This is a genomic window from Leptolyngbya sp. Heron Island J (genome assembly GCF_000482245.1).
Classification (GTDB): domain Bacteria; phylum Cyanobacteriota; class Cyanobacteriia; order Phormidesmidales; family Phormidesmidaceae; genus Leptothoe.
The window spans coordinates 1-57,671 of sequence record NZ_AWNH01000005.1 but is presented as its reverse complement, the minus strand read 5'-3'; the positions used below and the strand labels follow the sequence as shown (position 1 = coordinate 57,671).

The following is a 57,671-nucleotide window of genomic DNA, read 5'->3' as shown; positions in this document are numbered from 1 at the left end:
GCTGCCATTGGCTCCCGTTTGTCTGCATCAGGTCTCAGTCAAGGTGATCAACTCGAAACCGATGATTTACCAACCCTGTCCTGATCAGCAGATCATCCGGGACAATACTTTTTTTCAAAGAAGTGTCAGAATAAGGCCCTATTGGCAAGTTCTGGATGCTTGAATATACTCTTCAGCATTCTCAGACAACGTTAGTTTCCCCAATCAAACAGCCCCCAGTTTATCTTCCCTGTCCGTTTAAGTTCCCCCTGGCACTCCTTACATTCATTTCTCCTTGTTCCCATGCCAGATATTACTGAATTCTCCCAAGAAAGCCTCAAAGCGCGACGAAAAGGTCTTAAACGCAGACGTCATCAGCTTTTCTGGCAGCAGCTATGGCGGCAAACAGCCATGGTGGGGCTTACTGTAGGCTGTCTGAGTTTGGCAACTTCCAACCGCTGGCAGATTCAGTCTGTTGGACAGATTAGCCTCAGTGGGAATCGGCTAATGCCGGATGAGGAGGTTCATGAGCTAATGGCGATTGACTATCCCCAATCCCTGCTCAAGGTGCGCCCCCTGGATTTGGAAAATAATTTGATTGCAGCAGGCCCCATTGCTAATGCAATTGTGAGGCGACGCCTGTTACCACCGGGGCTCAATGTTCGCATTCAAGAACGAACTCCCGTTGCGATCTCGCTCCCCAACACCGACGTTGCCATCAAGTCTTTAGATGACGATCCCCAAAGCTTTTCTCAGTTAGGGCTATTAGATGCCCAGGGCTATTGGATGCCCTACAGCAGCTTCACTCAACTCGGCTCCCAGGAACCCAAACTCCAGGTGCAAGGCATGCGACCCGCTTATCAAAAAGACTGGCCCACCATCTATCAAATGTTACAAACCAATCCAGTTGCTATTGTTCGCCTTGATTGGCGCGATCCGGCCAACTTGATCCTGCACACCGAACTTGGCACTGTGCATGTAGGCCCCTATGGACCAAATTTTTCTAAACAGTTAACCGCACTGGATCGAATACGAAATTTGAACGCCAAAATGGATATTGAAGAAATTGCCTTCATTGACCTGCGAAATCCCGACAATCCCACCTTAGAAATATTACAAGCAACTAACACTCCAGACCCCTAAGTAAGTCGAGAGTAACACTACCTAATATCGCCAAACATGCTCTTATACAATGATCTCCAAACCTAAATACTGACATTCAATTGTTAGTTATAACGGCTATCTTTTATTTCTCATCCAAACATTTAGCCCACATTTTTTTGACGTAAGTTCTTACCTACTGAAATTCTTGAATTAATTGGTAGGGTCAGTTGGTTTTTAAAGCAAGTTCCCGTATAGTTGACTAGAACATGACCCGTAGTGTTCGAAATCAATCTTCAAAATCTCTGTGAAGCTGTGAGGGGGCGTACTTCAAGCTTTCTCTGTATAGTTTGAATGACCCTGCGTCTTCAATTGACAGAGAGCTGCCCTGCTGAGTTTGTAATTGCTATATAGTTAGTTCTTACTTTTATTATGGCAGTCACGTGTGTTCTGTGACTGATTAGGTCAATAGCTAGCTGATTTCTCGTATTACATTCGCCCTATGTCTAACTTATCCTCACAAAACTCTCACGGAAATTCGGGCTTGGGCCTCAACATGTCTGATATGAATAATAATCATCGTAATGAATCTTCGTTGAGTAGCACGGCTATGGGGAGTGATATTGTGCCAGGGAGTATGGCGAGGATTAAAGTCGTCGGCGTCGGCGGTGGCGGCTGTAACGCGGTCAGTCGCATGATCGATAGTGGTGTGGCCGGTATTGAGTTTTGGGCCTTAAACACCGATGCTCAAGCCTTAACTAAGGCAACTGACGCCAATCCATTGCAGTTGGGTCAAAAGCTTACCCGTGGTTTGGGTGCAGGCGGGAATCCTGCCATTGGCCAAAAAGCCGCTGAAGAATCGCGAGATGAAATTTCTACGGCCATCGAGGGGGCAGACCTAGTCTTTATCACCGCTGGTATGGGTGGCGGCACTGGCACTGGTGCAGCTCCCGTTGTCGCAGAAGCCGCGAAAGAAGCAGGCGCACTGACCATCGGCGTTGTCACTCGGCCATTTACCTTTGAAGGTCGGCGACGTACATCCCAGTCAGAAGAGGGGATCATGGCCCTGCAAGAATCTGTCGATACGCTGATTATTATTCCTAACGACAAACTACTATCGGTAATTTCTGAGCAAACCCCCGTACAAGAGGCCTTTCGGTTTGCTGATGATATTTTGCGTCAAGGTGTGCAAGGCATCTCCGACATTATTACTATTTCGGGTCTGGTCAATGTCGACTTTGCCGATGTTCGGGCAGTGATGGCCGATGCGGGATCGGCACTGATGGGCATTGGTGTAGGGTCTGGTAAATCCCGCGCTCGTGAAGCAGCCATCGCGGCAATCTCATCACCGTTGCTAGAAACATCTATTGATGGAGCAACCGGCGCTGTTCTCAACATTACCGGTGGTAATGATATGACCTTACATGAGGTCAATGCGGCGGCTGAGATTATCTACGAGGCTGTTGATCCCAATGCCAACATTATTTTTGGGGCAGTCATTGATGAACGGATGCAGGGTGAAGTTCGTATTACTGTGATTGCTACTGGGTTTAATGCGAGTACCGAATTTGGTAGTAGCAGTGCGACCACGGTTGCTCCACCATCGCGGATTGCACCGTTGAAGCGACCATCTTCAATTAGTGCAACCCCGTCTGATTTACCGCCCAGTATTCCAAGTAACCGACCCAGCATCGCACCGGATCTGGATATTCCAGATTTCCTGCAGCGGCGGCGTCAGTCTCGATAGGCGTTAGCTTTCTATGGTTAATACTCCACCAGTGGCTTTGACCATCGCTGGTTCAGATAGTGGTGGCGGAGCTGGTATTCAGGCCGACTTGCGCACGTTTTCATTCCATGCTGTCCATGGGACCAGTGCTCTGACCTGTATTACGGCCCAAAATACTCAAGGTGTGTCGAGGGTGGATGCCTTGGCACCTGAGGCTGTTATTGCTCAAATCGAGGCAGTGGTCAATGATATTGGTATTCAGGCTCTAAAAACGGGGATGTTGCTCAATCAGCCGATTATCGCAGCCGTGACTGATTATCTTCAGGGGCTGTCTAATGTTGGCTGTGTGATTGATCCGGTGATGGTATCGCGCACAGGTGCCCAGCTGATTGATGATGATGCGATCGCAGCTCTCAAGCAGCTTATTCCCCTCGCCACCGTCATCACCCCCAACCGCTACGAAGCCGAAATTCTGAGTGGTCAATCCATCCAGACCCCTGAAGATATGCAAACCGCCGCTCAGGCAATCCATGGCCTAGGCGCTCAGGCCGTCATCATCAAAGGGGGTGGTTTTGAGAATGAGCTACGCGGTGTTGATGTCTGGTATGACGGCACCACATTGACCCAACTAACAACCCGCTGCATCGACACCAATGACACTCACGGTACCGGCTGTACCTTCTCAGCAGCCATTGCAGCCAACCTGGCCTTAGGTCATAGCCCACTAAAAGCCGCTACCCTTGGTAAAAACTATGTCACTAAGGCCCTAGAGTACGCACTCCGAATTGGCAAAGGCCAGGGGCCTGTGGGTCACTTTTATCCATTACTTGCCTAAGGGCACACAGCTTGTACGCCCCTAGATCTATGCCTTAATTATCAATTATCGTCTGGCCGTGGCCAAACACTCTCCCAATCTGGGCACTCGTCGTAGCCTTCGGGGCCATTAGGATGTAGGGCACAAACTAACATCTGGCCGTTGTAACTTTCACCATGGTAGTAAGAGCAACCGGCACATTTAGGATGGTTCTGCAGCCAGGGAGTCAGCGTTTGATGAATCGGGGCCATGGTCTGCTCACACCAGGTCACCATCGAGCCAACCAATGGATCAATCTGAGTTTCTAATTCATCAAGTGCCTGGGATAAGGGCGGAGAGATATTTTCGGTCACTTGCTCCGCCAATTCATCCGCTAGCTCATCCGCTGCATCCAAAATTGGGCTAACGGCTTCCACAGCCTGGTCAGCAAGAACATCCAAACACTGTTCCGTCTGTTCTAGAGTTCTGTAGACCGCCGTTTGCAGGTCTTCCTGGAGTTGTTTTAGCCAGTCGTCCATGATGCTGGAGAGTAAAGGAATCGATCGGAAAAAGATGCAATCTCAGCAGAGTGAGGAATGTAGAAAGTAAAGACACAGTTCACTAGCCAGCATCAACTCATTCAAACTCAAGCTGAAGAACTCAAATCAACTGTCCTCTTCCTTGAGACGTTGTAACTCAGCTTGAAGCTCCTCAATCTCCTGACGTAGAGCATCGGTTGCGGCACGATCGTCGGGCTCATCATCTTCAATGATTTCAATCTTCCGCGGACCAGACTCTGCGGGAGGCTTTGAGGCCGCAGATGGGGCAGCACTTTGGGCCCGATCCACCATATCGTTGACCATTTTTTGAGCTTCCTCAGCAGTGATTTCACCCCGTTCAACCAGCTCATTCACTAGCTTTTGAGCCTGCTGTCGTAAATCGCTAAACCCATCACCGGCTTTTTCAGTAGCATAGGATGCTAAACCCACGCCCAGATAAAATGCCTTTTGCACTAATTGGCTAAAGTCTGCCACGACCTATGCTCCTCCAAAAATATCGGGTGACGTCACCTCATACTTTCCGTTTTAACAGCGGATCGAGACAGTTTGCAGCGCGTTTACCTGTCGGATAGCCGTACCTGATGTGGAGCGGATACACCATAAAAACACAAGAGACCCGGAGACTACGCCTATCACAAGCATCCCGTATTGCTGCTACCTTCCGGTCCTGACAAGATTTGGGCGTCGCGATCGCATAGATCCGAGTCATTTACTAGCATAGCACCGTTTCCCCATCCCATGCCCATCAAGATGACTTAGGCACCTGACGTAAAAATCCAATCAGGTTGCGAAAAAACTTAGGGCTCAGCGGCTCACCAGCCTCGCCCGAGAATATAGATTCAGGCATACCTGCTGTCTGTTCGGACAGCATCATCGGCACTTCTTCAGCCAGCCCTACAAAAATCAAACGAAATGCAATCCGCTGCACCTCTTCAATTGGCAAACTCAGACGAATTGACATTTGTTTTAGCGAGGTTTCTTCATCCATTAATCGCCAGACACTCCATTCTGCCTGGTTAATTCGCACATTGGGCTGCCCTCGAATCAAACTATCCAAAGCCGATTGAGGATGAGGTAACTTATCCTTAAAGCCACTCCAATCCTTTAGAATCCTCAACCCTGGCAAAATCACCTCAGTTGCCACCACACTCAACCCCGTCATTTCCACCTTGGGCAATGGCGCATCAGCATCAAAGGCAAAGTAAGCATCTGGCAGTTGAAACAGCTCAGAAATTTGACGAATTACCTGAGCCGCAAACAAAATTTCTAATTGCTTAGTGGTCAGTACCCCCTGAGAGCGCAAAAATCTACCTAAGGGTTCGTCTAACGGGCAGCGACGAATCAAGCGCTCAACCATGGCCCTACCGAGATAGCGCCGATGACTAATAAGAGCCGCCAAGCCTCGACTATCTAACCGACACGTAACCGTGACAATACGCCCCCGATGCAGCCAAATAAAATAATACTTCGACTGGGTTTGACCAGGAGCTGTTAATCCCTGAATGGAAAGAAGCCCCGTTTTCTTTCCATCTTGTAAAAGCTGGAAAACCTCTGGCAGTGAACAATCTGAGAGATAACCTTTAAGGGACATACTGCAGGGTAGCGGCGATAGTTGGCGCTGTTCTAACAGCATATATCAACCCGAATTGTTCTGGAGAATTGCTTTAACTTCAGCCATTTGAGACACCTGCTCAGTCTTACCATAGGCACCCAGGCCCCAGGTTGACGACAGCAGGCTACATCAACAGCGACTGAATTTCATCCACAGCCCGTTTCACTTCCAGGTTCAAAATTCCTTTTTTGACCATGCGGGTCGCCAGGACCAAAAAAACAGCCTCTTCACCACAGTTACTCAAAATGCAATAGCCTTCTTCACCATCAATAGCAATTTGATTAACGTTGCCTCGGAGCAACTCACTACCAATTCTTTCCCCCAAAGACACCAGAGCCGCTGCCATAGCAGATACTCGTTCCTCATCCATGTAGCTCGGGAGTACGGCAACAATGGGCAACCCATCTGGGGTCACTAAAGCCACACCTTCAATGTCACTAGTACCACTGACGAAATTATGCAGAGCCGTCTGGAGTTTAGCCGCATCGATGGCCATAATTGAGTGAAGCATCCCACGCATCTACGAACATCCATGATATAGCGCCTGTCACCTTAGGAACCCAGATAAACTGTTGACGCCTCAATCACCTGTCGACAAATTCCTAGGGGAAGTTCCGTCAGCTCAGGTATTTATTGCATACGGTCGATCGTACGATACTGAATCGCTTCAGCAATATGTCCTGATTCCAAGCTATCCACAGCCGCTAAATCAGCAATGGTACGGGCTACCTTTAAAATCCGGTCAGTCGCACGAGCCGACAATCCTAGTTTACGGACGGCTGTTTCCAATAATGTGCGTGAAGTGTCATCTAGCTGACACCACTGACGCAGATGGCGGCTTTCTAAATCTGCATTACACTGCAGCTTGGGCTCATTTGCAAACCGAGACTGGGCTCGCTGACGTGCTAGTTCTACCCGATGACGCACGGGTTTTGAAGGCTCTCCAGGCTGATGTTGGGTAATTTCTTCGGGTTTTAACCGGCTAACCACCACCTGTAGATCAATGCGGTCCATCAGGGGACCTGAGAGCTTAGCCCAATAGAGTTCGCGGCTGCGAGGATTACAGGTACAAGGCTGAACGCTATCGCCAAAGAAACCACAGGGACAGGGATTGGTACTAGCCACCAGGGTAAACTGAGCCGGGAATTCAACCGACTGCCTGGTCCGAGCAATACTGACATACCCATCTTCCAGCGGCTGACGTAAAAACTCCAGCACCTTGCGATTAAATTCGGTCAGTTCATCCAGGAAAAGAATGCCGCGATGGGCTAAGGAAATTTCCCCTGGCTTGGGAAAACTACCCCCACCGACCAGGGCAGGCCCCGAGGCGGAGTGATGGGGGCTCCGAAACGGTCGCTCGGTGACCAGTGTGCCTTTATCTTTTAGCAAACCGGCTACCGAATGAATTTGGGTAACCTCCAGGGCTTCTTGGAAATTTAGCGGCGGCAGAATAGTTGATAGCCGCCGCGCCAGCATTGTTTTGCCACTACCTGGCGGTCCCACAAAAATTAGGTTATGGCCTCCGGCTGCGGCAATTTCCAGCGCCCGTCTGGCCTGAGCTTGGCCTTTAACGTCTCGTAGGTCTACGGCATGGGGGGTAGCCTGGGCCAGGGCTTCATTCCCGTTAATTGTTAGCGGTGTGCGATCGCTAGGGCTATTCAGAAAATCGACCACATCCGTGACTGACTTAAAGCCATAGACTGAAAGACCAGGCACCACCGCTGCTTCCTGCGCATTATCCTCTGGCACCAGCAGCCCTTTAATACCCAACTGGGGTGCTGCAGCCGCCATCGCCATTACACCGGCAACAGGTCTCAGACTGCCATCTAACGAAAGTTCACCTAATAGCAGATACTCATCTAAACATGTTTGGTTCACCAGATCGGCTGCCGCCAAAATGCCAATGGCAATCGGCAAATCGTAAATTGGCCCTTCTTTACGTACATCGGCAGGGGTCAGGTTCACCACCACTTTCCGCATAGGAAACGGAAAACCTGCATTTTTTAGGGCTGCCTTCACCCGTTCACGGGACTCTTGGACAGCCGTATCGGGCAAGCCTACCACCACTACACTCGGTAAACCTCCCGACAGATCCACCTCCACACCAACTTTTAGAGCATCAATACCAATTAGCGATGCACTCCAAATTCTAGCCAGCATGATGGCCTCCTACATGTTTACGTAGCATGCCCAAGCTCATAATTAGAGCGCTATGTGGTGGTTAGATTTGTCGGCAGAAACTGACAGTCACCTCTTGCCAGCAACCCACCAACACGACGAGAATCACACGCTCAAATCCTAAAGTATCGTATTTGGATGTTAGAGAGTTAAATGCACAATCTTCAGCGCTTTGTTAATCGCTAGTAGTCGCTGATGGATTCATAATCGTTGCTAACGTGAATAGACAAAACTATCCATCAATCCGGGCTTCGACTCCACGGTTCGGCTGAGCGGTTCGGCTGAGCTCACCGTCGAAGCCTTACCATCGAAGCCTCAGCCCTCATTTCTCTAAATTAGCTGGTTGAGCGGAGTCGAAACCAGCGGTGTTAGGGACGTTTACTCTCGGCTATCTACTTATTACTGATGAAATCAGGCCAGGTAGTCTAAAATCAAAACTTCCTAATTAGCTCAAATCTTTCTCAGATTAATCCTCGACAAATCAGCAAGTCGTAGTCAAATCACCTATAGAAAACGATCTTAAAAAAACCATGCTGACAATTTCCAAATCCTCCGAGGTCGCCATCACCATCCGTGAAAAACAGCTGGCCGATGAGCACATGAAGGATGTGGAACTTTTACTAGAAAATATGTTTAGCCGAGAAGAAGCCACACTGCAACTTGTCTTAGATCGGCTCTATGACATTGGTTCCAATAATCTGATCAATTATCGTGTTAAGCCCCGTCCACTCAACCGCATGATGAAGTGGATTGCTCGCTTGACCAAACCCGTATTCCATTCCTTAGCTGTGCGCTGGTCAAAGAAAAACTGCCCAAAATTAATCGCTAATTGGCTCTATTCCCAAGTTCAGTTTCCTCAGCCACCAGTCGGCAAATAAACTCCAGCTTTATTGACTGTTGCCATCGCTGCAAAACAAAGAAAGTATTAGCCGCTTGAGAACGGTCTAACACTTACAATGCAGAGCGTTATGCCCATCAACGCACTATGAGTGAAGACACAATTTTTGGCAAAATCATCCGCAAAGAAATTCCAGCAGACATCATTTATGAAGATGAACTATGCCTGGCGTTTAGAGATATCAACCCCCAAGCACCGACCCACATACTAGTTATTCCTAAAAAAACAATTCCAAGACTTGCAGACATAGCAGACCAGGACAAAGAATTACTAGGTCATATGTTGCTAACTGTAAAGTCAATTGCTGAAAAAGAAGGCTTGAGCAATGGCTATCGGGTCGTGATTAATACCGACGAAGATGGGGGCCAAACCGTCTTCCACCTTCACATGCACTTGCTAGGCGGTCGTTCACTCAGCTGGCCTCCTGGCTAACGATGAGCAATCACTCATTTTTTACGTAGAAATGTATCAATCCTGCAAGTTTCGTATCGTACCCCTACAATCCGCTAAGCACATTTACTAATCTTATAAACGAGTCTTCACATACTCATTTGCTACAGAGATTAATCATTTGACTCTGTAGGCCTTCACGGTAGTGTTGACTCGTGTTCATAACTTCATCATCACTATGACTTCTACTTTGCAATCCCGTGATCGGGCTAGCATGTGGGATCAGTATTGCAATTGGGTCACCAGCACTGACAACCGCATTTATGTTGGTTGGTTCGGTACGCTGATGATTCCTACGCTGCTGGCTGCCACTGCTTGCTTCGTCATTGCATTCATCGCTGCTCCTCCCGTTGATATTGACGGTATCCGTGAGCCCGTTGCTGGTTCGTTGCTACTTGGCAACAACATCATCTCCGGTGCTGTAATTCCTTCTTCCAACGCTATCGGTCTTCACTTCTACCCCATCTGGGAAGCTGCTTCCTTAGATGAGTGGTTGTACAACGGTGGCCCTTACCAGCTGGTCATTTTCCACTTCCTCCTAGGCTGCTTTGCCTACATGGGACGTCAGTGGGAATTGAGCTACCGCTTGGGTATGCGTCCTTGGATCTGTGTTGCTTACTCCGCTCCTTTGGCGTCTGCAACTGCAGTGTTCTTGATCTACCCCATTGGTCAGGGTTCCTTCTCTGATGGTATGCCTCTGGGTATCTCCGGTACGTTCAACTTCATGCTTGTCTTCCAGGCTGAGCACAACATCCTGATGCACCCCTTCCACATGCTTGGTGTGGCGGGTGTATTTGGTGGTTCCTTGTTCTCCGCGATGCATGGTTCTCTGGTAACTTCCTCCTTGGTTCGTGAGACCACTGAGACTGAGTCCCAGAACTATGGTTACAAGTTTGGTCAAGAAGAAGAGACTTACAACATCGTTGCAGCCCACGGCTACTTCGGTCGTTTGATCTTCCAGTACGCCTCCTTCAACAACAGCCGTTCCTTGCACTTCTTCTTGGGCGCTTGGCCGGTGGTTTGCATTTGGTTCACTGCACTGGGCATCAGCACCATGGCATTCAACTTGAACGGGTTTAACTTTAACCAGTCCATTTTGGATTCCCAGGGTCGTGTAGTAAGTACTTGGGCTGACGTGATCAACCGCGCCAACCTGGGTATGGAAGTCATGCACGAGCGTAATGCTCACAACTTCCCGCTCGACTTGGCTGCCGGTGCTGAAGTACCTGTTGCTTTGAGCGCTCCTGCAATCAACGGCTAGTGCTTTAGTTACGGCTAAGTTGTAAGGCTTAGTTCAAAAAAAGAAGGATTCCTCGTTCGAGGAGTCCTTCTTTTTTTGCTTCTATCTACCCATCTCGATAAGGCTAATACGAAATCCTGACTGATAGCGTCCGATACCTAAGGGCACCCACAAGGAGATGCTCCCTACAGAACTGTCTATTTTTAATCGGGTTTGATGAATTTGGATTTGGTATAACATGCTCTATTCAGCAGGGAGTTCGCCTATTCACCAATTCTCTCCAATTGCCAGAATTTCTCTTGATCAGACTCGCTACTAACACAGGAAACCGTCCAATTACGCCAGGTCCAATCATCTCCTCGCTTGGCCAGTTCAATAGCAGATACTCCAGTTAACACCACAAGTTCCGATGTCGTGATCAGATATCCCTGCTTGGCAAGTTCGTCAGCCGTTTGCAGCAGTTTCAGCATATTGCTAACGCGGTTAATTCGAGTGTCGGACATATCGCTCAGGGTCGTATCGATGGTGGGTAAGGGGATTTTTGTTTGTGGGTCAACGTTTTTTGGAGTGCGGGATTTGGGATTTGGCTTGACCACAGCACCTGCCGCTGGGTTAGAACTATTGCCAGCGTTGGCATCAACTGATTTTTTTAGGCTGATGGTGCGTTTTTGAGAAAAGGCACGAGCAATTTCGTCGCAGCGTTCGTTGCCCACATTGCCTGCATGGCCTTTGACATAGTTCCAATCAATTGCAACCTTTTGCTCTGCGTTCAGAGTCTGGGTGAGTTCATCTAGCGCTAACCACAGATCTTTATTTAGAACCGCTTTACCTGCCGCTGTTTTCCAGCCTTTGCGCTTCCAACCACGCATCCATTGGGTGATGCCGTGGATCAGGTATTTGCTATCGGTATTGAGTTCGATGGGAGTGTGGTAATCGTGCTGTTGAAGAAATTGGAGGGCTGCGATCGCAGCCTGCATCTCCATCCGATTATTAGTTGTCCCCGGCTCATAACCGCCCAGCTCGTGGATCTGACCATCTACAAAATAAATCACCGTCCCCCAGCCCCCTGGACCAGGGTTTCCTGAACAAGCACCGTCTGTATATATCGCCTTAATCTCAGGCACATCATCAGTCATAGCATTTCACTATAGAAACAAAGGCTTATGCATCATAGCGATGATTTGTAGCGATACCCATCACCACAAAAACATTCCATCTAGAGAAAAATCGTTAAAGCAATCCCCCACTGCCGATTGCCCACTGCTCATCACTCTTAATCACATTGATAAGCAAAACTTTGCACTCAGCACTCTAAAGATATGGGATAAAAATTAAGGGGTATTTACATTTCCCACCCACAGGAACAGGTATTGAGGACCAACGGCAATGAAAAAGTTAATGCGGGGGCTGCGTCAGTTTCAAGATACCTACGTTCCTTCCCACAAAAAATTGATGGCCACGCTGGCCAAGGGTCAAAGCCCCACTGTCTTATTCATTACCTGTTCCGATTCGCGGGTACAGCCAGAATTAATCACTCAAGCCGAGTTGGGTGAACTATTTGTCATTCGCAATGCGGGCAACATTGTCCCCCCATTTGGCGCAACTAATGGCGGTGAGGGAGCCACCATTGAATACGCTGTCAAATCTTTGAACGTTGACCACATTATTGTTTGTGGTCATTCCAGCTGTGGTGCCATGAAGGGTTTACTACAGATTGGGAAGCTGGAAGAAAAAATGCCCTTGGTTTACAACTGGCTGATCCATACAGAAGCAACTCGCCAGTTGGTTGAAGACAACTATGGCGACCTAGAAAAATCTGACAAGCTGGATATGCTAGTCGCTGAAAATGTGCTAACTCAGATTGAAAATCTGCGCACCTATCCAGCTGTTCGTTCCATGCTTCACCGAGGTGACCTATCTCTCCATGGCTGGATCTACAATATTAATGATGGCAGCATCCTCGCCTACGACTCTGATCGTCACGCCTTTGTCCCCCCCTTCAGCGATCTCAATAAACCCTCTAGCAATGGCAACGGCCATGTCCCCTATCAAATGCCGGGGGAACAGCGCCTGGGTCGAGGACAGTCCCAAAGAATCTTCAAGGGCTCATATAATTAACCACAACGTAGTTGGGTTACGCTCCCATCGACTTCTATCACTTAAAAGCAAAGCTCTACAACAACCCAATAGCTTAAAGAAAGGGTAAAAATTCAACCCAGTCCCCAATTCTTAAACGGATTCTGCACCAAGTTCGAATTGTAATAGCGCGGATCTCCAGTCACCTCTTTACCAATCCAAGCGGGCAAATCAACTGTTTGCTCAGCATGGGTGAGTTCTACCTCAGCCAAAATCAGCCCCTGGTTATCTCCTAAAAACTCATCCACCTCCCAAATCCAATCCTCTAGTTGGATACGGTAGCGATATTTTTCAATAAACGGGGTTTGGCAGAGCTCAACTAGCATTGTCTGGGCATCTGCCACGGGAATCTCATACTCAAACTCAGAGCGGCTGATCCCCTTCACCGGTCCCTTCAGGGTTAGATATCCCTGCTCCCCAATGATTCTGACTCGCACCGTCGGCGTCCCTTGGGTAGGAACATATCCCTGACAGTAGTAACGCCCCTCCGCCAGGTCACGCCAAGCATCGCCCTGCACCAGAAATTTACGTTCGATCTCCTTAGCCATTAGTTTCTCAGAAACAAAAACGCATCCACTTCTCTCGGTGTGGGTTGTCCTGCGATCGCACCTGACCGTGTCGTCGTCAGCGCTGCCACCGCACTGGCATACCGCACCACCTCATGAGCACACTCAGCATCTAATAGACAGCTACGACCACGGGTACAAAGCTGATGCAAAAACCCAGCCACAAAGGCATCTCCCGCGCCAGTTGTATCTTCCACATCAACATCAAACCCAGACACATAGCCACTGTGGCCACCGAGATAATAACGACAGCCAGCTGCCCCTGCCGTCACCATCACCCCTTCCAAATAGGGACGTTGGGCCGCGATCTCAACCGGGTCCGTCGTATCCAACAGCCACTGTGCCTCAGTATCCGATAATTTTAGAAAGGACACATGCTTGAGTAAATCCATAACCAATCCTGTGGCCTGGGCTGGATTTTCCCAAAACATCGGTCGCCAGTTAACATCCAATACGACTCGACTATTGTACTGGTGGCTCCACTCCACCGCTTGCAGAATCGACTCTCGCGTTTGAGGATAGGCAAGCCCCAGGGTGCCGAGTACTAAATACTTTATGCCATTAAATAAGTGGGGATCGATGCGATCGCAAATCAAATGAGCATCCGCAAACCCTGCAGGATCAGGTAAAGAGAAACCCGCAAAAGAACGCTCCCCCGCTTCATCCGTCAACACAAAAACCTCACGGGTAGGAGCCGTTGGATGCCGTTGCAGCCCACGCGATCCAACCTGCAAGTCTGGCAGGAGCCTGGTTAACGCCTGCCCCCAAGCATCAACCCCCACTGCCCCGACAAACTCAACCGATATCCCCAATTTTGCCAGCCCACACGCAACATTAGCAGGCGCACCACCAGGCAACGACATCTTCTGATCCTGGTTACCTAGCCAAAAGCTATCAACCAGAATTTCTCCTAGACACACCACTGGACTCACCGGATGCTCCATCCCTGCCTTTGCTTACTCCGACACAGCAAGAAAGCCGATGTAGGCTCTCAGCCGAGAGTATATGGCAACAGCCTAGTTCTGCAAGCATCTATTCCCAAACCGTGTCAACAGTCTAGTACAACCGGCTGAGCACATAGCTGGACAACGCTTCCAAAGCTCGTTTTGGCTCTGACGCAGACAGACCCGCTAAATTCTCCACAGCCTTCTCAACATGCTGCGAAGCCAGTTCCCGTGAGCGCTCAATACCACGACTGGCTCTGACCAAGGCAATGGCCTCATCAAAGTCCCCACCTTGAGCAAACTCACGTTCAATTAGCGTAGTCAAATAGGGAGTTTCTTCCATAGCATAAAGCACCGGAGCCGTCAGGTTACCGCTCAGCAAATCAGAACCAGCAGGCTTACCCAGCACCTCCTCAGAGCCCGTGAAGTCGAGAATGTCATCCACAATTTGAAACGCTAATCCCAAATTACGCCCATACTGATATAGCGCCTCGGTTAGCGTGTCAGACACCTGACTCAACACACCAACCGACTTACAGCTATTAGCAATCAGCGATGCCGTTTTGTAGTAGCTCTTCATCAGGTAGGCATCAATCGAAAGAGTCGTATCAAAGCGGTTCAAACCTTGCTGAATCTCACCTTCCGCTAAATCCATAATCACGCGGGAAAGCAGCTTGACCACCGTTAGATTATCCAAGTTTGCCAGGTGCCAGGATGACTGAGCGAACAAAAAATCACCAGCCAAAACCGCGACCCGATTATTAAAACTACTGTGAACCGTAGGCACCCCTCGTCTTAGGGATGATTCATCTACCACATCATCATGCACAAGACTAGCGGTGTGAATCATCTCAGTAATTTCAGCCAGGCGAAAATGTCGAGCTGGAATCTCTGCCTCCATCACCGTGGCGCGTGATAGCAGCAGAACAATCGCAGGTCGAATGCGCTTTCCTCCAGCCCCGAACAGATGCTCCGCAGCAGCGTAGAGAATAGGATGCCGAGCACCGACCAGCTGCTTTAGATTATCCGTCAGGAGCCTAAGATCGGCTTCGACGGGGGCAAACAGCGATGTTGTTGAAGTCATGGGAGAAAATGCTCAGACGGCTTGATTACGAAATTTTAAGTAATCCACATTCATTCTAAGCTAACGACTCAATTGGTGTCGTAAATCCATTTAGAAAATCTGGAAACACCTGTTCCCTCAGCACTTTGAAGCCCTCTAAGTCTGGCACCCCACAAAGCGCACGTTCTGGCCAGTATTGATTAGATATTTCTATTTCATTTTTTTGATTCAGGCTATGTAAATAACAAATGCTTATGTTAGTCTAATAGTAGGAATTGAAAAATTTCATAAGCAAGCTTGATGATTGCTACTAGTAGCTTTGTTCTGGTGCCACTTACGGCATTTGGAGCTACTGGGATTGTTCGCCAAGGTGTTGCGATGGCTTAGGATGCGTTGTTATCCGCGGCCAACCTATGTCTAGAGAGCATACCAACTTATCTGACTTAACCCACAGCTAGGTCAGCTTAGTCAGGCCTCAAGCAGACGATTGGTTAAAGAGTTTATCGGTGCATGTACACACTTAAGTGCGTACGGAGTGACGAGCGATACTGCAACGCGTATTGTGCTGGGTGATCCTGGTATTAGAGCTTTTTGACTATTGAGCATCTCAAGTTGATTTGAACCAGCTTCGTGCTGTCAATTCCTGCTGCTTGCTTTTAAGCAGGCGAATCGTCCTTGTTGCTCCTCTCACCCCCGCTACGTCTATGACTCACCCCTTTACCCCCCTGCTCATGTTGCTATTTGCGACTAGTTACTTACTAATGGTCTATGTTGCCTTTACAGCTATCCAGCGGTTTGTAAGAAGTCGAGAACAAATGTTGAAGTGATCGATGGTGGGTAACGGGTAACGGTTCTTCTGAGTCGTTTATCCTTGATCCCAACCTTCGATTTAATAAGTAGAGTTTTTTAATCTATGTTTATTTTCAACTGATGGCTTAGCTACTAATGTGGCTAGGCCATTGTTTGTTTTATCCGAACATTTACAGCGCTAAGTCACTTAATTTCCCTGATCTTTGTGATTTATTTCATGTTTGCAACTTCAGCCAGGAATGTATTCCCGAAAACAACGTAGAGCGATAGCATGTACACAAGTTTTGCACAGTAGGCAACCAGTAATTTGAGTTCAGTTCCCGACCTTTTTGCCTCCAACACGTCTGATAGCAACAGTGGTAAGCACTGCTCTCCATTTCCTGCCAACGTTATTCCATTAGATAACGGCTTAACCGTAATCCACCAAGAAATTACAGCCACCCCTGTAGTCGTTGTAGACGTTTGGATCAAGGCAGGAGCACGCTATGAGCCTAATGGCTGGACTGGCATGGCTCATTTTTTAGAACATATGGTGTTTAAGGGCACTGAGCAGATTTTACCGGGGATGTTTGATGCCGCGATTGAAAGTCGAGGAGGACTGACAAACGCAGCTACTAGCCATGATTATGCTCATTTTTATATGACCGTAGCGACGGCTGATCTGGCTGATGCCCTGCCTTATCTGGCGGAACTTTTGCTCCATGCGGCCATCCCAGCAGATGAGTTTGTGCGAGAACGGCACGTCGTCATCGAAGAGATTCATCAGTCATGGGACGATCCAGATTGGATTGGATTTCAGACTCTTTCAGAGATGATTTATGGGGATCATCCCTATGGGCGCTCGGTGCTAGGGTCTCCTGAGATTTTGCAGGAGCGTTCTCCAGAAGAAATGCGCCAGTTTCATCGGACTTACTACCAGCCCGACAATATGCAAGTGGTGATTACAGGGGGCGTCTCCCTGGAGCGGGTATTAGAGCTTATCCAAGCGACATTTCGAACATTTGCACAGCGGGAATCGTGTCCATCAGCAGGGTTGCTTTCTCCCCCTCGTTTAATGACTAATCCTAGTCATACGCTATCGCTACCTCGTCTGGAGCACGGGCGTTTGTTAATGGCTTGGCTGGGACCTGGTATTGATAATTTAGAAGCGGCCTGCGGCCTAGATGTTCTAGCGACAGTTTTGGCCGAGGGGCGTATGTCTCGTCTGGTGAGGGAGCTGCGCGAAGATCGGCAGTGGGTAGATGATATCGCGAGTAGTTTTTCCGTTCAGCAGGATTGTAGTTTGTTTGTGTTGTCAGCTTGGTTAGCGCCGCACCATATTAAGGAGGTAAAACAGGTCATTTGCGATCGCATTGCCTCCCTAGCTACCATCCCGATTAGCACACAGGAGTTAGAACGTGCACAGCGGGTCTTATGCAATGATTATGCATTTTCAATGGAAACCCCAGGCCAACTAGCCGGACTATACGGGTATTATGGAACTTTAGCCGCCCCTGAGCTGTCCCTAGCCTATCCCGATTACGTCAGAGCCTATACCGCTGAGCAACTGCTCCCCCTGGCCAAGCAATATTTATCCCCTCACCACTGCGGGACCCTGGCCCTCACCCCTGCTTGAATCAATGCGGCTGGGTTTTACCTCCTGATTAACCTTCACTACTACCTCTAACCACAATACCTGTGACTGTATCCACTGCCCCGAAACAAAACTCCATCACGACCCATCTGGGCAATGGCTTGAAAGTTATTGCTATCGAAAATTCAGCCGCTGATATCGTTTCAGCCAGATTGTTTTTACCAGTTGGCCAGGGTCATGAAACCCCTGAGAATGCCGGCATACTCAGTCTATTAACATCATTACTCACTCGAGGAACGACTCACCGCAATTCCCTGGATATCGCAGAAGCAGTAGAATATGTAGGCGCAAGCGTAGGCGCTGACAGTGCCTCAGATTACAGCGTAGTGAGTGTTAAAACTGTATCCGCTGACTTTGAAGAAATTTTTACCCTAGCTACCGAAATTATTCGCGAGCCTAGCTTTCCTGAAAACGAAATTGAGCTCGAACGCAAATTAACGATTCAGGGGCTGCGCTCCATGCAAGAGCAGCCCTTTAGTGTGGCTTATAAGTATTTTCGTGAAGGCATGTATGGCAGCCATCCCTATGGCTTTTCAAGCATGGGGACAGAAGAAAACGTTATGGCCATACAGCGCGATCACCTATTGGAGGCCCATAGCAAGTATTTCCGCCCTGACAACATGGTAGTTATCATTGTCGGGCGTATTGACCCCGAAAAAGCCGTTGCCTTAGTAGATAAACTGCTAGGCGATTGGAAAGCACCCGACTATGCCGCACCTGAGGCACAACTGCCCCCTCTAGAGTCCCATGCTTATCGCATTGTCACCCCTCAAGAAACCAACCAAGCGTTTGTAATTATTGGTTATCTAGCAGCATCAGTAAAGCATCCAGACTTCGCCGCCCTTAAGCTGTTAAGCACCCATTTGGGCAACGGTTTATCCAGTCGCCTATTTGTCGAACTACGAGAGAAACAAGGGCTTGCCTATGATGTCTCAGCTTTTTACCCAACTCGTCTAGGACCATCACAGTTTGTCTCATACATTGGCACTGCTCCAGAAAATACATCTGTAGCCCTAGATGGACTGCAGAGCGAACTCAGACGTCTATGTGAAATACCACTCACCGCCCATGAGTTACAGGTAGCCAAGAACAAAATCTTGGGACAATATGCCTTAGGCAAACAGACCAACGGTCAAATTGCTCAGCTGTTAGGCTGGTATGAGATTTTGGGCCTGGGCACTGAGTATGACGAACAGTTTCAAACGAACGTCACAGCAGTCACCATTGAAGAAGCTCAGGCCGCTGCAAAGCGCTGTTTTGTCGACTCCTACATTTCAATTTTAGGACCAGCAACAGCCGTAGAACCATTAAGATAAAATTTTGAGCCATCCCCCTCAGAGGGGACAGCTCATCGCACCTGATAAACAGGTTTGGGGGCTACGACATGTTTTTTGATTGTAGCTGTTTGCTCTAAACACACCATATAAGCTTCTTTTGATATCAACGTTTGCAGTGGCTGTACGTTGAATAATAGAAATAGCTTTGCAATAAGGCGAGAGTGGTTATTTCAACAACTTCTCTAAGACGATATAGCCTATCTCTGGATCAGCAACAGCCATGATCATTATCTCAAAGTATCTCTTCCCTTGTAGGGAACAAAAAAGTCATCTTCTGGAAATCACCATTGGTGGCAAACTGAATAGCTGAAGAAAAATCCATATCCATCACATCAGCTCAGGACGTAAGAACAATCAGTCCATTACAAAGCATCTTTTCTCAATCAGCTCATGACCAACAAGCAACAGTCATTTATCATCTGATTGAACCGATCACTGTGTGGCTCTACAACACCATTTTCAGGATCCTCAATGATGTTCAATATCTCGGTTTATGTGTCTGCAGCTTCCAAATGAAGCCAAACTGATCATTGCGGTATCTCAACCCAAAAAGCAGAACAGCAAATATTACGTAATACTTTATCCAGAAGTATTTAATGGCTTGCCGCTTCCATGACTCAACTAGCATCGACACAAAATCACTTCTGGACCTGGCAAGGCTTTCCTATTCGTTATCAAACTGCAGGGCTCCAAGGACCACCGCTACTGCTGATCCATGGTTTCGGAGCCCACAGTGACCACTGGCGAAAGAATCTGCCCGATCTGGGCCAGGCCCATCGTGTCTACGCCATTGACCTGATTGGCTATGGTCAGTCCGCGAAACCCATCCCCGGTGATCCCATCAATTACACCTTCGAAACCTGGGGCCAGCAGGTTATTGACTTCTGCCAAGAGATTATTGGTGAGCCTATCTTTCTAGTTGGCAACTCCATTGGCTGCATCGTCGCGATGCAAGCTGCCACCATGGCCCCCGACCAAGTGCTAGGTCTGATTGTCCTGGACTGTTCTTTACGCTTACTCCACGATCGCAAACGCGCTACCCTACCCTGGTACCGCAGCGCGCCCACACCATTACTCCAGGCTATCCTCAACTACAAGCCTATCGGCAAGTTCTTTTTCTCAAGGCTAGCCAAGCCCAAAACCCTAAAAAATGTTCTGCGTCAGGCCTACGGTCGTAAGGAAGCCGTCACTGACGAACTCATTGACCTACTGCTGGCCCCTGCCTGCGACCCCACAGCGGTAGATGTCTTTATCGCATTTATCAGTTACTCCCAGGGACCACTACCTGAAGACTTGTTGCCGCAGCTCACCTGCCCGGTACTGATGCTGTGGGGTGAAGCCGATCCGTGGGAACCCATCGCACTTGGTCGGGAACTCAGTCAACATAGCGTCGTCGAACAATTTATACCACTCGAAGGAGTGGGTCATTGCCCCCAGGATGAAGCACCCGAACTGGTGAATCCACTGATTACCGAATGGGTGCAAAGGAAGGCGGCAACCAGCTTAGTCTAAAAGGATGTAGCTGAGCCGCTGCCCCCTTTGAGTATATAGGCGTGTTTAACGTCTCTTCGCCTTCACTGCTTAATACCCAAAAAAGTACCCCGGAAACACCAAGATGTCTCACAGGGTAGGGGCAACAGTTAAACGCTTGTGCTTTCACTAAATTCGCTCAGAAGAACGGCTAGACACTTCCATTTTGTGTCGATTTTTAGATTGTCCATACTTCTAAGGTTTTCGACTCTGTTGTTTTGGCAATGCACCATCAACAGCAGGTTCTAGAATACCAAGACACTTGACCAAGCCAAGGCCGGTCATCTTGAACAAGGCCAACCGTAGACATATGGGCACTGAACACAGCTTACTGATCACACTGTTAGCTTCAGATGAAGCTAACAGCTAGTAAATAAAGGCTTTAGATAAAAAAGTACCCCGAGAACCTGAAGTTCACGAGGTAGGGGCAACAGTTAAACGCTTGTGCTTTCATTAGATTCGCTTAAAAAACCTATCTACGCGATTTGGCCTATGCCGATTCCTATAGTGTCCATAATTTATTTACAGCCTGGGGAGCAGCTATGTGCGCTATTATACGCATACAGTGCATCTACCACTCATAGTTGTCGCTTAGTGAAGTTAATCGGTTCTAGTGGGTTAGTTAATGTTAAACTCACCTAAAATTGAATCGTTTTCCTTTAAATAAGAAAGTACCTCGCAAACCTGAAGTTCACGAGGTAGGGGCAACAGTTAAACGCTTGTGCTTTCATTAGCATCGCTCAGGAAGCTGGCTAAACGGTAATTTTTGTGCCGATTTCTGCAGCGTCCATAACTTCATCATCGTTAAGTTTGTTACGGTGTATGGCTCACTGGCTTTCTATTTCTATTTGTTGAAAGTAAAATAAACAAAAAAGTACCCCGAGAACCTGAAGTTCACGAGGTAGGGGCAACAGTTAAACGCTTGTGCTTTCATTAGCATCACCTAAAAGAAAACCTACGCGGTTTGGCCTATGCCGATTCCTATAGTGTCCATAGGCTTATTACAGCCTGTACTGTTGGCCTAAGTGTCATCACTAGTTCTGTCGTTACCCGACTCAGTCCTAACCCCATTAGGGACAGCAAAAGGATTGTGACAAAGGCCAAATTGTTCCCGACATTGCGAATTAAGAGTTCTACCCGTAGTAATAGGGCTGCCGCCAGCATTACCAGGAAGTAAATGAAAATCTGAATCCAGGAAACTATCACTACAGCGAGAGAAGCAAGCACCAAGGCCATAACCGTATAGCCCACATCGGATTGAAACCCAAGTAAAAAGAAGTTACGTAAGGGCTTCCAAACAATAGTTAGTAACGCCGCTTCAAGTACGGCATAGCCCAAGGCTAGCCACCACATAAAGTCAGGGCTGTGCCGAGAATGCAAAAAAGCACCAAACCCCATGTAGGCCAGGAGTAACAGTAATGATGATAGCCAGGGTAATTGCTTCATCAGGGCCTTCAGAGGTTAGTTGAAATTGCTTGTACCGGGCAGGTCGGAATACATTGCTCACAGACAATGCACTGGGCCCGATTAAAAACTAGCTTGAAGCTATCGGGGTCTAACCTCAGTGCTGTCGTTGGACAGACCCCAGTACACAGCCCGCAGTGAACGCATAGATCTTCATCAATCAAAATTTCGCGGCTGGATAGGGAAACGCCAATCCCCTGGTTACGCATCCACTCTATTGCTTCATCTAGTTGATCAATATCACCAGATAGTTCGATTACACCTTTTCCTACCTGATTAGGTGCTACCTGGGCGCGAATAATATTGGCTGCTACGTTGAAATCCTTAGCCAATCGATAGGTGATTGGCATATTCACCGTCTGTTTTGGAAATGTCAGGGTAACGCGCTTTTTCATTCCGTTAGACTGAAGAAGATGCTGTAGTGACGCTATGGGCGCTTTTTTATTCTATGTTGGTTAACTCCTCTGAATCTGGTGGTCTAGGGCAACGATTACGAAATTTTGTGGTGGTGACTGTGGCTGTCGTACTGAGTGTAGCGGTAGTTTTAGGCTTGCAAACTCGCACGCCTTCTGCTTCACTTTCTGATATGGCCAAGGCAGCAGTGCCGTTAGAACAGGCGCTCACTAATGGCAAACCTACGCTGGTGGAGTTTTATGCAAATTGGTGCACAAGCTGTCAGGCAATGGCTGGGGACTTGCAACAGCTCAAAAATGAGTATCAGCAGGATGTGAATTTTGTCATGCTGAACGTGGACAATACCAAGTGGTTACCGGAAATGCTGCACTATCGGGTAGATGGGATTCCGCATTTTGCATTTCTAGATCAGGGTGGTGATGATGCTGGTTCAGCCATTGGTGAGGTACCACGGGCAGTGCTGGCACAGAATTTAACGGCTTTAGTAGCAGGGGAAGAACTGCCCTACGCTCAGGCAGCAGGACAGACTTCGGATGTGGAAACTGCTTTGGAACCATCGTCAGGGTCAACCGCTGATCCACGTAGCCATGGAGCCCAGGTGGTGCAGTAGCAGATTATTCGACAACTATTTCTCGCAGGGCAGGCTCTACCTTGGGGTAAGTAAAGGAAAACCCGGTGGATTGGGTGCGTTCTGGGAGGACTTTTTGCCCTTCGAGGACAACGATCGCACCGTCTCCTAATAGGGTCTCAATGACAAAGTCAGGAACAGGCAGCCATGAGGGGCGGTTCATAACTTTGCCTAGAGCTTCGCATAACTCAGACATACGCACGGGGTGGGGCGCTGTGCCATTGTAAACACCAGCCATAGTTTCATCAGTAAGGCCTTGGATAAATAGGCTGACTAGATCGTCGCGATGGACCCAGGAAAACCATTGTTTGCCGCTGCCAATGGGACCACCGGCATAGAGTCTGAAGGGTGTGACCATTTTTGCGATCGCCCCCCCCATCCCCAGCACAATCCCAATCCGCACAATTACTAGCCGTGTCCCATGGTCCGTTACCTTATCTGCAGCTTTTTCCCATCTCTGACACACTTGTGATAAAAAATCCTGCTTGATGGGCTCACTCGTCTCATAGAATTCAGCCGTTTCGCTAGTGCCATAGAAACCAATCGCTGAAGCACTAACCAGTACCTTGGGTTTGACATCAGCCTTACTAATAGCCTCGACAATTTTCTCAGTGCCCATGACACGGCTGTTCATGATTTCCTGCTTGCGCTCAGGCGTCCAGCGTTCTGAAATCGCCTCTCCTGCCAGATTGATTACCCCATCACAACCAGACACTTCAGCCTGCCAATCGCCTGACTCTTGAGGGGTATATCCGACAATCTCTACCTGCTTGAACACAGACTCTGGGAAGACTTTTCTGGCCCGCTCAGGGTTACGGGTAAATACTTTGACCTGATGGCCCAACTCATGGAGCCGCTGAACTAAACGCGATCCCACAAAACCGGTTGCTCCAGTCACTGCCACTTTCATCATCCAAACACTCCCCTGGAACGGTTACACAGCTGGCTTTTCCTCCATGGTAGCGGCATTCGATCCCTGTTCATAACGTGGAGCAATCCAATCAAAGTCAATTTCGTTCAAGTAGTCGACCGCCCAGGTCGCACAGCGCTGAATCATGTGATATGGATAAATTTGAGCCACACCAACCACAGGAACATTAGCTGCTTTAGCCGCTTCGATGCCAGCAAAGCAAGCCTCAATCGCCAAGCAATTTTGGGGAGTCAGAACCAGCTCAGGATTCAGCAGGTTCAATTGATCAATTGCGGCAAGATAGCTGTCGGGAGCTGGCTTACTGGCTGCCACAGGCATATCACTGGCAGACACCACCAAGGAAAATTGATCAGTCAGCTTAGCTGTTGCCAAAACTTCCTCTACGTCAGCCCGCTGGGCTCCAGTCACAATGGCTGTTATGTAGTGTCTGCTGCGAATTTGATACAACAAGTCGTCTAACCCTGGATAAAGGGCGAGCTTAGGTTGAGATCGCAGCCATTCACTATAGCCTGCCGCCTTTTTTCGCAGCAGCCCATCCAAATAATCATCCTGCACAAAACGCCCGCGTGTCTGCAAAATTGACGTTAGCCGTGCGCGATCGCTACGGCCGAGATATCTTTCCTGATACTCATCTGGATCAAATCGCAGATTTTCTGCCAACAACAGCTGGGAAATCAGCTGTGGATGAATGGCGTCGTCATTAATGATGACACCGTGAAAACCAAAAAATATTGCCTTGAGCATTGTGCCAAATTAAGCGATTAGAGATCTTGACAAATACCCTGAGAGAGGGTGAACCTGACGCTCTAACTACGCCAAGCTAACAATATTAAAGATGTCCGTAAATAAGACACCAGGTGTGCCAATAACGCTTTAGTATTAAATATTACCCCTTGGGGAATTAGCTTCGACCTTCCGGGTTAGTCCATGAGGTTTGTAACTATGCATCTGCTTTCCGAAAAGACATTAATCAGTCAAACATCCATTCCCGTGATTCTACATTGGTGGAGTCGGCGCAAACGTCTCGCCACCTCTGGGAACGTGCTTAGCAATCCTGTTGTTCAAAATGTGGATTCTAAGTATTTAGACAAATACCAACGGCTAATGGATGTCTATGCCGTGGTTAAATCTGGGGGTGCTGCAGCGCAGATTCAAGCAGCGCATGAGTATCGAGACCGTGAACGAGACGCCATTACCCAACGTCTCAATCAAATCAGTAATCAGCCTGAAGCTACGGACGAATATCTCCGTCTACAGCAAGAGGCTCAGGAGCTAGAAAGCTCTACGCACTGGCGGATTAGCCAACTCAAGGATATTCATCCTGAAGAAGAAACGGCTGTGCGTGAGTGTCTTCCTCAAATTGAGCAAGTTTTGATCCGATAAACAGACCATAGGACAACACAAATCATAGGAAAATGTAGAAGCGTTCCGCTGAACGTCTCTACGTATGGGCAGGGAATACCTATGGAATCGTTTGACGTCGTCGTCATTGGTAGCGGTATCGGTGGCCTGGTAGCTGCTGGCTTACTCGCTCGCTATGGTCGGCAAGTTTTAGTGTGCGAAAGTCACACCCTGCCTGGCGGCGCAGCCCATGGGTTTAAGCGTCAAGGATTTACCTTTGATTCTGGACCGTCTTTTTATTGTGGTCTAGCCGACCCTAAATCCTGTAATCCACTGCGGGAGGTGCTGAACGCCCTAGGTGAAACGGTTGATGCCATCACCTATGAGCCGCTGGGTTATTATCATTTTCCTGAGCGGACCTTGGCTATTTATGGTGATGCCAAACGTTATCAGGCATCGTTGGCAGAGGTCAGCCCTCAAGCAGCCCAAGAACTGCAGACACTGACCAAGAAGATGCTAGCTATTTACCGTCCTCTGGGGTCAATTCCCACCTTGGCACTACGTGCAGATAGTTGGCTATTACCGCTACTGATCCAGCGTTTCCCCAAAGCCATGTTACAGCTGCTACCTCATTTGAAGGGTTTAGGGCGTTCTATGGGAGACTTTGTCGCTGCCACTGTCCAAGATCCCTGGCTGCGGCAGCTGATTGATCTCGAATGCTTTTTGCTATCGGGGATGAAAGCCCACCAAACCGTTGCCCCTGAAATGGCCTTTATGTTTGGGGAGCGAACTGAATCTGTGATTGACTATCCAATTGGCGGCAGTGGGGCCTTAGTGGATGCACTGATTCGGGGATTAAAGCGCTGGGGTGGCCAACTTCGCTTGGGCACCCATGTCAGCAAGATTTGGACAGAACACAATCGGGCACAGGGGGTGGTCCTCAAAACTGGCGAACGGATTCGCGCCGATACCGTCATTTCCAACGCCACCCTGTGGGACACCTACAATCACCTACTGGATTACTCTGAACTGCCAGCTAGCTATCGACAAAAGTCATTGGATACGCCAGCGGTTGATAGCTTTATGCACCTGCATCTGGGCATTCGAGCTGAAGGACTGGAAGATTTAACCATCCATCATGTGGTGGTTCACGATACGGATAAAGATATCACCACCCCTGGCAATACTTGCATGATCTCTATTCCATCGGTGCTAGATCCCTCGCTAGCACCGGCAGGTCACCATGTAGTTCATGCTTACACCCTTGAACCTTGGTCAGGCTGGCAGCGAGATCCAGACTATGCCACCAAGAAAGAGGCTAAGGCTCAACCCTTGATTCGAGCCTTGCAGAAAGTGATACCGGATATTTGCGATCGCATCACCCTCAAACTCATCGGCACACCCCTCACCCACCAACGATTTCTCCGCCGTCATCAGGGCACCTATGGTCCTGCCATTGCCGCTGGTCAAGGTCTATTTCCCAGCTGCAAGACACCCATCAAAGGACTCTACCGAGTAGGCGATAGCACCCTTCCTGGCATCGGTGTTCCCGCCGTCGCTGCCTCCGGCATTCTTTGTGCCAACAGCCTCGTCAGTCCACGGGAATCGGCAGCCTTACTCGACCTGCAGCGATCGCAATCCATTAACCAGCCTGGAACTCAGACTTAAATCCACGGCAATCCCATTGGCCAATACAGCACCGTAATCGACACCTGCTCTTGTCGTAGATAAGCCATCATCCGACGCTGCACGCCGCCAATCGACTTCCGGGCATCCAGAGTCTTTAAATGCATCCAGGACCACAGAGTCTCCCCTTCAGCACGCGCTTGCTCAGGTGCCACGGTTCTAAGCCAGGTCTGCACACTTTCGGGTAGCCTTTGGGTCATTCTGAGGGGCATCAACCCCGTAGAAAACTGCTGGGCATAGGCTGGCTCCAGAAAAACACGGAAGACCTCTGCTTGGTCCGTCTGCTGCATCGCCACACTTAAGGAAAGTGCCCTCAGATATTCACGTAGAGTAGCCGATTGCTCACCCGATAGCTCTGGCATAAACGGAATCTGAGTCAGGGCTACGTTAACATTCTCGGGATCGCCCACGCTTAGATGGGTACCACCAATCACCGCAATCAAATGATTATCTGGTCCCGAAAGCTGATTAAACGGTCCTAACTGCTGGGCCAGAGTGGGGGTTACTCCGTCTTTCGTGCCAGTCAGAATAATACTGGGTACCGCTACATCTGCTAACCCTTTGCGACCAAATAATCGACCGATTAAAGGGTTCATCGCAATGACTTGAGTAATCCGTGGATCGCTGAGATCAGCCGTGACTTCGGGCAGTTTTACGGCTGCACACTGTAGCCAGTCCGCTGGTGACAGCCCCACCGGGGTCAGACTGGCACAAAAAGAGGGTAAAGCCGACAAATCTAGCTGGGCTCCTGCCAGGGCAAATCCGGTATAGCCACCAAGGGAATGACCAATTAGGACAACTTGGTCAGTATCAAACTTGCCTCTCAACATAGGTGAAACCTGCTCCATCCATGCCAAGCGGTCTAGCAGATAGGTAACATCACGGGGCCGATCCAGAAATTCACTGGCTGGCAAAATGCGGCTAGGTTCCTCGATAGCTGCAGGATCTAAGGGAGTATTGTTGAGGGCATCCACATTACTGCCGACGTGTTCTAAGGCAACCACCGTCAAGCCATAGGAGGCCAGATGCTGGCCGATATAGGTTAAAAAACGCCGATCGGCGGCAAACCCATGGGATAAGACCACCAGCGGTGCATCTTCTACAACAGCCGCAGCAGGCACATACATGTCTAGGGGGATGAGCCGGTTGCGATCGCTATCTACAAACCGAAATGAGCGCTGAGTGACTTCAAATGGCCCCCCCTGTGTAGGATCAATGTCAGTCGGTAGCTTGAGATCATCGCTCACCAGCAGCTCCTGCTCCAGCACACTACTGAGGGCATCTCCCTCTAATCGCGACAGATTTAGCTGGGAGGCCAGGGCCAGGGCCGCTGTCAAATCGATATCTAACGTTTCCTGCGGGACTGCTCGCAACACACCCAGCATACTAAGCCCATTAGTCTGTTTAGCCGCTAACCGAATAGCCTCACGAATTTGCTCTACCGTCAGGTCAGGAGCTACCCGAGACAACGAATCCAGCAGCAACTCACCATTGGGCGATGCCAAAATATCAGCGACCATGCGATCGGCCATGTCTGGATCAAGGACCACTCGATTATTGAGCATCGTCCGCAGCTCAGGCGTCAAGATTGACTGGTACAGCTGCAAACGAGACGGCACTTGCCCTGTTCTCGCAAATTCTTCTAAATCGCTTACATAAAGCGTTTGTTTAATCGGACCGACTTGAATATTGACCCTTTCTGCCGCCTGCACTGGGGTGCTTATCACCACACCCACCGCTACAGCACCGGCCCATAACACTGACCGCCATCGCTTTAACTGCCTCAGCTTTAAGCCGCTTAAAGACAACACGACCTGGGCAAGCCAAAGCGATTGAGCCGCCGAACGAGCAGAATGGATCATAATTGAATGAACGAGGATAATCGAACGAAGGAAAAGGAATCTCCAAACCACGGAGACACGGTTTTACCAATAGCTATAAAATCGCCAAACCATTACCTAACATAGCAACCAAAATCAGATGTTATCGGTTGCTAATGTAGCCAACTGGTAGGACTTAAATAAGAACTCATACGTTACTTCATATGAAATGGCCTCAATGCCGGAAGCTACCCAATAATGACCATCCAAAGCATCATTGGCATCATGGGACCAGGAAATAACGCGTTAGCTGCTGAGCGAGAGCTGGCCTATGCACTCGGAAAGGCTGTCGCTCAGCAAGGTTGGATATTACTGACAGGAGGGCGTCCTGCAGGCGTGATGGAGGCCGCCAGTCAGGGCGCAGCCTCCGTTGGCGGCACCGTACTAGGAATTTTACCGGACGACAAAGGCATCGATATTGCCCACGGGGTCACTCTACCCATCGTCACTGGCATGGGCCATGCTCGCAATGCCATTAATGTCCTTTCTAGCCATGGGATCATTGCCTGTGGTCTGGGGTTAGGGACCGTTTCTGAGATCGCTCTGGCTTTAAAGGCCCAGAAGCCAGTCGTGCTCATGCCCTATAGCTCCCTGACTCAGGAGTTTTTTGAATATTTAGCACCCGGACAGTTTTACATGACGGATGATGTAAAGCTTTGTATCAAGCACCTGCAGTCGGCTTTGCACCCTTCATAAGGGCCTATAGCTGTACATCCTTACCGATGGCGTTTTAAATCGGTCTGAAATCCCTGGCGCTGTAATAAGCGGCGACGACGCTGTCGGGCCAAAGCCTGGAGGTCAACATTCCGGTCCGTTTCATCAACGATTTCGCCAATTAGCACTTCCAAGACATCTTCTAGAGTAACGACCCCGGAGACACCGCCATACTCATCAACCACAATCATTAGGTGCTCACGGGCAGTTTGGAAGGTTTTTAGTAGCTTATCGGAGCGCTCTGTTGCTGGAATATAGCGGGCCTGACGCATACAACTGGTAACCGGGTCTTGACCGCGTCCCTGCACCAGGGCCGCCAACAGTTCAGCCTTGAGGGCCACCCCGAGGACATCATCAAGCTCTTCACCCGTCACAATGATGCGACTATGCTGCGACTGCATGATTTCTTGCTGGGCCGACTCCAGGGACTGATTACCCTGGATGTAGGTAATGGCCACCCGCGGCGTCATAATGTCCTCTGCAGCAATATCGTTCATCCGAAAGACTTTTTGAATCATTTCGGCTTCATCATCTTCGATCAAACCTTCTTGATAACCCAACATGGCTAACAGTTTGATCTCAGCTTCATTAGTGACAGGGCGCTCGTGCCCTTGCAACAGTGGTGCTGTCAATCTTTCTAGTACTAGAATAATCGGCGTCATCAGCCAGGTGAGGCTACGGACGGGAATTGCCACTAATAAGGCAAACTGTTCGGCATAGCGCTCGCCGATGGTTTTGGGAACAATTTCGGCAAATAAAATAATTAAAAATGTGAGCAGGCCAGAAAAAATGCCCAGCATTAGATTGCCAAAAAGGTCCGCAGCAATCCGACTGATGACAAAACTACCAACAATATTAAAGATGTTATTGAGAATAACGATGGTGGCAATCGGTCGGTTAATCTTTTCTCGAATGGCTAATAAAGCAACGGTGGCCGGATTACGATTTTGGGCAAGCTGACGAGCTTTGAGTAGGGGAATGGACAGCAGTGCAACCTCGGTACCTGAACAGATAGCGGAACCGATCAGAACGATCAAAACTGCGATCGCAAGTTGGGCCATGATGGGAATAGAGACAACATAACTAATAGTCAACGGCGAAGGCTTGCTATGATGCTGGACTAAGCGTACACAACGCCTGATACGCGTTTTACCCACAAGGATGGGCACTTGGCAAAATCAGTGGCTAACTCACAATACCGATCCTTTGCATGCTGGCACTAACGCGGATTTGCCGAAGTTTCAATGGCTGACTCTATCTCTAACTATAGTTGGCTGACTCCAAATAAATACATAGGTAACCACAGGTTTTCGAACATCGTTAATAATTAAGTTTAAGTCGCAAATATTTGCCAATCTTGCAACAGTTTTGCCCGCTTTCACCTCTAAATCCTCACTAAATAGCCATGAGCGAAACCATCCTTGATGTCCGTAACTTAAAGGTCGAATTTGATACTGCCAACGGCGTGATCAAGGCAGTTGATGGTATTTCTTTTCAGGTCAAACGAGGTAGAACCCTGGGTATTGTCGGTGAGTCAGGCTCAGGCAAATCCGTCACATCCCTCTCGGTCATGGGGCTAGTGCCCAATCCACCGGGACGAATTACCAGCGGCGAAATTCTTTTTTCAGCGACAGCAGATACTCAACCGGTTGACCTATGTCAGGCTTCACCCAAGCAGATGCAGGACTATCGGGGCAGTCAAATTTCAATGATTTTTCAGGAACCGATGAGTTCCTTAAACCCGGTTTATACCTGCGGATTTCAGCTAATTGAAGCGATCCAGCAGCATCACAGTGTCACTAAAGCAGAAGCCGAAAAAAAAGTTATTGATCGGCTACAAGAGGTCAAGCTGCTACCCAGGGATGAAGACCTCGGCAACCTGGTCGTTCAAGAACAGCAACTTACGGACCGTAATGCCATTGCCCGTGCGGTCCAACAACGTAAGAGAGCTATTCTCAAACGCTATCCCCATCAGCTTTCTGGTGGTCAGCTTCAACGGGTGATGATCGCAATGGCCATGGCCTGCGATCCAGCCTTACTTATTGCCGACGAACCCACCACCGCCCTGGATGTTACCGTTCAAGCCCTGATTCTAGATTTGCTCAGGGATCTGCGGGATCGCCGGTCCATGTCCATGATTTTTATCACCCACGACCTGGGCACCATCGCCGAAATTGCCGACGATGTAGCGGTGATGTATCGGGGCAAGATTGTTGAATATGGTGCCGTGGATCAAATTTTTGCCCATCCAGAACATCCTTACACTAAGGGGCTGTTAGCCTGTCGTCCTCGGCCCGAACAACGCTTGCGAAAGCTGCCCACAGTGGCTGACTACATGCAGGTTCAAGATGAACCTGATGGTGAGTTTAAGATTTTTGCGCGTCACTTTGACAATGACGAGGCTGCTGACCTCATGGCCGAAGTTACCGCAGCAGAAACCGCCAGTCGTTTAGAGCAACTTAGCAGAGAAACACCCCTGATCACTGTGCAGAACCTCAAGGTAGGTTATCCAGTAAAAGGCGTGTTTGGCCAAACTACCCGCACCTTTATGGCTGTAGACGATGTGTCGTTTGACGTGTACAAAGGCGAAACTTTTGGTCTAGTGGGTGAATCGGGCTGCGGCAAAACCACCCTTGGGCGGGTCCTGCTGCGGTTGATTGAACCGATGGCAGGCAATATCTTTTTCGAGGGCCGCAATATTCGCCAGCTATCTAGAGGAGAGATGCGCAAACTGCGTCGTGAAATGCAGGTCATCTTCCAAGATCCGTTTAGCTCGCTTGATCCACGGATGAGCATCGGCAAGGCTATTGCAGAACCATTAAAGATCCACAAGGTAATTCGCAGTCGCCGTAATCTGCAAGAACGAGTGGCCTATCTGTTAGAACGGGTGGATATTGATCCTGGCTGTGTGAATCGTTTCCCCCATGAATTTTCGGGTGGACAGCGGCAGCGTATCTGTATTGCTCGTGCTTTAGCGCTCAATCCTAAATTTATTATCTGTGATGAGTCAGTGTCTGCCCTGGATGTCTCGGTGCAGGCTCAGGTACTCAACCTGCTCAAGGAGCTGCAGGCAGAGTTTGGCCTCACCTATGTGTTTATCTCCCACGATCTGGGTGTGGTCAAATTTATGAGCGATCGCATCATGGTGATGAATCAAGGTCGTCTAGAAGAGCTAGGCCCCGCTGATGACATTTATAACGATCCGCAACAGGATTACACTAAACAGCTGATCTCGGCTATTCCGGCTGGTACGCTGGAGCGCATCCAGGAATTGCAAATGGCCAGGAGTGCGATCGCATCCTAGGCGTATTCGTAGTAGCAACTTCCATGCGGCTAAATATCAAGGAACTCAACCTAGGGTCAGACTCCGCCGAGCGTGACATTAATGTCGGGCTAGCAGAATATTTTTACCCCAACACTACATATCAAAAGTTTCTGAGTGGCCGCAAGACAATTTTGGTCGGGAATCGCGGGACTGGCAAAAGCGCCATCTTCAAGTACATCGCCACCACCGAAACTCGTAAGGGGCATCTGGTTTTAGAGCTTTCTCCAGAAGAATATTCCTACGAACTCCTGTCCGATCATCTCACCAGTGAAGAAGATGGGTTTTGGCGTAAGCAAAGCGCCTACTCAGTAGCCTGGCAATATTTGCTCTACACGCTGGTGTTCAAGACCATTGCTCAAACAAAACGCGGGCTGTTATTGGGCGCGACCAAGAATATTTATGACTATGTTGCCACGCAAAATTTATGCCAGCAAACCAGCTCCATCATTACACTAGTTGACTATCTCAAACGCATTGAACAGGTAAAAACCAGTGGGGGAACTGGCGGTCTTCGCAGTCAAGAATTACAAGCGCTCTACAGTTTGGATGAAATTAGAACGTTGTTGCCCAGTCTGCAAAGCGTTCTGAAAAACACCAAGATTAAGATTTTGATAGATGAGCTTGACAAAGGTTGGGACAATTCAGAAGATGCAAAATTCTTCATTGCCGGACTTTTTCAGGCAACTCAAAAGCTAAATCTAATCAGCCCCAATTTACGAGTTTATATTTCAATTCGCCAGGAGCTATTTGACAACATTCCTCAGATTTATGAGGATGCTCAAAAAATTCGTGAAGACGTTGAGGTCATTCGCTGGGGAAAAAACGAACTACTTGAGCTGATTGGTCGCCGCATTGTGCACTCTTTTCCACAAGCTACTCGGCTAGATGCCCAAAAACTCTGGCAGTCAATTTTTGTGGCCCAGATGAAGTCCAGTGGCATCGAAACACTGGACTATATTATTGACCGTACTCAGTTACGTCCACGTGAACTGCTGCAATTTTGTAAACTCTGTGCTGAGCGGATTGAGTATTCTCTGGTTGACAGACGCATTGATGAAGCTGCGATCGCCGCCGCTGAAGACTCCTACTCCGAACAAAAGACCCGCGACCTCGCTTCAGAATATCGTTTCCAATATCCCTACCTGCTAGACGTATTTGAAATCTTTCGCGGCAAACGCAGCCACTATGCCAAAGAAGAACTGGATTATCTGCTACTGGCAATTGTCTGTGGTGAGTATGACGTCGAGCAAGCCTCTGCCTGGGTTCTCGACATGGATTATTTGGAACTGAAACAAATCCTCTGGAAGATTGGTTTTCTAAAAGCCTGGGTTCCTCGCTACACTAACCGTCGCACCAGCTTGGCAGGGGCCTATCTGGGTCACTACGAACTTCCCACCATTAATCTCGAAAACATCGAAAAATTTCGCATTCATCCCGCCTGTACCAGTTTTTTGCACTTAAAGGAGACCTCCCCCTAGCCCTACCCTGTACAATCACCCTATGAAATGGAGAGCAACCCGCCCGGTCCACCCAATTGAACGCTGGATGCAGTCAGTACCGACATGGCTAGTCGCATCCATGGCAGTCATCACCTTGTTAGCTATTAAAATTCTGGCAGCGGTCCCAGAAATTCAAGACTCATTTCCCTTGAATATCCCGACCCATCACTGGAACGTGATCAGCACCCTGCTGAGTGATGTTGAATCAATTGCCGCTGTTATTGCCGTCATTTTGTACATCAAAGGCGCACCTGAGCGCCGTGCCCAACGTCATTATGAAGCCTGGCAAGTCGTTGATATGGCCGCCTCTGCCAAAATGGCTGTCAGCTATGCTCGGTATCAAGCCTTAGAAGATTTGCACAGAGATGGGTTATCACTCCAAGGCTTAGAAGCTGCCAATGCCAACTTAGCCGAAATCCAACTCCCTCAAGCAGATTTAAGTTACTGTAACCTCAGCATGGCTAATCTCCGGCAGGCCAACCTGAAGGGAGCGAACCTGCAAGGCGCTGATTTACGAGCAGCTGATTTACAACATGCTAACCTGAGAGGCGCTAATCTACAGGGCTGCAATTTACAGGGGGCCAATCTCCGCAATGCCGAACTGTGGGAAGCCAAATGGTGGGATGCAGATCTCAGTGAAGCAGAACTTTGGTGGGCAGATATACACATTGAAGATCTTGAAGGGGCATATCTTTGCCGGACGATCATGCCCAATGGTGAACAACTGGACCGGGATTGCGAATCCAGCATTCATTGAGCTACAGAACCTTGATAATTTTCCACAGGAGTTGCGCAAACTTTGAACTCCGGTTAAAGCCTGTGGAAAACACCCTTGGAAATGTGGAAAACCTGTGGAAAGCTTTGTGGAAAATGGCCTTTTAATTGTCTAGTCGCGGATAGAAGCATCTATGGGTCGTTCATCATCCAAGCATAAATGTAAAAAATTTGCATAAAGATGGTCTAACCCTCAGTGACACGGATCAACAAACTGTGGTGACAATTAATTAGATATACCTACTTCCAGAGAAAAAATTATTTCTCTAGCTTGCATCCCTCACTCACCTACGGGAACTATGGCCGATGGCTGGGGAGAACCCCCAATCGACATTCCAACAGAGTTAATTCTGCCCAGACAATATGCTCCAGCGAGCCAACTTAGCAGAGCTGGTGTGAATCTTCGGGGTGCGGATCTAAGTGGAAAAACTCTGGAGCGGGTGGATTTTACACGGGCAGATTTAAGTGGCGCAAAGCTAGATAGAACCCAGTTAATTGATGCTCAAATGGCAGACGTCAATCTCAGCGGAGCCAGCTTGACCCAGACAAATTTAACTGCTGCAAATCTTAGACACGCTAAATTAATAGGCGCAGTTTTAATGGCTGCAACCCTTGATCAAGCAACTCTATCTCAGGCGAATTTGACAGGCGCTAATTTGACTGAAGCGGAACTCTATAACGTCAATCTTACTGAAGCCGATCTCAGTCATACGATGCTGCGGCGAGCAAGTCTTGTCGAATCCAATCTGAGTTGGGCACGCATGCAGCAGGTAAATGCCAATGGTGCTGAGCTCTATGGGATTAACGGCACTGGCACCCAACTCACCGAGGCTCAACTGCAGGGATGTGATTTACGTCAAGCAAATCTTACCCAAGCCGATCTCACTGCAGCCGTTCTGAATCAGGCCAATCTGAATCAGGCTAATCTCACAGGGGTTAATGGGCAAAATGCCACCCTGAGGCAAGTTAATTTGACCGGGGCTATTCTTAACCATACCAATTTGAGTTCAGCTGATCTACAGCATGTTGTTATGGCTGGCACCACGCTGATGGACGCAAATTTTTCAGATGCTAATTTGCAAAATGCCAGATTAGACAACGCCACGCTACATAGCTGCCATCTGCGCAATGTTTGCTGGCATCAAGCGTCTGTTAAAGGAGCACATTTTTGTCAGCCGCTTGGTCTGTCAATGCGTGAAAAAGATTGGTTGAGATCGCAAGGTGCCACCGTCAACTAAGGCTCCATCAATAGAAGGCTTCAACTGCAAGAATTAATCTGTAGCCCAAATCCGATACACCGTCCCTTTAACCGTGGGTTGATCAGGACGTTCTAGGGTCATGGGCATCATATCAAAATCAAATCCTTGAGCTGTCAGGGCCACTTGAAAATCTTGCCGATGGGGCCGATCAGGATCAGACAGCCAACATTCTCCACCGGATGCCAACACTGTCGACATCAGTCGTATCAACGGATTAATATTACGCGCTTCGTAAATCACATCAGCTGCCAACATCAGGGGCACCTGCAATCCCTCAGGTGGACAGCGCCAGTCTAAAGGCAAGGTGCGAAACTGCTCAAACCCATTCCGTCTAGCGTTACGCGCAGCAAAGTCCAAAGCCGCAATGTCGTAATCACTAAACACCACATCCATACCCAGTGCTAATGCCACCAGCCCCGACAGCCCTAGCCCACAGCCTACCTCTAAAACCCGCATCTTTGTAGGCCAAACGCGCTGTGCGATCGCACGTCCTAACATCAGCGCCGACGGCCACAGCTCCGCCCAGTAGGGCATATATTCATCCTGAGCAAACGCCTCATAGGTAGCCGGATGATCCAGCAACGCATCAATGCTGGTCGGCAATATCAACCTAAACTGCCGCGTGACGTTTCCTTGCTTAAAAGGAATCACCACCAACTGTTCAACCGTATCTACCAATGCCTCATCAGGTGTGGTGTGCAAAAAGGGCTGAACCGTCATGCCACAGCTTCACTCGCAGCAACCACCTCATCCGAAACCACCTCTAGTCGAATAAAGTCCTGACGCGGATTGGCGTGAACAACTCGAACATCAAAACGTTCCCCCAGAGCCGGAGGCGTTTCAAATCGCATGGGCAACTCCAACCCCAAATCCTCAATTATCACCAATCCTAAGTTTTCATGTTCCCGCAGCCAACGCAGCAGCATCACTGGCCATGCACAATTAGCCTCACGACGCAAAAACTCTAAGGCCCAATAGCGTTTGGTTTGACGTTCTACGGTCACAGCCTCATAAGCCGCAGTAGCCACCCCTTGGGTTAATTCCGTCATTTCTGCTGGCGAAAAAGGCAAGCTCTCTCCCCTTAAGTGAGCTTTCAGCTGAAAATGCACTAAAAGGTCGGTATAGCGACGAATTGGCGAGGTTACTTGACTGTAATAATCCAACCCCAGAGTAGCGTGACGTGCAGGGCTAATCCCCATTTCACTACGAGGCATACAGCGCCGAATAGCAGAATCACGCACCCAACCCGACGGTAGCTGGAGTAATTCGTTATCCGAGGGCAGCTCTGGCTCTGGCTGACTCCGGAACGGGATGGCCAGCTCATGCGCCTCACCGTAACGAGCCGCAACTTCGCCAGCCAGAATCATCATTTCTGCCACTGTCTGACGCGACTGAGAATTTTCTAAAACATCAATAGTGATTTCTTCGTCAATCACCTTAATTGACGACTCTGGCATATTAATAGAAATTGCCCCCTGGGACTTGCGCCACTCTCGACGGCCCTTAGCACAATCAGCAATTGCATTCAGTTCAGGTTCAGCCTTAAGACCTAGCTCTAACATTTCATCGACATCATCGTAGGTCAGTCGATAGGTAGGCTTAATCAAGCTAGCCCTAATGTCATACTTTTCAACTGCTCCCAGTTCATCTAACACAATGCCAAAGCTCAAAGCGCAGCAAATCTCACCCTGCCGCAGGCTCATAGGACCAGTGGCCAGTGCCTCAGGGAACATGGGAATCATCCCAGTCGGCAAATAAACCGTCGTACACCGACGTCGAGCCTCTAAATCAATATCGTCCCCTGGTAACAGCCATCGAGTAGGATCCGCAATATGAACCCAGATGCGATGACGACCCTCCTCAAGGATTTCTAAGCTTAAACCATCATCGATTTCACGAGTGCTCTCATCATCAATGGTATAAACCTTTAAATGAGTCAAATCTAATCGGTTAGCATCTGCATCAGGTGGCGGATTGTCGATACGATGCTGCACCATGGCACTAATCTCATCTGGAATTTGGATGGGAATTTGGCTACGCCGTAGCGCCAGGTTTTCATGAGGACTCCACAGTCCTAAATCAACTAGCAGCTGAAAAGCATCTTCAGCAGATGTCCGACGATCTAAAGCAGTTAAAATCTCGTGGGCTGACGCTTTTTGGGAGCAGTCTTCACCCAAGGTTGCATAGCGCTCCAATACATCCAAGCGAGTTTGATCCGCTTTTTCCCATTCTACAGAAGGTGAGGCGTCTTCTGGTTCAGATGCGTTAGACTGCTGCAATGTAAGCGTCTGACGAGCCCTCGACAAAAACCCTTCCCACTCCAGCTTGCGAGCCGCTTCACGAGCCTGCTGGTGGCGGACTTCTTCCACCTGCTTAAGCGAACGAGGTTCATAGCGATCGCCTTTTCGTTTGAAAAAGATTTTGTCATTACTTAACAGGCAATAGGCCGCATAACATAATGGTGGCGATTGCTCCGAAAATAGTAATGAGGCCAAAGAAGCTGGATTAGTAGACTCTCCAGCTTCCTGCAAAAACTCCCAGGCAACTTCTAAGTTGTCGGGGTCAATATTAGGCTCTGCTTCAGCTAAAAAAACAGCAATGTCCGAAGCTTCATAGCTACCGCCTTCAACGGTGTAGGTAATCTGACGAGGATGCAAAATGTGGGATTGACCATTACCATCAATCACTACCCAATTTTTTTTACCCTCTAGGCGATCAGCTACCCCCAAACGAGGGTTTCCCTGCACCTTAAACTCAATCAGAGTTCCCTTTTCCACCAACCTAGATCCTTACCTGTATGGTTTTATCGTTGGTTTCACAGTAGCTCAACAAGCCCTACCTAGCTGGACTCCTTTTAAAGAATCGCTACGTATTGATAAGCTAAGAAACTATACGCTGACCTAGCCCTCAACCGCTCACCAACTACTAACCTTCACGGTTGACATAGGGGAGCAGTGCTAACGTGCGGGCACGCTTGATGGCAACAGTTAAGTCACGCTGTTGCTTTGCGGTTAAACCAGTTATACGGCGAGGTAGGATTTTGCCTCGCTCAGTAATAAACTTACGCAACAGGTCAACATCCTTATAGTCAATCTTTTCTTCGGGCTTAATCGGTGATACCCGACGGCGAAAATAGGCCATGGTGCTCTCTACTTAATCTCTTTGTGAACAGTGTGAGTATTGCAATAGGGGCAGAACTTTTTCAGCTCTAGTCGGCCAGTAGTATTCCGCCGATTTTTTTGGGTGGTATAACGGGAAACCCCTTTGGAACGCTTATTCGGATTGCTACGACACTCCGTGCATTCCAACGTAATAATAATGCGAACGCCTTTAGCCATGATTGATGGTGCTAGCTAGCAAATATTGACACAGGGGATCTATGATGTCACACCAACATAGACAGACGCAAGGTTTAGTCGACAAGTTTTAGTAGTCTGGATGTGACAATATCAATGTCCCCTGATATGGTCGCAAACTTAACAACCATATCAGGGGACATTGTCTTGATTGAGCTATCTGGAAGCTAACCACTCTTTAAGCGCAAGTCAGCTAGCTAGCCAAATGCATGGACACAACATCTGCCAAAGCATTGGTCCAATGGTCCACAAGATCGACACTAGCAGCTTCTACCATGACGCGGATGACCGGCTCCGTACCCGATGCCCGTACCAAAACTCGGCCTTGATCACCCATAGCTGACTCGGCTTTGGCAATAGCCTGTTGAACCGGCCCACATTCAGCCCACTGACGACGCTTTTCACGGCTATCAACCTGCACGTTCTTTAGACGTTGAGGATATGGCTCAAAGCTCTGATCAATCAGATCAGGTAAGCAACACTCAGCGCGTTTGAGCCAATCAGCGAGATGCAGTGCGGTCAGAATGCCATCCCCAGTCAAACTGTAGTGATGGCAAAGAATATGTCCTGATTGTTCGCCGCCAAGCATAGCTCCCTGCGCAACCATTTCAGCGTGCACGTATTGATCGCCAACTTTAGTACGCACCAGCTTGCCCCCCAAACGTGCCCAAGCCCGCTCAAACCCAAGATTGGCCATAACTGTCGAAATAATCGTATCGTCAGGCAACTGTCCCTGCTGTCTTAGGGTTTGTCCCCAAAAATACAAGATGTAATCACCATTGACGACACGACCATGACCATCTACAGCCATGACTCGATCAGCATCACCATCAAAGGCAAATCCAATGTCAGCGCCATGCTCACTAACAGCTGCTTTGAGCGGCTCCAAATGAGTAGATCCGCCATTGACATTGATGCGATCGCCATCGGCAAGACCATGGATGACAATTACTTCTGCCCCTGTAGCCTCAAAAATAGGCTGAGCCACTTGTGCAGCAGCTCCCCAGGCAAGATCTAATACAATTCGCATGCCGCTCAGATATTGGGGAAACGGAAACGGCTGATGCAAGAACTCTACATAGCGAGCCACCAATTCAGGACGTTGATACGTTTTTCCCCACTGATTACCGGGATTAAACGCATCAGGGCAGGAACCTTGACGCAGCGCCTGTTCAATCTGTGCCTGTATAACTTTCGCTAACTTGGTGCCGTTGGCCCCAAAAAATTTAATTCCGTTATCCGCCGGTGGATTATGACTTGCTGAGATCATAATACCGCCAGCAGTCTCAGGAGCTGCTGCCATGTAGGCAACAGCAGCCGTCGGACACAATCCCATATCCCAAACTTCTAACCCTGCTGAGGTTAGACCTGCAGCTAAAGCCGCTGCAATCATTGGGCTAGAATTACGTGAGTCCTGTCCTAGAACAATCGGTCCAGACTCCTGCTGACGCAGTATCTGTCCCGCCCAAAACCCAATTTGTAGGGCTAAAGGGGCGGTCAGTAACTCCCCTACGCGACTACGAATTCCGTCAGTTCCGAATAGGGGAGTTGTTGGCAAATCAAAAGGCTGCCAGCCGGTTCCAAAATTAGCCTGCTGAGATTTAAGGGACATTACCATACTTGACACTCCAAACAACACACACTCAAAGTGGAGGATAACATCAGTAAGTTTATGTAGATTAAAGATTGCTGTAGTCTGCCCATGATCAATGCCTCTAATTCTCTAAGCAGTAGCCATCAACCTGTTGATTTTTGGGTAGGAATTGAGCAATTTAACCAGGGTGAATACTATGCCTGCCACGATACGTTAGAAGCTATTTGGTTGGAAGCTAATCCACACGAGCAAGCGTTCTATCAGGGAATTCTTCAAATTGCTGTTGGGCTTTATCATCTAACTAATCTCAACTGGAAAGGAGCTGCCATTTTGCTAGGGGAGGGCAGTCACCGGTTGCTCACTTATGAGGCAAACCACGGTGGTATCGATGTTTCGGATCTCATTGACCAAGCAACAGACTGGCTCACTGCCTTACAAGCAACAGGACCTGATCACATACAACATCTGGCCCCCGCTTTGTTAGATGAATCACCCGAGACCATGAAATATGTAATTAGCAATGGGAATACGTTAATGAGGCCCTGTATACATAGGGTGTAGGGCAGCAAGGTACATTGCACACCAACGCAATGGAACCACTCACCAAATTTGTCAACACTCATCTCTAAAGTACGTTGGTGCTATGGCGCTCCCCAAATCAGGGAAGTTTAAGTTATTCCTGACATGACATACATTTTTGAATAAGAGGTGATCTGCAAAATGGGTCATAAATAGAACTTAGCCAACAAAACCAGTCGTCTAACTGGGCTAAGACTAACTTCTATGAAGCTATCAATGGTTAGATTAGGTAAGGGTGGTATTAAAAGGCGAGGCATGGTTATACGGCAAGGAAAAATTTTGCAAGCTTCTTTAAGCCAACCAATTCAGCGTCTTAGCGCTGGGATACTAGGTTTACTGCTAGTAGCTAGTGGCTTAGCAACGTCATCCAACGCTCAATCTGGAGGCTCGATTACACTGCGAGCTGATGTGCAAGAAGCTGATGCCAATACCGGCATTATTACCGCTCGAGGTAATGTCAGGATTGATTATCCTGAAGAAGAAATGTATGCAACATCAGCTCAGGCTCAGTATTACAGTCGTGAACGGCGTATCATACTGACTGGCAATGTGTTTGTACAACAAGAAGCCAACACATTACAGGCTGAAGTTGTTACCTATCTAATTGATGAAGGGCGATTTGTAGCCACTCCCAATGCGGACGAACAGGTGGAATCTGTTTATGTGATTCCAGAACCAACCGAAGAACCAGCTGCTGCTCCTCAGCCTGAAGAACCCTCAACACCTCTCCCAACATTGCCTGAGGAACTCCCCGAATTTGCCATCCCCACTGATGAATAAATGCTGTCCCCTGCTGTTGACCCCACTGCTAAAACATTGACAACACCCGGCGCTGTGATTGCCCTGGAAAATGTTCACAAGGCTTATGGCAGACGAACCATTGTACGTGGTGTGAGTTTGTCGGTAACCCAGGGAGAAATTGTGGGGTTGCTGGGTCCTAATGGAGCTGGTAAAACCACTACCTTTTATATGGCCACCGGGCTAGAGTATCCGGATCAAGGCTCTGTACGCTTAAATGACCGGGAAATTACGTCTTTATCCATTCACGAACGCGCCCGCCTGGGGATTGGTTATTTAGCCCAGGAAGCTAGCATTTTTCGGAATCTCACGGTCAAAGACAACATTCAGTTGGTGATGGAGCAAACGAGGGTGCCTCGTAAAGAACGCTCTGAACGTTTGGAGCACTTGATGAGAGAGTTCCGACTGGAAAAAGTGGCAAATACCCTAGGTATCCAGGTATCAGGCGGAGAACGTCGCCGGACTGAACTGGCGCGGGCACTTGCTTCTGGTGAACAAGGTCCTACCTTTCTTTTTCTCGATGAACCCTTTGCTGGTGTGGACCCGATCGCTGTCTCAGAAATTCAGAATATTGTGTCTCAACTGCGCGATCGCAAAATGGGTATTCTAATCACTGACCACAATGTCCGTGAGACACTGCGGATTATTGATCGAGCCTACATCATGAGTGATGGTCGCATCTTAGCCTACGGTACTGCCGAGGATCTTGCCAACAATCCTCTGGTGCGCGAACACTATCTGGGTGACGGCTTTAAACTATGATGCATCAGATTTTAAACACCCTCTGTCATCTCAGGTACCACAGCCTTTAGCATTCATATCCATTCCGTAACCATCATTTATGGCTACCACATCCTCATCTCCTTCCCCCATCTCTGGTCTGCCCCGGTGGCCATCCATATCGATTATGGATCGATATATTGCCAAGGAATTAGCATTGCCCTTTCTCTTCGGCGTCGGCGCATTTTCATCAATTTTGGTATCTGTGGGTGCCCTCTTTGACCTGATTCGTAAAATCACCGAATCAGGCTTGGAAATCAGTCTGGCCATGCAGGTGTTCGTCCTCAAGATGCCAGAGTTTGTGGTGTTGGCCTTCCCCATGTCAACGTTGCTAGCCAGCATGATGACTTACAGTCGCTTTTCTAGCGATAGTGAACTGACTGCTCTACGGAGTTGTGGTGTGAGTGTACGCCGCATTATTGCTCCAGCTCTGATCCTAAGCATGCTCATCACTGGCCTCACCTTTGTTTTTAACGAGGTGATTACCCCAGCGGCTAACTACCGGGCCAAGATCATGCTAGAGCAGGCCTTTAACTCTGAAAAGCCTCCTTTTCGGGAGCGCAACATCATGTACCAGGAGTATCAAAAGGCCGCAGACGGCAGTGGTAACGAATTAGGACGCTTATTTTATGCTCGCAGGTTTAATGGCGAAGAAATGCAGGGTCTAACAATCCTAGACTTTTCCCAAACTGGTTTGGAGCAGGTCGTCAGTGCAGAAACCGCTACATGGAATTTTCTAGATAACGTTTGGACATTTTTCAACGGCACCATTTACGCGATTTCACCCGATGGCTCCTTTGGCCACATCGTCAAGTTTGATCGTCAAGAACTGGATTTACCTCGTACACCTCTAGACTTGGCTTCTCGCAGCAAAGAAGACGATGAAATGAATATTGCTGAAACCAGACAGCATCTTAATAAGATTGTCCGTAAGTCTGGAAATGAACGGAGCATTCGTGTTTGGGAACTCAGACTACAGCAGCGCTACGCCCTCCCCTTTGTTTGCATTGTGTTTGGCATAGTCGGGTCAGCTGTGGGCATCCGTCCCCAGCGCACCGGTAAAGCTACCAGTTTTGGTATTAGCGTAGTCATTATCTTTGGCTACTACTTACTCGGATTTATCGCCGATGCCTTAGGAAAAGTGGGCACCCTAACCCCTGTTGCTGCTGCCTGGCTACCGCCGTTACTAGGTCTCGCTGTTGGCGGATTGCTGGTTATTCAAGCTTCCAAATAAGTGACTGGACAAAACTATCCATCAATCCGGACTTCGACTAAACAGTTCGGCTGAGCGGTTCGGCTAAGCTCGCCGTCGAAGCCTCACCGTCGAAGCCTCAACCCTCATTTCTCTAAGCTAGCTGTTTGAGTGGAGTCGAAACCAGCGGTGTTAGGAGCGCTTACTTGCGGCTATCTACTTGATAGTCAAGTAGATAGTAGGAGAACTTATTCTTCTATCAGCTGCATAAAGTGAGGAAACACAATCTCAAAATTCTCAGCATCGTCAGAGCAAGCAGTAAAGGCCCGTTCTCTTCTAATGGGTCAACTATTAATTGCACTTATCGACCGTATCCGCCCTAACAAAGATGATGATTGGCAAAACGACGATGATAGAGGTGCTATTTGCTACCACAGTAATTGATGCAAGCTTAGGTTTTACAGAGCTTTTAAGCATCAATCGAGACATTTGATACCGTTGAGCTAACCTCTAGATTCGGTGGCATATCTGTCCCGTTGCCAGCTAAATTAAGGTGATCTACCGTTTTCCCACCCATGACGTCACGTTCCTCTGAATCGTCTTCTAAAGTTATCGAAACTACCGCTAATGGTCTAGGCACCTTTGGCGGTGTCTTCACACCATCCATCCTGACCATTTTGGGGGTCATCATGTACCTCCGATTTGGCTGGGTAGTGGGTCAAATGGGGCTAGTTAACACTCTACTGATTGTTACTATTTCAACGTCTATTACTTTTATTACAGGGTTATCTATCAGCGCGATCGCAACCGACCAGGTCGTCCGAGCTGGCGGAGCATACTACATGATTAGTCGATCCCTCGGTATTGAAACAGGTGGTGCTGTCGGCATTCCCCTTTACTTTGCCCAAGCATTGTCAGTGGCTCTCTACACCATTGGTTTTGCAGAAAGCGTCAAGAATGCTTTTCCTAATGTTCCCATCACAATCACTGTGCTGGCCTTGGTCACAACCATTGCCGTTACAGCTCTAGCGCTCAAGTCAGCTGACATTGCGATTAAGGCTCAATATGTAATTATGGCCGCGATTGTGTTGTCTTTGGTCAGCTTGGTCTTTGGTAGTAGTGTTAATCCCGCTGATATTCCAGCCACCGAAGAAGCAGGAAGTGTGAGTTTTTGGGCCGTTTTAGCCGTCTTCTTCCCGGCCGTCACTGGCATCATGTCCGGGGTCAATATGTCTGGGGATCTAAAAGATCCTAAAAAATCTATTCCCATGGGTACGCTGGCAGCAGTTGGAGTCGGATATGTCATCTACATGTCCATTCCTCTCCTACTGAGCAATCGTGCTGATTCTGCCAGTCTGATTTCCGATCCGCTGATTATGCGCAGGATGGCGTTTTGGGGCGATGCCATTTTGTTAGGGGTATGGGGAGCCACCTTATCTAGCGCCCTGGGCAGTATTTTGGGAGCCCCTCGGGTTTTACAAGCACTGGCCCGCGATAACATTTTGCCAAAGCGGCTGCGTTGGCTAGGCCATGGGCATGGTCCTACGGACGAACCCAGACTAGGCACTTTATTTACCCTGGGTGTTGTTTTAGCGGTAGTTTGCATTGGTGACTTGGATGCGATCGCACCCGTACTCACCATGTTTTTCCTCACCACTTACATGGTGTTAAATGTCGCCGCTGGCATTGAAGGCTTCCTGCAAAGTCCCTCATTTCGCCCTACATTTCGCATACCTTGGTATATCTCTCTTTTGGGAGCATTGGGCTGTATTGCCATCATGTTCTTGATCAACCCAGCCGCCACAGTCGCAGCCGCCATTATCGTCCTCACTATTTACCTGTGGTTAGAAAGACGTGAAATTCGCACAACCTGGGGAGATGTCAGACAGGGAATTTGGCTATCCTTAGTGCGTGCTGGTCTCAACAATATTGCCGATAGCGCCGACCCCAAAAATTGGCGGCCCCACTTGTTAGTGCTCTCGGGCGCTCCAACTAAACGATGGCATCTAATTGAACTAGCCACAGACTTTACCCACAACCGAGGCTTAATCACTTTAGCCAGTATTCTGCCAACCGGTGCTCGTAATCTTAAACAACAAGAACAAATGCGTAGCACCATTCGCGATTATCTAGAAAAGCGAGACATTCAAGCTTTTGTCAAATTGATTGAAGCACGAGATACCTCTACCGGAGCCCAACAGCTGATCGACACCTATGGCATCGGTCCATTAATGCCCAATACAGTACTGTTAGGAGATACTGAAACCGACGATCACGAAGCACGAGAGCGATACTGTCAAATAATTAGCAAGTGTCACCAAGCCAAACGGAACATCGTCATCCTTAGAAATCCTCCTAGCCAAATGCCCCAGTTTCCAAAGCGCATTGACGTTTGGTGGGGTGGTCTGCAGGCAAACGGGGGACTCATGCTGATTTTGGCCTATTTATTACGTACAGGCATGCGTTGGCGTTCAGCCGATATTTTCCTCAAGCTTGTGGTTTCCAACCAAGCAGCAGCCCAAGCAGCTCAGACCAATCTCAACAAGCTAATCGACACATTGAGTATCGGCGCTCAACCTAAAATCATCGTTGCCGAAGGTCGCCCATTTGATTCTATTTTGAGAAGTTCATCTGCCACAGCGGACTTAATTCTGATGGGTCTAGCAACACCAGACGATGAGTTCACAGAGTATTACACATCTTTACAGAACAAGACCATGAACTTACCGCCCACTATCTTTGTACTCGCAGCCGAAGACCTAGCTTTTTCTGAACTTCTGCAAAAGGAATAATTCTCTGTTGAGACTGGCGTGAGCAACCATCCATCGCCTACCCGTCAAAAAAACTTAAACACCCAAGACACACGCCAGAACACGGGTCTTATTCAACAACCCGCAGACGACCTTGATTCAAGGCATCATAAATTTGATTAATTAACATTTTGTCATTAGCACTAATATTGTTGCCAGCAAACATTGCCATCAGAACGCTCTGATCAGCACGCGTGATACGGCGAGTCGCAAAGATTTTGGCAACCATTTCTTCCACCGATTGAATAGCCATAAAAAGATTTACCTACAAATCCAGAGAGACAGCATCGCGCCCAAGCGACCAAGAACAGGTATAAAAAAACACACAACCCAGTTTTTTATATACCCTAATTTATAAGGGGCTGCTACGGACTTACATCCGTGATGTTCAGTATTTCAATTATTGGGGAACCTATGTGCAGGGATAGGTAATTATGCTCTCATCACACAAATTCTTTAAATGAGCACGCTCACGTATAAGAACGCCGTAAATATACTGAGAATTCAGATAAATTATCACTAATCAGTTCTGCAAAATATGTCGCTGTACTTGTCATATCAAAGCCTACAGAGACTTCTCATAAAACGCTCTCTGCAAATAATTTGCAGAGAGCTGCCTTAAAACTTTGATGATTTTGTCAGAGGGTATCCGTAATTTTTCTGAGAAAGCTTGTCACCCCAGAGCCAGGTGATTCATTAGAACTTTATACAGGGTGCATGATACCCCTTTACTGATCAGTAGCCCTCACCCAATTACAATAAAAGGCCTAGATTGCAAAAAGCAACCTAGGCCAAAACCTATGCTTTAAATCAGCAGTGAACGCCATTTGATCCTCTAGATCTTGAGGGTTTTCTGAGAAAAACCTTTATCTAGAAGACCCTAGACTGAGGCTACACTGCCGCTAGCTCAGGAGTAGGGCGTTTACTATTACGGATGTTGCTAATTGCTTCAGCATAATCTGGGGCTTTGAATACAGCAGAACCCGCTACGATAGCATTGGCACCAGCTTCTAATACTTGCCAAGTATTGTGTGCTTTCAAACCACCATCAACCTCGATCCATGGGTCCAAACCACGCTCATCACACATCTGGCGCAGCTTACGAATTTTAGGTAACACTTCAGGAATAAACTTCTGTCCCCCGAATCCTGGGTTAACACTCATAATCAACACTAGGTCGCAAAGTTCTAGAACATAGTCAATCAGCTCTAAAGGTGTAGATGGATTGAGCACCACACCAGCTTGCTTACCCATATCGCGAATACGGCTTAGAGTACTATGCAAATGAGGTGACGCATTATGCTCAGCATGTACAGAAATAATATCCGCCCCCGCTTTAGCAAAGCCTTCGATATACTTCTCAGGCTCGACAATCATTAGGTGAACATCAAGAGGCTTTTTCGTAATTGGCCGAATTGCCTCAACAATTAATGGACCAATGGTGATGTTAGGCACGAATCGACCATCCATAACATCGACATGAATCCAATCTGCACCAGCTTCATCTGCGGCACGAATTTCATCGCCCAGACGACTAAAATCAGCCGATAAAATAGATGGGGAAATAACAACAGACTTTTTTGATTGCGTCATGGGGAAGCTGCCTCGAGTAATCACCATTAATGGTCACTATCGTAACAAAAACTTAGTATCAAATTCGTTACAAACTGCGCTAACTGAGACTAATCAACATCCCTAATTATGTTCATGGGAGTTTTCATGGGAATCTTTCAGCACCTCTTTGACCGTTCTAGCTCCATGGGTAATATCGAAATCAAGCATCTGCTACCACCAACAGCTGTGTTCATTGGATTAGCTAGTCTGCCAGCCCTCGCACTTTCTGTGTCCATTGGTCCTAATGGAATTGATGCCCGTCGTTTACATCAGGCTCCATATAATCTCACAGGCAAAAAGATTGCCATTGGTCAAGTTGAAGGTGGACGCCCTGGACTATTTGGTACCGATAAAGTAGCCAGTCCCAACAACCCAGTTAGCGTTAATCAGGTCTTGCAGCTTGATGGGGCTGCTGTTGCGGATGAGTTTGTTGATAATCATGCCAATCATGTGGCCAGTGTCATGATCAGTCAGGATAAAGAATTGACGGGTGTAGCACCTGATGCCACACTGTTTTCTGCGGCTATTGGCCCACTGGAAAGTGAGCGTAGCGGCCAACCCCGAGAATGTTTAACCACGCAGAATATTGCTCTGCGCAACAGTGGAGATGTTCGAGCCATTAATTTTAGCTTTGGCGAACCTTTAATCAGTGACCCACGCCCCAACGCTAGCCTTGATGGTAATGCCCTGCTGACACAATGCGTTGATTGGTCAAGCAGTGTTCATAAGGCACTGTATGTGATCGCTGGGAATCAAGGCGGTGGAGGAATTCCGCTCCCCACTGATAACTTTAATGGCATTAATGTCGCCTACTCAACTCAGGTCGACGGACAGTTTGTGAAAGTTGACTACGCAAATGCTGGCAGTGAGCCAACATTTAACCCCCGTGGGACATCAGCACCAGAATCTAATGTCGGTCCACGGCGCTCTATTAATTTGATTGCCCCTGGCGACGATATTAGGATGTTGAATCCTGATGGGCAGACAATTTTTAGTAGTGGCTCTAGTTTTGCAGCTCCCCACGTTGCAGCAACTGTGGCTCTGTTACAGGAATGGGGTGATCGACAAATTCGAACCGCGAACTGGAGCTTAGATTCCCGTGAGCCCATGGTCATGAAGGCCGTTTTACTCAATGCGGCCGATAAATTAATGGATACAGGTGATGGGCAAAACTTGGGTATGGGAAAAACCGTGCTGGATGAAGCGAATCTGACTTGGATTGAATCCGATGCCTATCGTGATCCCAAAGTCCCTCTACACGTGGAACTAGGCACAGGGCAACTCAATGCCTACAGAGCCTATGAACAGTTTAACGGTGGTCAATGGAGCCCTGGAAATGTCGCCATCAGGGGATGGGACTATAACGCTTTGGCCTTAAATTCTGAATCAAGTTCAGCTCAGGCAACTCAATACGCAGACTATGCTATCGATACCCCACTGAGAGCAAACAGCTATTTTGCTGCGACCCTCGCATGGGAACGTCAAATTTCATTGATCGATGACAATAACAATGATCTCTATGACATTGGAGAAAGCTTTGACAATCAGGGGCTGAACAATTTGAGCCTTTATCTAATGCCCGCGGATGAAAACGATATCGCCAACAGCATCTGGTCTTCGGTCAGCGACGTCGACAGTGTTGAGCATATCTTTCACAAAATTCCTCAGACTGGGCGCTACAAACTGAGAGTTGTCTATTCACAACAGATAACTTCTGAAGCTCGCCAGGCTTATGCACTAGCCTGGTGGGGAGTTAGTGACTAAGCACAAACCATTAGCAGAAACCAGGATGAGTAAAATTCAAGTTAATCACCAGCCCACTCAAGCTGAGCTCGATACGATGGGCGTTTTTGCATGGCCTATTTGGCAAAAAGAAGCATCAGAGTTTCCCTGGCACTATGACGAAACAGAGACTTGCTACTTTTTGGCAGGACAAGTAACTGTCATTCCAGAGAATGGTAAGCCGATTTCTATGGGTAAGGGGGATTTGGTCACTTTTCCGGCAGGGATGAGCTGTACATGGCAGATAGCCACTGCTGTAAGCAAACATTATTCCTTTGGATAGCATCAGCAATCCACGGCTTTGCGGTCAAACACCTGCTCCACTCAATTTGAATACCCTTTTAGCAACATCCCCTTGAACTATCACGTCAAGGGGATGCTTTTAATGCAATTTACCATGGCAATCTTAGGCATTCTTGAGCAAATGCTTAACTAGGTTATCCTTCACCATCATTTGACGCATAACCTCCAGAACATAGTTTTGCGCATCTTCATGGGAAAGATTACGCACCTGCTCCTTCAAAACTTGTAGCTGAAACTGCTGTTCTAAGGTTAGTTGACCTGGCATCTCCATGGATCACTCCTCCAAAATCACTGTCGATGACAAAGCTATTCGCCGCTTGTCTTATCAAAAATTCTAACGACACTGCAACTGAGCGTCAACCTGTCAAGCAATAAATAATCAAAGAGACATTTATTTACAAAAGCGATCGCATTTTGGTAGCTAAAGAGGCAGATTTTGGGTTTGGAGGCCATCAATGCTGTGTAAATCTACTTGGTTCTCACCAAATGCTAAGGATGCTTTCTCATAAACGTTTAGAGCATTGCACAAAATATAAACGACCTTAATGGGCCTTGTTATCTTTAGTTATCTGATAAAACTCGTGCTGTTCACAGACTTAGGTAATGTTCACTGCACTACTGGTCCGATGCGCTCGCATCGGACCATACAATCAGCTCCCGTCAGCATAGTCACCACGGTTGGCATCAGCGTGCCCAGCCATTAGCGAACAACAAACTAAAGCAAGCCAAATTCTGATAGTTATTAACACTGAAAATAAGAACGCAGCCTGAACCGACACAGTTCTCTAAATGCAGTTTGGCTCATATTAATTTAGGATATGGTGTTGTGATCACCCCAGAATTCTGACCATTTCATACTTCTTGAAACTGTAAAATTCATGAAACACTAAAAGTACTAATTCAATGATTAATTACTGAATAAAATTATGTTAATTAGATTATTTAACTAAAAATCTAAAATTATTTAGAATGACTGTTTAAAATCCCAATATTGTTAGAAATAAGTTGCTCCTTACTGATAGAAAAAGCCTCATCACAAACATTCTGTAACTCTCTAGGAACAGGTCGAAAAAGCGATAAGACACCTATCTGACCACCCAAGTCTTGTACACGTTCAATAACAGGAACAAACTCCTGGTCAGTAGTTACTAGCAATGCGTAATCATAGTTTTTCATCGATGCATGATAAATCATGTCTGAAACGAGATGAACATCCACACCCTTCTCGGTATAGTTACCATCTCCAGTTGGTATGGCATATCCTAAAATAATTTTTGAAGTTTGCAATATGTCTTGACCATGTTCACTTTCAAGCGAAGCTAGATGAGGTTCACAGGTGTAGAAAAACGTTCTGACTAATTGGCGACCTTCAAGAAACATTTCTCCGATCCAATGAATCGGTTTAATGATTTTAATTGTGGCCCCATTGATACAGTATCGAAAATTTGTTCCATCAATAAACACCATTGCTTTTTGCATTTGAAGCGCTGGTGCTCGCAGCTTCACATTGCCATCGTAGGACCTATACATGATGATTCCTAATAACTATGGTGCAGACATATAGGCTATCCAGCCTCTAGCTAGCTAATAGACAAAATTAAGAAACATCCTGATGTCGAACTTAGTAGGTTTTTACAAGTATTTCACTTATAAATTCTGAGTTAAAAATGCACTTACCATGGAAATATCGGAAAAGCCTCAACGCAATTGCAGTCCGATACATTCGGAGACAAGCACTATAAATACCTAGTTCCTTATTCCATATATTGTTTAGACGAGCTACATATGCTTTTAGAAATGTAGAAATTGTATGGCGTGCTGATGATCAGCCTAATACTTCACAAGCGCCCCAGATCACTCAAATCTTTGGCCTGGGACTATGTGTAGCCACAGACTATGCCCCATAGTTTGCTATCGTCTGTGACGCGCTGACAGAAGGTGTCGATTCCGGATTTTTAATAACTGGACTACAAACGACCTCAACGAGCCAACTGCACACAACAAAAACCCTCATTGTTTCCTTGAGAGTGATTGATGACAGGCTGTAGCTACATTGATGAGTTGTGTGCCTCGCAGGAAATCACTATGCAAATATCAATGCCTAAGAAATGATTTCTCGAAATCCGATCGCCGATTCATTGCCAGGCACACCTTCATAACCGAACTAGTTAAAAGAGAACTGGATGAGCAAGACATTTCTTATTTATGTCGAACCAGCGTGGCCATGATTCAGCGGTGCTATGCGAGCCAGTCCAGACAAGTAAGCGTACCGGAGTTCTGAGTAGTGATGTACTGCTCAGCAGGCAACTACTCACAAGGGCATAAACAGCTGAATGAATTGTTAGGTAACGGCTAGAGCTGTTTTCAAAGGGTTACCTGCACCTAAGGAGTTTTCAAGGGTTTCAGGCATCTGGCACATACCCTAATCATTGTTGATCAGTCCAAACATAGGCCATTAATTTTTGGCAACTGGCACAGTGTGCCAATATTAGCGAGCTGTCACAGAATAATTTGCTTGCTGGGTTGCGATCGCAAATTTAAATAAAGGCTGCGATAAGTTCAGGATTATGCGATCTCAACTTCAAACCTAGCTTCCTCTTTACTGGTTCTTAGGAGTTAAGGGCGTTGCCTGAAAAGGAAACGTGCTCCCAAAAAACACAGAGGTAAACATGCTCCTAAAAAATACAGGAGGGGATTGCTGTGGGTCTAGTTCAGCAGCCTGGCGCTGAACAGCTACAGCTTCTTCAAGTCGCCCTTGACTCTCCAACAAATTGGCCAGGAGGTAATAGGAAGAAGCATCATCGGGTTTGCGTTCAATAAGTTGACGCAAGGCAACCTCAGCTTCTTCATATTGCCCTTGACTCTCTGAGAAAATCGTTAGTAAGTAATAAGCAGAAACATCATCAGGATTACGTGCGATCACCTGACGCAAAATAGCTAAGCCTTCTTGAGGTCGGCCTTGCTTCTCTAACAAACTAGCCAAGATGTAATTGCCGTAAGCATCATCGGGGTAAAGCTCAAGAGCCCGACGGTGAGCAACTTCGGCTGATACATATCGTTCTTGACTCATCAACAAACTAACAAGGGTATTGTTGACAGAAATATCATTAGGGGCTAAAGCTATAGCTTGACGTAGAGTGGCTTCAGCTTCTGCATATCGCCCTTGGTCAACTAAGACATGACCTAGATTGCTATAAGCATCTGCATGACTGGGCTCTAGGATGATAGCTTGACGATAAGCTACTTCGGCTTCTTCGTAGAGATCTAAGCGCCCTAGAACACGGCCCAGATTATTGTAATAAGCAGCATTATTGGGATTAAGCTCAATGGCTTGGTGATAAGCCGCTTCAGCGTCCATATACCGGCCTTGGTTCGCTAAGGCAAGGCCCAGGTTGTTGTAAGCATAATCGTCATTAGGGTTAAGTTCGATGGCTTGGCGATAGGCCGCTTCAGCGTCCACATACCGGCCTTGATAACTTAAAGCGACGCCCAGATTGTAGTAAGTATTTGCATCTTCAGGGTTAAGTTCAATAGCTTGACGGTAAGCTGCTTCAGCTTCTGCATACCGGCCCTGATACTCCAATTCAACTCCCAAAGCGGTATATGCTAACGCATTATTAGGGTCAAGTTCGATGGCTTGGCGATAAGCTGCTTCAGCTTCTTCGTAACGGCCTTGATTACCTAAGACAAGTCCCAGATGGTAGTAGGCATCCGCATTATCGAAGTCGAGTTGTAGAAGTCTCCGTATGATTTTCTCAGCTTCGACATAATTACCAGATTGATAGGCGGCTTCAGCCTCTTGCTCAAGTTGTTCAATCAGTTCCGCGGTATTGATCTGAGAGCGCTTGATTTGCTCTGCATCAAACGAGTTCAGACCGTTACCAATAAAGTTAGTTTTAGCATCGGCAATTTCAGAACTAAGTAAGATACTCAAAACTGTCAGAAATAAACCAATTTTTACCCGTTTCATTGATCATCCCCTCCTTTTTTCTGCCTGAGGGAGAGCCTCTAACTGGCTAAGAATGCATTCATAAGCCACATAGAACTTAGATACCAAAGCTCCAGGATTTTGAGATTGCTCTTGCCTATAGTATCTCTCACCTATTTAGAGCAGGCCTAAACCAAGCGACAAAACTTATGAGCGGGTTTCAGCTTATTTGATGTCTAATTTTCTAATTGAGAAACATTCCTAATGGAGATTTTGATTATGCCGATGGATAGGAGTTTATATCTCGATAACTGGGATGCGATCGCACTCAAAATTAAGAATGAGGCTAAATGAGTATGCGATGACTGCGGGAAAATATGCCGAAAATCTGGCGAGTCAGTTGATGACTTTGTGGTTCGTATTAATGCGATAAACCAGCTGTTCTCAGGCTGGCCAGAGGATATATCTGTATCTGAATCAGAGGTTAGGGCTCACCCACAGCGATGGACATTGACCGTTGCTCACCTTGACCATAGGCCGGAAAATTGCGATCGCACCAACCTCAAAGCGCTGTGTGCACCGTGCCATTGCCGCTATGACCTACAGCCATCGTCGATGTTTGTCAAACGGCAATTGAAATTAGAAAGGAAGGGGCAATTAACTCTTTTCACTGGCTGAGTCAGGCTCAAAAATCAGAGCGTATCTCACTCGTCCCTTAATCCACTTACCAGTAGGGGCCATAGCTTGACACGGGACACCCTCTTTAACCCATGCATCGCGGGTTGCAGAATTCCTGATGTGGCGACCGATGAAATCGGTCGATTCACTGGCCAGAAAGGTTTGCCCTTTCCCTAGACCCATATTCTGGTCGTCCAGTCTGACCACCGTCTCTGCAGTGAGAAGTCTTGGATTCTTTTTCATACTTATATGTGTGCAGCGCCTCTATTGGGCAACGCTTTGATCAGACGGCGGCTCATCAGGCGTAAAGACCATGACAAACTTTACCGTGCCTTGAGTCCACGAACCTCCAGGCGATAAAACCTGGCATTTTACGCCTTCGGAAGATACCCAATGCCTGTTCTGCTTTGGATTCCCTACGATTGAAATCATAGCCTGCTCCAATTGGCTACCCGTAAAGGTTTGACCGATATTAGGAGCCTGACTCGTTTCAGTAATGTTGACCACAGTATCGGGCTGAATCAGCTTAGGCTTAGGCTCTGAGTCACTCATAAACGCTGGATGCCTTACATTGCAAAGCCTTCAACGAGAATTGAACTCGTGACCTCTCCCTTACCAAGGGAGTGCTCTACCGCTGAGCTATGAAGGCTGGTGGTGGGCCGTGTTGGATTCGAACCAACGTAGGCGTAGCCAGCGGATTTACAGTCCGCCCCCATTAACCACTCGGGCAACGACCCACACTTGCCGGTATTCCGGCGATGCCAGGAGGCGGACTTGAACCGCCGACACGAGGATTTTCAGTGCTTTCAAGCGTTATCGCAACGATAGCAAGACCTAGAATTCAGGAGTGTCCAGTTTCGCTTACATCACTTTCTGCGATCTCACCCTTGTTTGCTATGGCCATTGACGGCACACATCTCTCATTGCTTCAGCCACTAAGGTCAAAACCGCTTTATCTCCGCCAGCTAAGCTGATCGTAGCTGGTGCGAGATTGGGGATATTGGTAATGAAGTAGTTGCGACCTTGATAAGTCAATGTGTGAAAAGCGTCTTTCCAAAGCAAAATATCTGCCTCAATTGTTTTGAGCTGACGCATTAAGCCACTCAGGGCATCGGTCCGGTTAGACTCATCCTGAATCGTGCGCACCAACGCCAACGCCTCACTCATCAACTCCCTCGGCACATACTTAGCTAACCCAATTAGGGCTATGGACCGGAAATACCCAGACGGGATCGTGCGCGCCAACGCCAACGCCTCACTCATCAACTCCCCCGGCACATACTTAGCTAACTCAATCAGGGCATAGGCTTGGTCAGACTCATCCTGGATCGTGCGCGCCAACGCCAACGCCTCACTCATCAACTCCCCCGGCACATACTTAGCTAACCCAATTAGGGCTCTGGACCGGTAATACTCATCCTGAATCGTGCGCACCAACGCCAACGCCTCACTCATCAACTCCCCCGGCATATACTCCGCTAACTTACTCAGGGCTCTGGACCGGTCAGACGCAGACTGAATCGTCCGCACCACCGCCAACGCCTCACTCACCACCTCCGGCACATACTTAGCTAACCCACTCAGGGCTCTGGCCCGATCAGACGCAGACGGGATCGTCCGCGCCACCGCCAACGCCTCACTCATCAACTCCCCCGGCATATACTCCGCTAACTTACTCAGGGCTCTGGACCGGTCAGACGCAGACTGAATCGTGCGCGCCAACGCCAACGCCTCACTCATCAACTCCCCCGGCATATACTCCGCTAACCCAATCAGGGTATCGGCC

The 57,671-nt window shown here is 48.0% G+C and carries 53 protein-coding genes, 2 tRNA genes and 1 other RNA gene; 25 read left to right on the top strand and 31 right to left on the bottom strand.

Annotation, left to right across the window (positions count from 1 at the left end):
* Positions 1–282 precede the first annotated feature (282 nt).
* The 3 genes from N836_RS40585 (at position 283) to thiD (ending at position 3,641) form a co-directional block, all read left to right on the top strand.
* Complete coding sequence (locus N836_RS40585; RefSeq protein ID WP_023070216.1) at positions 283–1,122, top strand: cell division protein FtsQ/DivIB; 840 nt, start codon at positions 283–285, stop codon at positions 1,120–1,122.
* A gap of 523 nt (positions 1,123–1,645) precedes the next feature.
* Positions 1,646–2,827: a cell division protein FtsZ gene (gene ftsZ / locus N836_RS40580; protein WP_235070999.1), complete on the top strand. Its 1,182-nt coding sequence runs from the start codon at positions 1,646–1,648 to the stop codon at positions 2,825–2,827.
* A 13-nt stretch (positions 2,828–2,840) separates the two neighbouring features.
* On the top strand, positions 2,841–3,641 hold the full coding sequence (thiD, locus tag N836_RS40575; RefSeq protein WP_023070214.1) for a bifunctional hydroxymethylpyrimidine kinase/phosphomethylpyrimidine kinase: 801 nt from the start codon (positions 2,841–2,843) through the stop codon (positions 3,639–3,641).
* 41 nt (positions 3,642–3,682) lie between these two features.
* On the opposite strand, the gene N836_RS40570 is transcribed toward thiD, so the two are convergent.
* From N836_RS40570 to N836_RS40550, 6 genes are all read right to left on the bottom strand, one after another.
* Positions 3,683–4,138, bottom strand: a complete 456-nt coding sequence (locus N836_RS40570) for a hypothetical protein (RefSeq protein ID WP_023070213.1) — start codon at positions 4,136–4,138, stop codon at positions 3,683–3,685.
* A gap of 126 nt (positions 4,139–4,264) precedes the next feature.
* Entirely contained in the window at positions 4,265–4,633 is a 369-nt protein-coding gene (locus N836_RS40565) for a phasin family protein (RefSeq protein ID WP_023070212.1), read from the bottom strand.
* A 136-nt stretch (positions 4,634–4,769) separates the two neighbouring features.
* Positions 4,770–4,866, bottom strand: an RNA gene (ffs, locus tag N836_RS74095) — signal recognition particle sRNA small type.
* Between the two features lie 38 nt (positions 4,867–4,904).
* Positions 4,905–5,792 (bottom strand): DUF4388 domain-containing protein, encoded by an 888-nt coding sequence (locus N836_RS40560; RefSeq protein WP_023070211.1) that lies wholly within the window; start codon positions 5,790–5,792, stop codon positions 4,905–4,907.
* Between the two features lie 103 nt (positions 5,793–5,895).
* The gene (locus N836_RS40555) at positions 5,896–6,282 is read right to left on the bottom strand and encodes a roadblock/LC7 domain-containing protein (RefSeq protein ID WP_327058678.1); all 387 of its coding nucleotides are present in this window, start codon (positions 6,280–6,282) and stop codon (positions 5,896–5,898) included.
* A gap of 119 nt (positions 6,283–6,401) precedes the next feature.
* Positions 6,402–7,931, bottom strand: coding sequence for a YifB family Mg chelatase-like AAA ATPase (locus N836_RS40550; protein WP_023070209.1), 1,530 nt, complete (start codon positions 7,929–7,931; stop codon positions 6,402–6,404).
* 548 nt (positions 7,932–8,479) lie between these two features.
* Here N836_RS40550 and N836_RS40545 point away from each other — a divergent pair.
* The 3 genes from N836_RS40545 to psbA all read left to right on the top strand — a co-directional run bounded on the left by N836_RS40545 (position 8,480) and on the right by psbA (position 10,558).
* Positions 8,480–8,827: a hypothetical protein gene (locus tag N836_RS40545; protein ID WP_023070208.1), complete on the top strand. Its 348-nt coding sequence runs from the start codon at positions 8,480–8,482 to the stop codon at positions 8,825–8,827.
* 107 nt (positions 8,828–8,934) lie between these two features.
* Positions 8,935–9,279, top strand: coding sequence for a histidine triad nucleotide-binding protein (locus N836_RS40540; RefSeq protein WP_023070207.1), 345 nt, complete (start codon positions 8,935–8,937; stop codon positions 9,277–9,279).
* Between the two features lie 196 nt (positions 9,280–9,475).
* Entirely contained in the window at positions 9,476–10,558 is a 1,083-nt protein-coding gene (psbA, locus tag N836_RS40535; protein WP_031291203.1) for a photosystem II q(b) protein, read from the top strand.
* Between the two features lie 242 nt (positions 10,559–10,800).
* Here the strand turns inward: psbA and rnhA are convergent, their stop codons facing one another.
* Positions 10,801–11,673, bottom strand: a complete 873-nt coding sequence (gene rnhA / locus N836_RS40530; protein WP_023070205.1) for a ribonuclease HI — start codon at positions 11,671–11,673, stop codon at positions 10,801–10,803.
* Between the two features lie 250 nt (positions 11,674–11,923).
* Here rnhA and N836_RS40525 point away from each other — a divergent pair, with 250 nt between their 5' ends.
* Positions 11,924–12,655 carry a carbonic anhydrase gene (locus N836_RS40525; protein WP_023070204.1) on the top strand — a complete coding sequence of 244 codons (732 nt, stop codon included), beginning with the start codon at positions 11,924–11,926 and terminating at the stop codon, positions 12,653–12,655.
* 92 nt (positions 12,656–12,747) lie between these two features.
* On the opposite strand, the gene N836_RS40520 is transcribed toward N836_RS40525, so the two are convergent.
* From N836_RS40520 to sds, 3 genes are all read right to left on the bottom strand, one after another.
* Positions 12,748–13,221, bottom strand: coding sequence for a CYTH domain-containing protein (locus N836_RS40520; RefSeq protein ID WP_023070203.1), 474 nt, complete (start codon positions 13,219–13,221; stop codon positions 12,748–12,750).
* A complete protein-coding gene (locus tag N836_RS40515; protein WP_023070202.1) occupies positions 13,221–14,183 on the bottom strand; it encodes a carbohydrate kinase family protein in 963 nt (320 codons plus the stop codon). Before N836_RS40515 ends, N836_RS40520 begins: the two co-directional genes overlap by 1 nt.
* 112 nt (positions 14,184–14,295) lie before the next feature.
* Positions 14,296–15,267: a solanesyl diphosphate synthase gene (gene sds, locus N836_RS40510; RefSeq protein ID WP_023070201.1), complete on the bottom strand. Its 972-nt coding sequence runs from the start codon at positions 15,265–15,267 to the stop codon at positions 14,296–14,298.
* Between the two features lie 1,096 nt (positions 15,268–16,363).
* Between sds and N836_RS40505 the strand changes: the two genes are divergently transcribed.
* The 3 genes from N836_RS40505 to N836_RS40495 all read left to right on the top strand — a co-directional run bounded on the left by N836_RS40505 (position 16,364) and on the right by N836_RS40495 (position 20,538).
* Positions 16,364–17,671: a M16 family metallopeptidase gene (locus N836_RS40505; RefSeq protein WP_023070200.1), complete on the top strand. Its 1,308-nt coding sequence runs from the start codon at positions 16,364–16,366 to the stop codon at positions 17,669–17,671.
* A 62-nt stretch (positions 17,672–17,733) separates the two neighbouring features.
* The gene (locus N836_RS40500) at positions 17,734–19,005 is read left to right on the top strand and encodes a M16 family metallopeptidase (RefSeq protein ID WP_023070199.1); all 1,272 of its coding nucleotides are present in this window, start codon (positions 17,734–17,736) and stop codon (positions 19,003–19,005) included.
* Positions 19,006–19,638: 633 nt separating this feature from the next.
* A complete protein-coding gene (locus N836_RS40495) occupies positions 19,639–20,538 on the top strand; it encodes an alpha/beta fold hydrolase (RefSeq protein WP_023070197.1) in 900 nt (299 codons plus the stop codon).
* Positions 20,539–21,537: 999 nt separating this feature from the next.
* Here N836_RS40495 and N836_RS40490 read toward each other — a convergent pair.
* Together N836_RS40490 and N836_RS40485 are read right to left on the bottom strand one after the other, a co-directional pair.
* Positions 21,538–22,002, bottom strand: coding sequence for a hypothetical protein (locus tag N836_RS40490; protein ID WP_023070196.1), 465 nt, complete (start codon positions 22,000–22,002; stop codon positions 21,538–21,540).
* An 8-nt stretch (positions 22,003–22,010) separates the two neighbouring features.
* Positions 22,011–22,415, bottom strand: a complete 405-nt coding sequence (locus N836_RS40485) for an NIL domain-containing protein (RefSeq protein WP_023070195.1) — start codon at positions 22,413–22,415, stop codon at positions 22,011–22,013.
* 53 nt (positions 22,416–22,468) lie between these two features.
* On the opposite strand from N836_RS40485, the gene N836_RS40480 reads away from it, so the two are divergent.
* Positions 22,469–23,044, top strand: a complete 576-nt coding sequence (locus N836_RS40480) for a thioredoxin family protein (protein WP_023070194.1) — start codon at positions 22,469–22,471, stop codon at positions 23,042–23,044.
* Positions 23,045–23,048: 4 nt separating this feature from the next.
* On the opposite strand, the gene thyD is transcribed toward N836_RS40480, so the two are convergent.
* The gene (gene thyD, locus N836_RS40475; protein WP_327058676.1) at positions 23,049–23,975 is read right to left on the bottom strand and encodes a thylakoid membrane protein ThyD; all 927 of its coding nucleotides are present in this window, start codon (positions 23,973–23,975) and stop codon (positions 23,049–23,051) included.
* Between the two features lie 21 nt (positions 23,976–23,996).
* Positions 23,997–24,737, bottom strand: a complete 741-nt coding sequence (locus tag N836_RS40470) for an HAD family hydrolase (RefSeq protein WP_023070192.1) — start codon at positions 24,735–24,737, stop codon at positions 23,997–23,999.
* Between the two features lie 198 nt (positions 24,738–24,935).
* Between N836_RS40470 and N836_RS40465 the strand changes: the two genes are divergently transcribed.
* Positions 24,936–25,376, top strand: a complete 441-nt coding sequence (locus N836_RS40465) for a hypothetical protein (protein WP_023070191.1) — start codon at positions 24,936–24,938, stop codon at positions 25,374–25,376.
* Positions 25,377–25,457: 81 nt separating this feature from the next.
* A complete protein-coding gene (locus N836_RS40460; RefSeq protein ID WP_023070190.1) occupies positions 25,458–27,002 on the top strand; it encodes a phytoene desaturase family protein in 1,545 nt (514 codons plus the stop codon).
* Here the strand turns inward: N836_RS40460 and N836_RS40455 are convergent.
* The gene (locus N836_RS40455; RefSeq protein ID WP_023070189.1) at positions 26,999–28,882 is read right to left on the bottom strand and encodes an alpha/beta hydrolase; all 1,884 of its coding nucleotides are present in this window, start codon (positions 28,880–28,882) and stop codon (positions 26,999–27,001) included. The genes N836_RS40460 and N836_RS40455 overlap by 4 nt on opposite strands.
* A 216-nt stretch (positions 28,883–29,098) precedes the next feature.
* On the opposite strand from N836_RS40455, the gene N836_RS40450 reads away from it, so the two are divergent.
* Positions 29,099–29,596 (top strand): TIGR00725 family protein, encoded by a 498-nt coding sequence (locus tag N836_RS40450; RefSeq protein WP_023070188.1) that lies wholly within the window; start codon positions 29,099–29,101, stop codon positions 29,594–29,596.
* Between the two features lie 20 nt (positions 29,597–29,616).
* On the opposite strand, the gene N836_RS40445 is transcribed toward N836_RS40450, so the two are convergent.
* Positions 29,617–30,675 (bottom strand): hemolysin family protein, encoded by a 1,059-nt coding sequence (locus N836_RS40445; protein WP_023070187.1) that lies wholly within the window; start codon positions 30,673–30,675, stop codon positions 29,617–29,619.
* Between the two features lie 344 nt (positions 30,676–31,019).
* Between N836_RS40445 and N836_RS40440 the strand changes: the two genes are divergently transcribed.
* The 4 genes from N836_RS40440 to N836_RS40430 all read left to right on the top strand — a co-directional run bounded on the left by N836_RS40440 (position 31,020) and on the right by N836_RS40430 (position 36,450).
* Complete coding sequence (locus N836_RS40440; RefSeq protein ID WP_023070186.1) at positions 31,020–32,918, top strand: ABC transporter ATP-binding protein; 1,899 nt, start codon at positions 31,020–31,022, stop codon at positions 32,916–32,918.
* Between the two features lie 23 nt (positions 32,919–32,941).
* Positions 32,942–34,417: a P-loop ATPase, Sll1717 family gene (locus N836_RS40435; RefSeq protein WP_023070185.1), complete on the top strand. Its 1,476-nt coding sequence runs from the start codon at positions 32,942–32,944 to the stop codon at positions 34,415–34,417.
* A 22-nt stretch (positions 34,418–34,439) separates the two neighbouring features.
* Positions 34,440–35,195, top strand: a complete 756-nt coding sequence (locus tag N836_RS78005) for a pentapeptide repeat-containing protein (protein ID WP_081716760.1) — start codon at positions 34,440–34,442, stop codon at positions 35,193–35,195.
* A 316-nt stretch (positions 35,196–35,511) separates the two neighbouring features.
* Positions 35,512–36,450: a pentapeptide repeat-containing protein gene (locus N836_RS40430; RefSeq protein ID WP_023070183.1), complete on the top strand. Its 939-nt coding sequence runs from the start codon at positions 35,512–35,514 to the stop codon at positions 36,448–36,450.
* Between the two features lie 33 nt (positions 36,451–36,483).
* Here the strand turns inward: N836_RS40430 and N836_RS40425 are convergent, their stop codons facing one another.
* The 5 genes from N836_RS40425 to glmM form a co-directional block, all read right to left on the bottom strand.
* Positions 36,484–37,191, bottom strand: coding sequence for a class I SAM-dependent methyltransferase (locus N836_RS40425; RefSeq protein ID WP_023070182.1), 708 nt, complete (start codon positions 37,189–37,191; stop codon positions 36,484–36,486).
* Positions 37,188–39,248 carry a ribonuclease catalytic domain-containing protein gene (locus N836_RS40420; RefSeq protein WP_023070181.1) on the bottom strand — a complete coding sequence of 687 codons (2,061 nt, stop codon included), beginning with the start codon at positions 39,246–39,248 and terminating at the stop codon, positions 37,188–37,190. Before N836_RS40420 ends, N836_RS40425 begins: the two co-directional genes overlap by 4 nt.
* A 148-nt stretch (positions 39,249–39,396) precedes the next feature.
* Positions 39,397–39,612, bottom strand: coding sequence for a 30S ribosomal protein S18 (gene rpsR, locus N836_RS40415; RefSeq protein WP_023070180.1), 216 nt, complete (start codon positions 39,610–39,612; stop codon positions 39,397–39,399).
* 8 nt (positions 39,613–39,620) lie between these two features.
* Positions 39,621–39,809, bottom strand: coding sequence for a 50S ribosomal protein L33 (rpmG, locus tag N836_RS74315; protein ID WP_071789013.1), 189 nt, complete (start codon positions 39,807–39,809; stop codon positions 39,621–39,623).
* Between the two features lie 211 nt (positions 39,810–40,020).
* Positions 40,021–41,439, bottom strand: a complete 1,419-nt coding sequence (glmM, locus tag N836_RS40410; RefSeq protein ID WP_023070179.1) for a phosphoglucosamine mutase — start codon at positions 41,437–41,439, stop codon at positions 40,021–40,023.
* 90 nt (positions 41,440–41,529) lie between these two features.
* Between glmM and N836_RS40405 the strand changes: the two genes are divergently transcribed.
* The 5 genes from N836_RS40405 (at position 41,530) to N836_RS40385 (ending at position 47,562) form a co-directional block, all read left to right on the top strand.
* Positions 41,530–41,982 carry a DUF309 domain-containing protein gene (locus N836_RS40405; RefSeq protein WP_023070178.1) on the top strand — a complete coding sequence of 151 codons (453 nt, stop codon included), beginning with the start codon at positions 41,530–41,532 and terminating at the stop codon, positions 41,980–41,982.
* Between the two features lie 273 nt (positions 41,983–42,255).
* Complete coding sequence (locus N836_RS40400; protein ID WP_023070177.1) at positions 42,256–42,780, top strand: LptA/OstA family protein; 525 nt, start codon at positions 42,256–42,258, stop codon at positions 42,778–42,780.
* Positions 42,781–43,560, top strand: a complete 780-nt coding sequence (lptB, locus tag N836_RS40395) for an LPS export ABC transporter ATP-binding protein (RefSeq protein ID WP_023070176.1) — start codon at positions 42,781–42,783, stop codon at positions 43,558–43,560.
* 79 nt (positions 43,561–43,639) lie between these two features.
* On the top strand, positions 43,640–44,812 hold the full coding sequence (locus N836_RS40390; RefSeq protein ID WP_327058675.1) for an LptF/LptG family permease: 1,173 nt from the start codon (positions 43,640–43,642) through the stop codon (positions 44,810–44,812).
* A gap of 533 nt (positions 44,813–45,345) precedes the next feature.
* Positions 45,346–47,562, top strand: a complete 2,217-nt coding sequence (locus tag N836_RS40385; RefSeq protein ID WP_023070173.1) for an amino acid permease — start codon at positions 45,346–45,348, stop codon at positions 47,560–47,562.
* Positions 47,563–47,650: 88 nt separating this feature from the next.
* On the opposite strand, the gene N836_RS40380 is transcribed toward N836_RS40385, so the two are convergent.
* Positions 47,651–47,833 (bottom strand): hypothetical protein, encoded by a 183-nt coding sequence (locus N836_RS40380; protein WP_006516715.1) that lies wholly within the window; start codon positions 47,831–47,833, stop codon positions 47,651–47,653.
* Positions 47,834–48,471: 638 nt separating this feature from the next.
* A complete protein-coding gene (rpe, locus tag N836_RS40375) occupies positions 48,472–49,173 on the bottom strand; it encodes a ribulose-phosphate 3-epimerase (RefSeq protein WP_031291194.1) in 702 nt (233 codons plus the stop codon).
* Between the two features lie 126 nt (positions 49,174–49,299).
* Here rpe and N836_RS40370 point away from each other — a divergent pair, with 126 nt between their 5' ends.
* The gene (locus N836_RS40370) at positions 49,300–50,958 is read left to right on the top strand and encodes a S8 family serine peptidase (protein ID WP_081716759.1); all 1,659 of its coding nucleotides are present in this window, start codon (positions 49,300–49,302) and stop codon (positions 50,956–50,958) included.
* 25 nt (positions 50,959–50,983) lie between these two features.
* Entirely contained in the window at positions 50,984–51,259 is a 276-nt protein-coding gene (locus N836_RS40365) for a cupin domain-containing protein (RefSeq protein ID WP_023070170.1), read from the top strand.
* A 123-nt stretch (positions 51,260–51,382) separates the two neighbouring features.
* On the opposite strand, the gene N836_RS40360 is transcribed toward N836_RS40365, so the two are convergent.
* From N836_RS40360 to N836_RS76245, 8 genes are all read right to left on the bottom strand, one after another.
* The gene (locus N836_RS40360; protein ID WP_023070169.1) at positions 51,383–51,550 is read right to left on the bottom strand and encodes an NblA/ycf18 family protein; all 168 of its coding nucleotides are present in this window, start codon (positions 51,548–51,550) and stop codon (positions 51,383–51,385) included.
* 689 nt (positions 51,551–52,239) lie between these two features.
* Positions 52,240–52,809 (bottom strand): NYN domain-containing protein, encoded by a 570-nt coding sequence (locus N836_RS40355; protein ID WP_023070168.1) that lies wholly within the window; start codon positions 52,807–52,809, stop codon positions 52,240–52,242.
* A 1,069-nt stretch (positions 52,810–53,878) separates the two neighbouring features.
* A complete protein-coding gene (locus N836_RS72670) occupies positions 53,879–55,249 on the bottom strand; it encodes a tetratricopeptide repeat protein (protein ID WP_023070167.1) in 1,371 nt (456 codons plus the stop codon).
* A gap of 615 nt (positions 55,250–55,864) precedes the next feature.
* Entirely contained in the window at positions 55,865–56,128 is a 264-nt protein-coding gene (locus N836_RS40345) for a hypothetical protein (protein ID WP_023070165.1), read from the bottom strand.
* Between the two features lie 21 nt (positions 56,129–56,149).
* Entirely contained in the window at positions 56,150–56,437 is a 288-nt protein-coding gene (locus N836_RS40340) for a KGK domain-containing protein (RefSeq protein ID WP_023070164.1), read from the bottom strand.
* A gap of 25 nt (positions 56,438–56,462) precedes the next feature.
* A tRNA-Thr gene (locus N836_RS40335) sits at positions 56,463–56,534 on the bottom strand.
* Between the two features lie 3 nt (positions 56,535–56,537).
* Positions 56,538–56,622, bottom strand: a tRNA-Tyr gene (locus N836_RS40330).
* A gap of 157 nt (positions 56,623–56,779) precedes the next feature.
* Positions 56,780–57,671 (bottom strand): hypothetical protein (locus N836_RS76245; protein WP_023070163.1); only part of this gene is annotated, 892 nt, incomplete at its 5' end.

Excerpts from the sequence above, each read along its gene's own strand:
- N836_RS40585 (WP_023070216.1), top strand. The coding sequence starts at position 283 with ATGCCAGATATTACTGAATTCTCCCAAGAAAGCCTCAAAGCGCGACGA.
- ftsZ (WP_235070999.1), top strand. The coding sequence starts at position 1,646 with ATGAATAATAATCATCGTAATGAATCTTCGTTGAGTAGCACGGCTATG.
- thiD (WP_023070214.1), top strand. The coding sequence starts at position 2,841 with ATGGTTAATACTCCACCAGTGGCTTTGACCATCGCTGGTTCAGATAGT.
- N836_RS40570 (WP_023070213.1), bottom strand. The coding sequence starts at position 4,138 with ATGGACGACTGGCTAAAACAACTCCAGGAAGACCTGCAAACGGCGGTC.
- N836_RS40560 (WP_023070211.1), bottom strand. The coding sequence starts at position 5,792 with ATGCTGTTAGAACAGCGCCAACTATCGCCGCTACCCTGCAGTATGTCC.
- N836_RS40555 (WP_327058678.1), bottom strand. The coding sequence starts at position 6,282 with ATGCTTCACTCAATTATGGCCATCGATGCGGCTAAACTCCAGACGGCT.
- N836_RS40550 (WP_023070209.1), bottom strand. The coding sequence starts at position 7,931 with ATGCTGGCTAGAATTTGGAGTGCATCGCTAATTGGTATTGATGCTCTA.
- N836_RS40545 (WP_023070208.1), top strand. The coding sequence starts at position 8,480 with ATGCTGACAATTTCCAAATCCTCCGAGGTCGCCATCACCATCCGTGAA.
- N836_RS40540 (WP_023070207.1), top strand. The coding sequence starts at position 8,935 with ATGAGTGAAGACACAATTTTTGGCAAAATCATCCGCAAAGAAATTCCA.
- psbA (WP_031291203.1), top strand. The coding sequence starts at position 9,476 with ATGACTTCTACTTTGCAATCCCGTGATCGGGCTAGCATGTGGGATCAG.
- rnhA (WP_023070205.1), bottom strand. The coding sequence starts at position 11,673 with ATGACTGATGATGTGCCTGAGATTAAGGCGATATATACAGACGGTGCT.
- N836_RS40525 (WP_023070204.1), top strand. The coding sequence starts at position 11,924 with ATGAAAAAGTTAATGCGGGGGCTGCGTCAGTTTCAAGATACCTACGTT.
- N836_RS40520 (WP_023070203.1), bottom strand. The coding sequence starts at position 13,221 with ATGGCTAAGGAGATCGAACGTAAATTTCTGGTGCAGGGCGATGCTTGG.
- N836_RS40515 (WP_023070202.1), bottom strand. The coding sequence starts at position 14,183 with ATGGAGCATCCGGTGAGTCCAGTGGTGTGTCTAGGAGAAATTCTGGTT.
- sds (WP_023070201.1), bottom strand. The coding sequence starts at position 15,267 with ATGACTTCAACAACATCGCTGTTTGCCCCCGTCGAAGCCGATCTTAGG.
- N836_RS40495 (WP_023070197.1), top strand. The coding sequence starts at position 19,639 with ATGACTCAACTAGCATCGACACAAAATCACTTCTGGACCTGGCAAGGC.
- N836_RS40490 (WP_023070196.1), bottom strand. The coding sequence starts at position 22,002 with ATGAAGCAATTACCCTGGCTATCATCATTACTGTTACTCCTGGCCTAC.
- N836_RS40485 (WP_023070195.1), bottom strand. The coding sequence starts at position 22,415 with ATGAAAAAGCGCGTTACCCTGACATTTCCAAAACAGACGGTGAATATG.
- N836_RS40480 (WP_023070194.1), top strand. The coding sequence starts at position 22,469 with ATGTTGGTTAACTCCTCTGAATCTGGTGGTCTAGGGCAACGATTACGA.
- thyD (WP_327058676.1), bottom strand. The coding sequence starts at position 23,975 with ATGATGAAAGTGGCAGTGACTGGAGCAACCGGTTTTGTGGGATCGCGT.
- N836_RS40470 (WP_023070192.1), bottom strand. The coding sequence starts at position 24,737 with ATGCTCAAGGCAATATTTTTTGGTTTTCACGGTGTCATCATTAATGAC.
- N836_RS40465 (WP_023070191.1), top strand. The coding sequence starts at position 24,936 with ATGCATCTGCTTTCCGAAAAGACATTAATCAGTCAAACATCCATTCCC.
- N836_RS40460 (WP_023070190.1), top strand. The coding sequence starts at position 25,458 with ATGGAATCGTTTGACGTCGTCGTCATTGGTAGCGGTATCGGTGGCCTG.
- N836_RS40455 (WP_023070189.1), bottom strand. The coding sequence starts at position 28,882 with ATGATCCATTCTGCTCGTTCGGCGGCTCAATCGCTTTGGCTTGCCCAG.
- N836_RS40450 (WP_023070188.1), top strand. The coding sequence starts at position 29,099 with ATGACCATCCAAAGCATCATTGGCATCATGGGACCAGGAAATAACGCG.
- N836_RS40445 (WP_023070187.1), bottom strand. The coding sequence starts at position 30,675 with ATGGCCCAACTTGCGATCGCAGTTTTGATCGTTCTGATCGGTTCCGCT.
- N836_RS40440 (WP_023070186.1), top strand. The coding sequence starts at position 31,020 with ATGAGCGAAACCATCCTTGATGTCCGTAACTTAAAGGTCGAATTTGAT.
- N836_RS40435 (WP_023070185.1), top strand. The coding sequence starts at position 32,942 with ATGCGGCTAAATATCAAGGAACTCAACCTAGGGTCAGACTCCGCCGAG.
- N836_RS78005 (WP_081716760.1), top strand. The coding sequence starts at position 34,440 with ATGAAATGGAGAGCAACCCGCCCGGTCCACCCAATTGAACGCTGGATG.
- N836_RS40430 (WP_023070183.1), top strand. The coding sequence starts at position 35,512 with ATGGCCGATGGCTGGGGAGAACCCCCAATCGACATTCCAACAGAGTTA.
- N836_RS40425 (WP_023070182.1), bottom strand. The coding sequence starts at position 37,191 with ATGACGGTTCAGCCCTTTTTGCACACCACACCTGATGAGGCATTGGTA.
- rpsR (WP_023070180.1), bottom strand. The coding sequence starts at position 39,612 with ATGGCCTATTTTCGCCGTCGGGTATCACCGATTAAGCCCGAAGAAAAG.
- rpmG (WP_071789013.1), bottom strand. The coding sequence starts at position 39,809 with ATGGCTAAAGGCGTTCGCATTATTATTACGTTGGAATGCACGGAGTGT.
- glmM (WP_023070179.1), bottom strand. The coding sequence starts at position 41,439 with ATGTCCCTTAAATCTCAGCAGGCTAATTTTGGAACCGGCTGGCAGCCT.
- N836_RS40405 (WP_023070178.1), top strand. The coding sequence starts at position 41,530 with ATGATCAATGCCTCTAATTCTCTAAGCAGTAGCCATCAACCTGTTGAT.
- N836_RS40400 (WP_023070177.1), top strand. The coding sequence starts at position 42,256 with ATGGTTATACGGCAAGGAAAAATTTTGCAAGCTTCTTTAAGCCAACCA.
- lptB (WP_023070176.1), top strand. The coding sequence starts at position 42,781 with ATGCTGTCCCCTGCTGTTGACCCCACTGCTAAAACATTGACAACACCC.
- N836_RS40390 (WP_327058675.1), top strand. The coding sequence starts at position 43,640 with ATGGCTACCACATCCTCATCTCCTTCCCCCATCTCTGGTCTGCCCCGG.
- N836_RS40385 (WP_023070173.1), top strand. The coding sequence starts at position 45,346 with ATGACGTCACGTTCCTCTGAATCGTCTTCTAAAGTTATCGAAACTACC.
- N836_RS40380 (WP_006516715.1), bottom strand. The coding sequence starts at position 47,833 with ATGGCTATTCAATCGGTGGAAGAAATGGTTGCCAAAATCTTTGCGACT.
- rpe (WP_031291194.1), bottom strand. The coding sequence starts at position 49,173 with ATGACGCAATCAAAAAAGTCTGTTGTTATTTCCCCATCTATTTTATCG.
- N836_RS40370 (WP_081716759.1), top strand. The coding sequence starts at position 49,300 with ATGGGAATCTTTCAGCACCTCTTTGACCGTTCTAGCTCCATGGGTAAT.
- N836_RS40365 (WP_023070170.1), top strand. The coding sequence starts at position 50,984 with ATGAGTAAAATTCAAGTTAATCACCAGCCCACTCAAGCTGAGCTCGAT.
- N836_RS40360 (WP_023070169.1), bottom strand. The coding sequence starts at position 51,550 with ATGGAGATGCCAGGTCAACTAACCTTAGAACAGCAGTTTCAGCTACAA.
- N836_RS40355 (WP_023070168.1), bottom strand. The coding sequence starts at position 52,809 with ATGTATAGGTCCTACGATGGCAATGTGAAGCTGCGAGCACCAGCGCTT.
- N836_RS72670 (WP_023070167.1), bottom strand. The coding sequence starts at position 55,249 with ATGAAACGGGTAAAAATTGGTTTATTTCTGACAGTTTTGAGTATCTTA.
- N836_RS40345 (WP_023070165.1), bottom strand. The coding sequence starts at position 56,128 with ATGAAAAAGAATCCAAGACTTCTCACTGCAGAGACGGTGGTCAGACTG.
- N836_RS40340 (WP_023070164.1), bottom strand. The coding sequence starts at position 56,437 with ATGAGTGACTCAGAGCCTAAGCCTAAGCTGATTCAGCCCGATACTGTG.